This is a genomic window from Pseudoalteromonas sp. J2K-J979 (assembly GCF_058169715.2).
On sequence record NZ_CM200281.1, the window covers coordinates 77,501 to 125,000 of the forward strand.

Annotated in this window: 42 protein-coding genes and 2 rRNA genes (2 of these 44 cut by a window edge); 18 read left to right on the plus strand and 26 right to left on the minus strand. The window is 42.4% G+C overall.

The features are described 5' to 3' along the window. Both AC3KVK_RS00360 and rrf read left to right on the plus strand, forming a co-directional pair. A 23S ribosomal RNA gene (locus AC3KVK_RS00360) occupies positions 1 to 1,217 on the plus strand; it begins 1,667 nt to the left of the window's first position. A 130-nt stretch (positions 1,218 to 1,347) separates the two neighbouring features. Beyond that, positions 1,348 to 1,462 (plus strand): 5S ribosomal RNA (rrf, locus tag AC3KVK_RS00365). Between the two features lie 56 nt (positions 1,463 to 1,518). Here rrf and AC3KVK_RS00370 read toward each other — a convergent pair. Beyond that, entirely contained in the window at positions 1,519 to 2,349 is an 831-nt protein-coding gene (locus tag AC3KVK_RS00370; RefSeq protein ID WP_490313352.1) for a CZB domain-containing protein, read from the minus strand. A gap of 149 nt (positions 2,350 to 2,498) precedes the next feature. Here AC3KVK_RS00370 and AC3KVK_RS00375 point away from each other — a divergent pair, with 149 nt between their 5' ends. After that, the gene (locus tag AC3KVK_RS00375) at positions 2,499 to 3,647 is read left to right on the plus strand and encodes a PA0049 C-terminal domain-containing protein (protein WP_490313351.1); all 1,149 of its coding nucleotides are present in this window, start codon (positions 2,499 to 2,501) and stop codon (positions 3,645 to 3,647) included. Here AC3KVK_RS00375 and AC3KVK_RS00380 read toward each other — a convergent pair. The 10 genes from AC3KVK_RS00380 to lptM all read right to left on the minus strand — a co-directional run bounded on the left by AC3KVK_RS00380 (position 3,644) and on the right by lptM (position 14,730). Beyond that, positions 3,644 to 4,741 carry an ABC transporter substrate-binding protein gene (locus AC3KVK_RS00380; RefSeq protein ID WP_490313350.1) on the minus strand — a complete coding sequence of 366 codons (1,098 nt, stop codon included), beginning with the start codon at positions 4,739 to 4,741 and terminating at the stop codon, positions 3,644 to 3,646. The two genes, AC3KVK_RS00375 and AC3KVK_RS00380, sit on opposite strands and share 4 nt — an antisense overlap. After that, entirely contained in the window at positions 4,704 to 6,809 is a 2,106-nt protein-coding gene (locus tag AC3KVK_RS00385; protein WP_490313349.1) for a tRNA(Met) cytidine acetyltransferase TmcA, read from the minus strand. The genes AC3KVK_RS00380 and AC3KVK_RS00385 overlap by 38 nt, the downstream gene beginning before the upstream one ends. After that, a complete protein-coding gene (uvrD, locus tag AC3KVK_RS00390; protein ID WP_490313348.1) occupies positions 6,810 to 8,975 on the minus strand; it encodes a DNA helicase II in 2,166 nt (721 codons plus the stop codon). Between the two features lie 172 nt (positions 8,976 to 9,147). Next, the gene (locus tag AC3KVK_RS00395) at positions 9,148 to 10,092 is read right to left on the minus strand and encodes a chemotaxis protein CheV (RefSeq protein ID WP_490313347.1); all 945 of its coding nucleotides are present in this window, start codon (positions 10,090 to 10,092) and stop codon (positions 9,148 to 9,150) included. Between the two features lie 92 nt (positions 10,093 to 10,184). Next, on the minus strand, positions 10,185 to 10,889 hold the full coding sequence (locus AC3KVK_RS00400) for an HAD-IA family hydrolase (protein ID WP_490313355.1): 705 nt from the start codon (positions 10,887 to 10,889) through the stop codon (positions 10,185 to 10,187). 24 nt (positions 10,890 to 10,913) lie between these two features. Beyond that, positions 10,914 to 11,834, minus strand: a complete 921-nt coding sequence (gene xerC, locus AC3KVK_RS00405; protein ID WP_490313346.1) for a tyrosine recombinase XerC — start codon at positions 11,832 to 11,834, stop codon at positions 10,914 to 10,916. Further along, on the minus strand, positions 11,831 to 12,442 hold the full coding sequence (locus AC3KVK_RS00410) for a DUF484 family protein (protein WP_490313345.1): 612 nt from the start codon (positions 12,440 to 12,442) through the stop codon (positions 11,831 to 11,833). Before AC3KVK_RS00410 ends, xerC begins: the two co-directional genes overlap by 4 nt. Further along, the gene (gene dapF / locus AC3KVK_RS00415) at positions 12,439 to 13,269 is read right to left on the minus strand and encodes a diaminopimelate epimerase (protein WP_490313344.1); all 831 of its coding nucleotides are present in this window, start codon (positions 13,267 to 13,269) and stop codon (positions 12,439 to 12,441) included. Before dapF ends, AC3KVK_RS00410 begins: the two co-directional genes overlap by 4 nt. A 26-nt stretch (positions 13,270 to 13,295) precedes the next feature. Then, on the minus strand, positions 13,296 to 14,546 hold the full coding sequence (lysA, locus tag AC3KVK_RS00420) for a diaminopimelate decarboxylase (RefSeq protein WP_490313343.1): 1,251 nt from the start codon (positions 14,544 to 14,546) through the stop codon (positions 13,296 to 13,298). Between the two features lies 1 nt (position 14,547). Further along, positions 14,548 to 14,730 carry an LPS translocon maturation chaperone LptM gene (gene lptM / locus AC3KVK_RS00425; RefSeq protein ID WP_490313342.1) on the minus strand — a complete coding sequence of 61 codons (183 nt, stop codon included), beginning with the start codon at positions 14,728 to 14,730 and terminating at the stop codon, positions 14,548 to 14,550. A 141-nt stretch (positions 14,731 to 14,871) separates the two neighbouring features. Between lptM and cyaY the strand changes: the two genes are divergently transcribed. The 8 genes from cyaY to add all read left to right on the plus strand — a co-directional run bounded on the left by cyaY (position 14,872) and on the right by add (position 24,505). Next, on the plus strand, positions 14,872 to 15,192 hold the full coding sequence (cyaY, locus tag AC3KVK_RS00430) for an iron donor protein CyaY (protein WP_490313341.1): 321 nt from the start codon (positions 14,872 to 14,874) through the stop codon (positions 15,190 to 15,192). Continuing rightward, on the plus strand, positions 15,192 to 15,848 hold the full coding sequence (locus AC3KVK_RS00435) for an alpha/beta hydrolase (protein ID WP_490313340.1): 657 nt from the start codon (positions 15,192 to 15,194) through the stop codon (positions 15,846 to 15,848). Before cyaY ends, AC3KVK_RS00435 begins: the two co-directional genes overlap by 1 nt. Positions 15,849 to 15,868: 20 nt before the next feature. Beyond that, entirely contained in the window at positions 15,869 to 16,705 is an 837-nt protein-coding gene (locus AC3KVK_RS00440) for a DUF2914 domain-containing protein (protein ID WP_490313339.1), read from the plus strand. 34 nt (positions 16,706 to 16,739) lie between these two features. Continuing rightward, positions 16,740 to 17,678 carry a hydroxymethylbilane synthase gene (gene hemC, locus AC3KVK_RS00445; protein WP_490313338.1) on the plus strand — a complete coding sequence of 313 codons (939 nt, stop codon included), beginning with the start codon at positions 16,740 to 16,742 and terminating at the stop codon, positions 17,676 to 17,678. Further along, complete coding sequence (locus AC3KVK_RS00450; RefSeq protein ID WP_490313337.1) at positions 17,678 to 19,513, plus strand: uroporphyrinogen-III C-methyltransferase; 1,836 nt, start codon at positions 17,678 to 17,680, stop codon at positions 19,511 to 19,513. Before hemC ends, AC3KVK_RS00450 begins: the two co-directional genes overlap by 1 nt. Continuing rightward, entirely contained in the window at positions 19,510 to 20,631 is a 1,122-nt protein-coding gene (locus AC3KVK_RS00455) for a heme biosynthesis HemY N-terminal domain-containing protein (RefSeq protein ID WP_490313336.1), read from the plus strand. Before AC3KVK_RS00450 ends, AC3KVK_RS00455 begins: the two co-directional genes overlap by 4 nt. A gap of 103 nt (positions 20,632 to 20,734) precedes the next feature. Then, positions 20,735 to 23,425 carry a CHASE domain-containing protein gene (locus tag AC3KVK_RS00460; RefSeq protein ID WP_490313335.1) on the plus strand — a complete coding sequence of 897 codons (2,691 nt, stop codon included), beginning with the start codon at positions 20,735 to 20,737 and terminating at the stop codon, positions 23,423 to 23,425. Positions 23,426 to 23,506: 81 nt separating this feature from the next. After that, entirely contained in the window at positions 23,507 to 24,505 is a 999-nt protein-coding gene (add, locus tag AC3KVK_RS00465; RefSeq protein ID WP_490313334.1) for an adenosine deaminase, read from the plus strand. Positions 24,506 to 24,706: 201 nt separating this feature from the next. Here the strand turns inward: add and AC3KVK_RS00470 are convergent, their stop codons facing one another. From AC3KVK_RS00470 to AC3KVK_RS00495, 6 genes are all read right to left on the minus strand, one after another. Then, entirely contained in the window at positions 24,707 to 25,108 is a 402-nt protein-coding gene (locus tag AC3KVK_RS00470) for a CBS domain-containing protein (RefSeq protein WP_490313354.1), read from the minus strand. Positions 25,109 to 25,302: 194 nt separating this feature from the next. Beyond that, a complete protein-coding gene (locus AC3KVK_RS00475; protein ID WP_490313333.1) occupies positions 25,303 to 26,121 on the minus strand; it encodes an alpha/beta hydrolase in 819 nt (272 codons plus the stop codon). Between the two features lie 104 nt (positions 26,122 to 26,225). Beyond that, the gene (gene fre / locus AC3KVK_RS00480; protein WP_490313332.1) at positions 26,226 to 26,939 is read right to left on the minus strand and encodes an NAD(P)H-flavin reductase; all 714 of its coding nucleotides are present in this window, start codon (positions 26,937 to 26,939) and stop codon (positions 26,226 to 26,228) included. Positions 26,940 to 26,993: 54 nt separating this feature from the next. After that, complete coding sequence (ubiD, locus tag AC3KVK_RS00485) at positions 26,994 to 28,472, minus strand: 4-hydroxy-3-polyprenylbenzoate decarboxylase (RefSeq protein ID WP_490313331.1); 1,479 nt, start codon at positions 28,470 to 28,472, stop codon at positions 26,994 to 26,996. A gap of 170 nt (positions 28,473 to 28,642) precedes the next feature. Continuing rightward, the gene (locus tag AC3KVK_RS00490) at positions 28,643 to 29,995 is read right to left on the minus strand and encodes a sigma-54-dependent transcriptional regulator (protein WP_490313330.1); all 1,353 of its coding nucleotides are present in this window, start codon (positions 29,993 to 29,995) and stop codon (positions 28,643 to 28,645) included. Beyond that, positions 29,985 to 31,430 (minus strand): sensor histidine kinase, encoded by a 1,446-nt coding sequence (locus AC3KVK_RS00495; RefSeq protein ID WP_490313329.1) that lies wholly within the window; start codon positions 31,428 to 31,430, stop codon positions 29,985 to 29,987. The genes AC3KVK_RS00490 and AC3KVK_RS00495 overlap by 11 nt, the downstream gene beginning before the upstream one ends. A gap of 341 nt (positions 31,431 to 31,771) precedes the next feature. Between AC3KVK_RS00495 and AC3KVK_RS00500 the strand changes: the two genes are divergently transcribed. Then, entirely contained in the window at positions 31,772 to 32,356 is a 585-nt protein-coding gene (locus tag AC3KVK_RS00500; RefSeq protein WP_490313328.1) for a hypothetical protein, read from the plus strand. A 46-nt stretch (positions 32,357 to 32,402) separates the two neighbouring features. Here the strand turns inward: AC3KVK_RS00500 and AC3KVK_RS00505 are convergent, their stop codons facing one another. Next, complete coding sequence (locus AC3KVK_RS00505; RefSeq protein ID WP_518526940.1) at positions 32,403 to 33,026, minus strand: DNA-J related domain-containing protein; 624 nt, start codon at positions 33,024 to 33,026, stop codon at positions 32,403 to 32,405. A 75-nt stretch (positions 33,027 to 33,101) separates the two neighbouring features. After that, positions 33,102 to 34,304 carry an S-methyl-5-thioribose kinase gene (gene mtnK / locus AC3KVK_RS00510; RefSeq protein WP_490313327.1) on the minus strand — a complete coding sequence of 401 codons (1,203 nt, stop codon included), beginning with the start codon at positions 34,302 to 34,304 and terminating at the stop codon, positions 33,102 to 33,104. 181 nt (positions 34,305 to 34,485) lie between these two features. Here mtnK and mtnA point away from each other — a divergent pair, with 181 nt between their 5' ends. The 3 genes from mtnA to AC3KVK_RS00525 all read left to right on the plus strand — a co-directional run bounded on the left by mtnA (position 34,486) and on the right by AC3KVK_RS00525 (position 38,742). Beyond that, on the plus strand, positions 34,486 to 35,508 hold the full coding sequence (mtnA, locus tag AC3KVK_RS00515; RefSeq protein ID WP_490313326.1) for an S-methyl-5-thioribose-1-phosphate isomerase: 1,023 nt from the start codon (positions 34,486 to 34,488) through the stop codon (positions 35,506 to 35,508). 141 nt (positions 35,509 to 35,649) lie between these two features. Beyond that, complete coding sequence (locus AC3KVK_RS00520) at positions 35,650 to 38,481, plus strand: tetratricopeptide repeat-containing hybrid sensor histidine kinase/response regulator (RefSeq protein WP_490313325.1); 2,832 nt, start codon at positions 35,650 to 35,652, stop codon at positions 38,479 to 38,481. Positions 38,482 to 38,484: 3 nt separating this feature from the next. Continuing rightward, positions 38,485 to 38,742: a Rho-binding antiterminator gene (locus tag AC3KVK_RS00525; RefSeq protein WP_490313324.1), complete on the plus strand. Its 258-nt coding sequence runs from the start codon at positions 38,485 to 38,487 to the stop codon at positions 38,740 to 38,742. Positions 38,743 to 38,748: 6 nt separating this feature from the next. On the opposite strand, the gene AC3KVK_RS00530 is transcribed toward AC3KVK_RS00525, so the two are convergent. The 4 genes from AC3KVK_RS00530 to AC3KVK_RS00545 are packed head-to-tail and all read right to left on the minus strand — an operon-like array spanning position 38,749 to position 40,953. Beyond that, a complete protein-coding gene (locus AC3KVK_RS00530; RefSeq protein WP_490313323.1) occupies positions 38,749 to 39,105 on the minus strand; it encodes a gamma-glutamylcyclotransferase family protein in 357 nt (118 codons plus the stop codon). Positions 39,106 to 39,116: 11 nt separating this feature from the next. Then, a complete protein-coding gene (locus AC3KVK_RS00535) occupies positions 39,117 to 39,659 on the minus strand; it encodes a 1,2-dihydroxy-3-keto-5-methylthiopentene dioxygenase (RefSeq protein WP_490313322.1) in 543 nt (180 codons plus the stop codon). After that, positions 39,656 to 40,342, minus strand: a complete 687-nt coding sequence (gene mtnC, locus AC3KVK_RS00540) for an acireductone synthase (RefSeq protein WP_490313321.1) — start codon at positions 40,340 to 40,342, stop codon at positions 39,656 to 39,658. Before mtnC ends, AC3KVK_RS00535 begins: the two co-directional genes overlap by 4 nt. Continuing rightward, positions 40,339 to 40,953, minus strand: coding sequence for a methylthioribulose 1-phosphate dehydratase (locus AC3KVK_RS00545; RefSeq protein ID WP_490313320.1), 615 nt, complete (start codon positions 40,951 to 40,953; stop codon positions 40,339 to 40,341). The genes mtnC and AC3KVK_RS00545 overlap by 4 nt, the downstream gene beginning before the upstream one ends. 154 nt (positions 40,954 to 41,107) lie before the next feature. On the opposite strand from AC3KVK_RS00545, the gene AC3KVK_RS00550 reads away from it, so the two are divergent. Next, positions 41,108 to 42,250: a methionine aminotransferase gene (locus AC3KVK_RS00550; RefSeq protein ID WP_490313319.1), complete on the plus strand. Its 1,143-nt coding sequence runs from the start codon at positions 41,108 to 41,110 to the stop codon at positions 42,248 to 42,250. Beyond that, the gene (locus tag AC3KVK_RS00555; RefSeq protein WP_490313318.1) at positions 42,238 to 43,017 is read left to right on the plus strand and encodes an amidohydrolase; all 780 of its coding nucleotides are present in this window, start codon (positions 42,238 to 42,240) and stop codon (positions 43,015 to 43,017) included. The genes AC3KVK_RS00550 and AC3KVK_RS00555 overlap by 13 nt, the downstream gene beginning before the upstream one ends. Before the next feature lie 13 nt (positions 43,018 to 43,030). On the opposite strand, the gene AC3KVK_RS00560 is transcribed toward AC3KVK_RS00555, so the two are convergent. The 3 genes from AC3KVK_RS00560 to trxA all read right to left on the minus strand — a co-directional run bounded on the left by AC3KVK_RS00560 (position 43,031) and on the right by trxA (position 46,158). Next, the gene (locus AC3KVK_RS00560) at positions 43,031 to 44,287 is read right to left on the minus strand and encodes a methyl-accepting chemotaxis protein (protein ID WP_490313317.1); all 1,257 of its coding nucleotides are present in this window, start codon (positions 44,285 to 44,287) and stop codon (positions 43,031 to 43,033) included. A 118-nt stretch (positions 44,288 to 44,405) separates the two neighbouring features. Then, complete coding sequence (rho, locus tag AC3KVK_RS00565; RefSeq protein WP_086746014.1) at positions 44,406 to 45,665, minus strand: transcription termination factor Rho; 1,260 nt, start codon at positions 45,663 to 45,665, stop codon at positions 44,406 to 44,408. Between the two features lie 166 nt (positions 45,666 to 45,831). Further along, complete coding sequence (gene trxA / locus AC3KVK_RS00570; RefSeq protein WP_490313316.1) at positions 45,832 to 46,158, minus strand: thioredoxin TrxA; 327 nt, start codon at positions 46,156 to 46,158, stop codon at positions 45,832 to 45,834. A 91-nt stretch (positions 46,159 to 46,249) separates the two neighbouring features. Here trxA and rhlB point away from each other — a divergent pair, with 91 nt between their 5' ends. Continuing rightward, positions 46,250 to 47,500: the 5' portion of an ATP-dependent RNA helicase RhlB gene (gene rhlB / locus AC3KVK_RS00575; RefSeq protein WP_490313315.1), read on the plus strand. Its footprint extends 15 nt past the window's final position; the window shows 1,251 of its 1,266 coding nt (coding positions 1-1,251); its start codon is at positions 46,250 to 46,252; the stop codon falls past the right edge of the window.

The following is a 47,500-nucleotide window of genomic DNA, read 5'->3' on the forward strand; positions in this document are numbered from 1 at the left end:
CGTAACTTCGGGAGAAGGTACGCTGCTGACGGTGATAGGACTTGCTCCTTAAGCTGTTGGCAGTCACAGTAACCAGGTGGCTGGGACTGTTTATTAAAAACACAGCACTGTGCAAAATCGAAAGATGACGTATACGGTGTGACACCTGCCCGGTGCCGGAAGGTTAATTGATGGGGTTATCTTCGGAGAAGCTCTTGATCGAAGCCCCGGTAAACGGCGGCCGTAACTATAACGGTCCTAAGGTAGCGAAATTCCTTGTCGGGTAAGTTCCGACCTGCACGAATGGTGTAACCATGGCCACGCTGTCTCCACCCGAGACTCAGTGAAATTGAAATCGCAGTGAAGATGCTGTGTACCCGCGGCTAGACGGAAAGACCCCGTGAACCTTTACTACAGCTTGGCACTGAACATTGAACCTACATGTGTAGGATAGGTGGGAGACTTTGAAGCAGCGACGCTAGTTGTTGTGGAGTCGTCCTTGAAATACCACCCTTGTAGTTTTGATGTTCTAACGTAGGCCCCTAATCGGGGTTGCGGACAGTGCCTGGTGGGTAGTTTGACTGGGGCGGTCTCCTCCCAAAGAGTAACGGAGGAGCACGAAGGTTTGCTAAGTACGGTCGGACATCGTACGGTTAGTGTAATGGTAGAAGCAAGCTTAACTGCGAGACGGACAAGTCGAGCAGGTACGAAAGTAGGTCATAGTGATCCGGTGGTTCTGAATGGAAGGGCCATCGCTCAACGGATAAAAGGTACTCCGGGGATAACAGGCTGATACCGCCCAAGAGTTCATATCGACGGCGGTGTTTGGCACCTCGATGTCGGCTCATCACATCCTGGGGCTGAAGTCGGTCCCAAGGGTATGGCTGTTCGCCATTTAAAGTGGTACGCGAGCTGGGTTTAGAACGTCGTGAGACAGTTCGGTCCCTATCTGCCGTGGGCGTTTGAGAATTGAGAGGGGCTGCTCCTAGTACGAGAGGACCGGAGTGGACGAACCGCTGGTGTTCGGGTTGTCATGCCAATGGCACTGCCCGGTAGCTACGTTCGGAATCGATAAGCGCTGAAAGCATCTAAGCGCGAAGCGAGCCTCGAGATGAGTTCTCACTTGGAGTTTAACTCCACTAAAGGGCCGTTGGAGACTACAACGTTGATAGGTAGGATGTGGAAGCGCTGCGAGGCGTTAAGCTAACCTATACTAATTACCCGTGAGGCTTAACCATACAACGCCAAAGTGGTTTGTATGAAGCACTGATGAATAAGCAAGAAGTTAGATAGACTGAAGTAGACAATTTTAAAATCAGCGTTCCGAATTTAGTTTTACGGCGAAAGCGGTAAAACGGCAAAATTTTGCTTGGTGACAATAGCGTTTTGGACCCACCTGATCCCATTCCGAACTCAGTAGTGAAACGAAACAGCGCCGATGGTAGTGTGGGATTACCCATGTGAGAGTAGGACATCGCCAGGCTCCTATTAAGAAAAGCCCGACTCAATGAGTCGGGCTTTTTGCTGTCTATAGTTTAGTTATTCTACTTCAGTTGTTTCTACTTCGGCTTCACAAGGACTAAAAATCGCACTGGAATCAATGATGACACTGTGAGATTTTTCCATTTTAATAAGACCTCGCATCATTTTTCTAGTCTGAGGATCGATATCAAAACCGATACTAGTCAGTTTATCTAGAGGCTTTATATCTGCTTTATCAACACTCACACTATCTTCTACTTTATCAACAAGTAAACCTATGTGAGGGTTTTGACCATCTTTAGTTGTAAAAATAATAATCGGTTTATAATCCAGCATTATCTGTTCACGTGCAGATTCAAATAGCCTCATAAGAAGTGTAAATGTGGTTCTTTTTTCAGTCGCTAAGATTTCTAGTGCCTCATTTTTTTGGCCTTGGCGAACTAAGTTAAGGAGTGTATCTGCTAATGCGTGAATGCGTTTATGGGGCTTGTCGAAACGCTGGAGTATTGATGTTAAATCTTCGTTATCAGTTTTAAAATTATCATACCACCTACCGAATGCGCACTGGTTCGGATCGCGTGCTAAGTTGAATGGTGAGCCTGTTGTAATGCTGTGTTCTAACTCTTTAAACCATTCAATATGATCTTTTTCCCTATTTTGTAGCAAATCTGCAAGGTTTGCATTGGTCACATGGGTTGATTCATTATTGAGGATAAGTCCTAAGTCGAAAATGGGGGTCGGTGATCCCATGTAGTCTTTTACACCTATAAAGCTTTTATTGTTGTTGGGGAGGGATGTTAGATTATTTTCGAATCGTTCAGTTAATAAAATATCAAGGATCTTAAGTGCAATTGTTTTTTGGCCAACCTTGAAGTTTATAAAGTCCATTAGTCCCTCTTTTTTGTTAGCGTTTTATTAATAAAAGCATAGAACATGGATTGAATAATGCTGAATTAATTCTTCTTTTTATCAGGTTTTGTTTTAACCTAAGTTGAAATTGGTTAAGCTGGGAAATATTTAAATTCACTGTTATTGTTATGTTCAAATTACCATTTTTCCTTTCAGCTAGCTTAATCAGCGCAATATCGAATGCGCAGAGTCTTACCATAGAAGAACTTCGTTTAAATGCAGCCTTAAAAGCGTTACCTGCATTGACACAAAAAACAAAACAGGTTGATTCAAAGATTGAAACATTACTTGATAAAAGTAATTTTGCTGCCGTTGTTTATAATGTACGCTCATATGCAGAGCAATTGTGGCAGACAGAAAAGCAAGCTGTACAGCTTGGTTCGCTTGATGATCGAGCATTGTATTGGCAGCGTTTAGCGGGAACTCAAGCTATCAAGAAATATGGCGATTTTTTTTCTGAGTCACAGCGCAGTGTGTTAATTGAAATATTTGAAACAGCCAGTCGCGGACGAACAGAGCTATCGTATTCTAAAGGGGCGACAAAAAAGATTTTATTAACTGGCTTTGACCCATTTTTATTGGATAAGAATATCGCACAGAGTAACCCATCGGGAATAGCGGCATTATTATTAGATGGGCAAGTTATAGAATACAAAGGAATTAGTGCAGAGATTAATACTGTGATGATCCCCGTTCGTTATGAAGATTTTGATCGTGGTGAGATTGAGTCTTTGCTAGCGCCCTTTTATTCAACACAGAGTGTTGATTTGATTGCAACGATTTCAATGGGCCGAGAAAACTTTGATTTAGAGCATTTTCCTGGTAAGCGTCGCAGTGTGACAGCACCCGATAATTTGAATGTTATAACGGGCGCTGATGAATCGAATCCAATTATTCCTTCTCTGGGTGATCTGCCACTGAGTGGCCCTGAATTTGTGAAATACAGCTTGCCGTACAATGCAATGATTAAAGCTACAGGAAAATATAAAGTAATTGATAATCGTGAAGTAGTCATTCAGCAGCAGCCTGAAAATAAAAAATTCTCCCCGCAAAGCTTATCTGAGTTAGACCAAGCTATCGCTGTGAAAGGTGGAGGAGGTGGGTATTTATCAAACGAGATTTCATATCGGAGTATTCGCCTCAAAAACTTATTAGGTTCTGATATTCCAACGGGGCATATTCATACACCACGTATCATAGAATTTAATGAGAAGGAAAACATAGCTGTTACAGCGCAAATTAAAGAGATGCTTCGCTTAACGTTAACTGAAATTTAGCGAGAATAAGACATGTAAACTTGTTTTAAACCTTGTTGAGCATTTTTATTGGAGGTAATTACTAAACCATAAAAGTCGCCAGAGAGGGATGTCAGTTTTTCCATCAAACATGCTTGGGTTAAATGGCGTCCACAACTTGAAGCGGCTTCTATGAATACTTTAGCATTAATGAATCCTTCAAAGCTCACTTGATTAAATTCTGTTAGCCCGTTTTTTTTGGCTAGCTCCCTAAACTCTATGCATATTACTAAATCGCATGTTGATGGGTCAGGCACTACTTCAGAAACAACTATATCGCTCGGGTACTTGATTTGTTTGAATAGCTCTTTGCTAGAAACAAACGACACAGTGGCAAACGTTGGTTTAAATTGATGTTCAAAGCCCAAGTTGATTAGCTCACTGAGAGGTTTGTATGTGCCAACCAGGCTTACAGCTTCAAGATCATGTTGCGCTAAGGTGAGTAATGCTGCTTTGATATCTGAGGTGTTGCGCCTAAATCGGGTGGTGATCACTGGTTTTATTTGGTGTTCTTCTAGAGCTTTATAAAGCGCCTCTTCGAGAGCTAAACCAAACTCATCGGCTTGAATTAATAAGCCAATTTTAGTGTATTTTCGCGAGTTAACTAAGTAGTCTATTTGAGCGAGTGCTTCTTGCTGGTAACTCGCTCTTAAATTATAAATATTCGGGCGAGCTTGTGAACGTAAGAAGCCAGCACCAGTAAAAGGCATTAAATAAGGAACTTGACTGCTAGCTAATAAGGGAAGAATCGCATGTGAGGTTGGCGTTCCGACATAACCAAACAAGGCAAAGATTTCTTTTTTTAGCAATAATGAGCGTGTGTTTTCTACTGTTCTAATGGGTTCATAGCCGTCATCAAGGCTAATTACTTTAATTTCTCGACCAAACACACCACCTTGGCGATTGATTTCATCAAAATACAAATATGAGCCTTGTTTAATATGCTGCCCTAATTGCTTTGACGGACCTGATAAGGCATTAGACATACCTAAAGTGATCGAGTTGTGAGTGATACCAAACTCAGCCGCATATACAGGGCTAAGTAGGAATATGATTGTGATGAAACAGCGTATCAAATTGAGCCTCGACTAATGAAAACCACTCGTTTATCGCTTCTTTTATATTAAGCTGTAATGATTTTTTACCATTGATATTTAACTCTAAAGCGATAGTGTGTAATGCTTTCTTTTGTAATATTAGCTTAATTAGTATTGCTTGCGAGTTTTCAGAGCATTCATTGAGTAAATGATGAGTGTGCCAGAGTAAACGCCAACAACTTGCGAAACAATCAGCAAATAGTAGTGGTCCGTTTAAATATCGCTGTACAATAAGCGCATCCTCAACCTGTGCGAGGTCATACTTTGTATGAGTAAGTATTTGCAGCACTAATCGGGGGTCGATCTCGTGTAAGTGATGCATTAAGTTTAATGGTAAATCGCGATTAAACTGAATATTTTGTTGATTCAACAATGCATTGCTCTGTGAGAGGGTTTTGGCCATTAAGCATGCATGCTCTCCACTTATATGATCTTTACTAAAACCAATTTTGCATAAATTATAGCCTTGGCTTTGCCAAAAGTTAACTAAGTCGGCATGTCCGCCAAAGCTTGCACCTATCAGGCTGATTTTTTTTGCTAGCGAATCCTCAATGAACGAGAGCAGCTTGCGACCTATCTGTTGGCGTTGTAGCTGAGGTTGCACAGCAATACGAACAACTCGTGCCATGGGGTGCTGTAAATCACGGCTATCACCAGTCAATTGCGCAAGAGTCTGTGCCATCAAATGCCCTTTTGGTCTACGCGCGCCTTTGATAATTTGTTGGCTTAATGTATCACTCAGCAGGCCTTCTTGTTGTACTAAGGCGGTGGCTAACACTTGGTGATGAAGTGTTGCGATAAATATCTTAAGTCCTGATGCATCAAGTAAATGGCGCAAGTCATTGGCTGTCGTTTGGTAATGAGCCATGACGAGTAAAGCAAAAACTTGCTTGAGCAGGGCTTCATCTTGACTCAATTGTTTTTGGGAGACTAATGAAAACTGAGGCGTACCATTTACTTGAACCTCGGAAGGTTCAGCATTGAGGCATAACAACTGATTGATGTGTTGTTCAAGTGGATCTTGAGTAGCAAACCGAATGGGCTGGCTGAATGAGATAAAATGAGCCGCTGGAAAGTGTTGTGTTAAGTAGGGGCAAAAACGAAGCGTGAATCCTCGCCCTGATCCTTCATAACCATGTTCTGTGGTGGCAAAAATAACTCGATTAAATGTATGCAGTACTTTGATTAAAAAAGGCACAGGTAAAGACGCTGCTTCATCTATGAGTAAAATATCAATCTGGTTGTGATGTTCAAATAATTGATCTGGCGGAATAAATTGCAATGTCCTGGCAGAGGGAAGATCTTGCTTATCAAGAGATGACAATTGCTGTTTATAAAACTTAAATGTTGTTTCCACCGCGCGTTTCTGGGCGGCGCAAATGATAACGCGTTTCCCCTTACTTGTTAACGTAGCTGCGGTGATCCCCAAAGCCGCAGATTTCCCCCGGCCGCGATCGGCTCTTAATAATACCGGGCGATTGGCACGACCTAGGGCATATTTTTGTAGCGTGTATAGTGCTGATTGTTGTTCGCTAAGCGGATCTTCATCGGGGTGGGGAGAAATAGAAGGAATTCGCAGACCATTATACTGATCGTAAAACATGCACTGACAGCTGTTTAGTCGTTGGCTTAACCGAGTGTTAAAGTTGCTATTTGTATTAGTCTGTTCAGCAGATTGATATGAATAAAAATGTGGGTCGATAAAGGTCTTTAATTCAGCGTTGCGCGGAAGCAAAAGTATCAATAACCCACCCGCAGTGACAGTCCCTGATACAGCGGCGAGTAAATTTGGTTTCAGACCAGAAAAGCCATCGTAAATAACATGCTGATGCTCTTGTCCAAGCAATTGATGGGTATGCTCGGGCCAAATCGACTGCTGTAACAACGCATTATTACTCAGAACTAGCGGGAGACTTAAATAATCTTCACAAAACTGGAGAGCATGTTGGTAAACCCAATCTTGCTCACCTGTGATGACTAATAGTTGTCGATGGCGGTTATTCGCCAGCTGCGATAAGTAGTCTTTGATCTGAATACTAAGCGGCATTTACAAACTCTGCAGCCTAGCGTAAGCAGTGACCAGCCATTTAGTACCGACATCATCAAAGGCAACCTGAATGCGTGATTGCGCACCTGTACCTTCATAATTGAGGACAGTTCCTTCACCAAACTTAGTATGAAGCACACGCTGGCCTAAATTAAAGCCTGTATCTTCAAAAGCGGCATGACTCATGGCCGAACTAAAGCGATTGCTCGCTTGCGGGCGTGTTACTTGAGTTTTAATGCGGATTTCTTCAATGCACTGTTCTGGTATTTCGCGTAAAAAGCGTGATGGACTATGGTATTTCTCTTGGCCGTAGAGTCGTCGTGTTTCAGCATGGCTAATGTAGAGTTTTTCCATGGCCCGCGTCATGCCAACATAGCAAAGCCGGCGCTCTTCTTCGAGGCGACCCGATTCTTCGTTACTTTGTTGTGATGGGAACATTCCTTCTTCTACGCCAGCCATAAATACTAATGGAAATTCAAGTCCTTTGGCGGAGTGGAGCGTCATCATTTGCACGGCATCTTCGTGCTCTTCAGCTTGGCCCTCTCCCGATTCTAAGGCGGTATAAGATAAAAACCCTGTCAGAGGCGAGGCGAATTCTTCTTCGGCGGGGAGTTCAAATTGACCGCAAGCATTGATTAATTCTTCTAAGTTTTCAATCCGAGCGCGACCTTTTTCGCCTTTTTCGGCTTGATACATGGCCATTAAGCCTGAGGTATGAATGGTGTATTTCGCTTGTTCTTCAAGATTGAGTTCTTGAATGTTTTCTTCTATTTGCTCGATTAAATTAACAAAGGCAGTAATCGCCGATGCTGCACGGCCAGTTAAGTGTTTTTGCTCTATCAGGGTTTTCGCAGCGTACCACAGGGGGAGTGATTCATTACGTGCGCAGTCGCGAACTAAGCTTAGTGTACGATCACCAATACCTCGGGTTGGGGTGTTGATAATACGCTCAAAAGCAGCATCGTCTTGGCGATTTCCAATTAAGCGCAAGTAAGACAATGCATCTTTGATTTCTTGACGTTCGAAGAAGCGCATGCCGCCATAAATTCGATATTTTAAGCCTTCTTGTAATAAAGCCTCTTCTAAAATTCGAGATTGCGCATTATTACGATATAAAATGGCGCTGTCTTGTAAAGCATTGCCCGCATTGAGCCAAGAGCGGATCTTGCCGACAATAAAGCGCGCTTCATCTAACTCATTGTAAGCAGCATAAATAGAAATTGGCTCGCCTTCATTGCCATCCGTCCATAAGCTTTTGCCCATTCGTTCAGAGTTATTGGCGATAAGTGCATTGGCAGCTTTCAGTATGGTACTGGTTGAGCGGTAGTTCTGTTCAAGGCGAATCGTTTGCGCATTAAAGTCGCTTAAAAAGCGACGAATGTTCTCAATTTTTGCGCCGCGCCAACCGTAAATAGATTGATCGTCATCACCGACTATCATGACATTGCCACCTTGGCCTGCGAGCAGTTTCAGCCAAGCATATTGAATGGTGTTGGTATCTTGGAATTCGTCAACCAGCATATGCGGAAAGCGCTGTTGGTAGTGACGTAGTAACGTCGGTTGGGTGTTCAGTAGTTCGTAACAGCGTAATAATATTTCAGCAAAATCGACTAAACCTGCGCGGTCACACGCATCTTGATAAGCGGTATAAATATTTAAAAACATCTGCTCATTCATATCATACGCTTTGATATCTTTGGGGCGTAATCCTTCGTCTTTTTTTGCACTGATATACCAAGAAACTTGCTTGGGTGGCCATTTTTTATCGTCTATATTCATTGCTTTAAGTAAGCGCTTGATCATGCGTTGTTGATCATCAGAATCGAGAATTTGAAAGGCCTCTGGTAAGTTGGCTTCACGGTGATGCGCACGCAAAATACGATGTGACAAGCCATGAAAAGTGCCAATCCACATCCCGCCAGCAGAAGTGCTGATGGTCTCTTCGACGCGCGAGCGCATTTCTTTCGCTGCTTTATTGGTAAATGTGACGGCAAAGATGCTGTAGGGTGACGCATGTTCAACTTGCATCAACCAAGCGATACGATGGACGAGTACTCGGGTTTTGCCAGAGCCCGCACCTGCGAGAACCAGCATGTTTTGTAATGGCGCAGCAACAGCATCGCGCTGTTTATCATTTAAGCCATCGAGTAATTCAGAAACGTCCATCAGTATACCTTTTTCAATTCTTGTGTTGGCAGTATAACAGGAGTTTTTAATGGGCTAAATAAAATACTGTTTTTATGAACAGTTGTGTGAGGGAGGAGCAAAAAAGATTACCAGTGAAAGCCCTAATGAGCGAAGAAGTCCTGACAAGGTATCACTTAAGGAATGTCATTGATTACTCATTTAAAGTTTGTTTTAAGCGATTTTGAACGGTTTCAACTAGCCTATCGGGCTGAAATTTAGATAAAAAGGCATTACACCCCACTTTTTCGACCATGGCTTCGTTAAAACTGCCACTCAGAGAGGTATTGAGCACAACAAATAGATTTTTTAGTTTAGGGTGATTGCGGATTTCAAAAGTTAGGCGATAACCATCCATAACAGGCATCTCTGCATCCGTGATTACCATTAAAAACTCTTTCTCAACGTCTATGCCTTCATCAGCCCACGATTTCAACAAATCAAAAGCTTCTTGACCATTTTGAGTGGGGATAATTTCAATCCCTAATTGGGAGAGTGTGTCTTTGACTTGGCGTCTGGCTGTTGGAGAGTCGTCAGCGTGTAATACCTTTCGGCCCGCAAATTTATCAACAATATCGGGATCTAAGATCCCTTCAGAAATTTCGACTGTGTATTCGACTATTTCCGCTAACACTTTTTCTACATCGATAATAGAGACTAATTCTTGAGTACCGTTTCGCTCTAATTTGGTGAGGGCGGTTAGATAATGATTTTTACCGATACTGGATGGCGGCGGCATAATGTTTGACCAAGTCATATTAACAATTTGGTCGACTTTACCGACTAAAAACCCTTGCACGGTTCGGTTATATTCAGTGATGACTAAATTGCAGTCGTCGCCATGTTCAATCGGTGGCAGGTTTATCGCCTGGCGTAAATCAATCACTGGAATTGATTCATTACGAATATTCGCAACTCCAGAGATTTTAGGGTGAGCATTCGGCAACACGCTGAGTTTTGGTAATTTAACGACTTCTTTTACTTTAAATACGTTTAAAGCAAATAGGTTGCGACCATGGAGGTGAAACAGGAGCAACTCAAGACGGTTTTCACCGACTAGCTGGGTACGTTGATTAACGGAATCGAGAACACCTGCCATGTTATACCACACTACATAAAGTCATTATTCCTATAGTTTAATACGATTTACACATAAACCTAATTTATTCCCATAATTTTTGTTGTGCACGTTTAAACAATCATCTCTAAAGCTAAGACATCTGTAATTGAAATATGGGCTAGCCCTTTGTACTGGTATTGGATTGCTTGGTTATCTAACCAGACAGACATACAGCCCGCATTATTTGCACCTTGTACATCGGTATCAAGGCTATCACCGACATGTAAAATACTGTTTAGTGGTACGTTAAAATGCTGGGCAGCTTGCTGAAATAAATCAGAGGCGGGTTTCGCTTTACCATCGCGACCGGCCATTAAGACTAAATCAAATATCCCCTTTAGGTTAAAAAGCTCAACATCAACATTACCATTCGTGATGGCAATTACTTTATAGTGTTTTTTTAGTCGGGTGAGCAAAGATAACACGGTTTCATCGACGACAATTTGACTACGCGCATTGGCAAATGCTTGGTAGGCTTGTGTTGCGTGATGCTCTGTGTCTTGAAATGTGTATCCTATTTTTTGCAAAGCAAACCTAAGGGTTTGTTGGCGCCATGAGGTCACATTATCCACAATATCTGGTTGATGTTCAGCAACGATATCGCGGCATTTCGCCCAAAAATTTGCTGGTTGCTGTTGCCATAATGTCAATTCATTAAGGTAATCGAGCTGCGCTTGGACGGCGGCTTTGATTATTGGGTGATTGTTATAAAGGGTATCGTCTAAATCAAAGCTGATTACTTTAACTGGGTTAATTTTCTTATAAATTTGCACAATACATAACCTTATATGAAAGCTAGATTAAGAACGATTTTTTTTAGCTCGAGGGTGGGTATTGTCGTACACCTTGGCTAAATGTTGAAAATCTAAATGGGTATAGACTTGGGTCGCTGAGAGGCTACTGTGCCCGAGTAACTCTTGCACTGCACGCAAATCGCCACTTGATTCTAACATGTGGGATGCAAATGAGTGGCGCAATTTATGTGGGTGAATACGACTGCTGATCCCTTGATTCGCACCCCACTGATTCATTCTAGTGCGAACTTGGCGTGTAGAAATGCGTAACTTCTTTTTACTTAAGAACAGAGCTTGCTCATCGGGCATCGCAAATTCCCCACGACATTGTAGCCATTGCTGCAAGGCCTCGATAGCTTGACGACCTATCGGTAAAATGCGTTCTTTATTACCTTTACCTAAAACACGGATTTCAGCAAGAGCTAAGTCTACATCCTGTAAGTTTGCGTTCACCAACTCGCTAACTCGCAATCCTGAAGAGTACATTAATTCCATCATTGCTTTGTCACGAAAGCCTAAGCTATCTTCTGGAGTCATTTCGAGGAGTTGATGCATTTGATCCACATCGAGATTTTTAGGAAGCGGGCGTTGAAATTTTGGGCCTCGAATCCCCTGAGCTGGATTGACTAGCTCAGTTTTTTTGATTTGCAGATATTTGTAAAAACTGCGAACACATGAGAGTTTTAAGTTAATCGTGCGAGCGTTTAAATTGCGGGCTTTTAAACTCATGCTATAGGCTCTGAGTTGTTCTGGTTGGACGGTGAGCCAGTTATCGGCCTTATCTTGTAAGAAGCATCCGATTTCTTGAAGTTGTAAGCGATATTGTAACAGCGTATGTTTGGAGTAATTTTTCTCATATTTGAGGTATTGAATAAATACCTCAATGCCATTGAGCCAACTTGCCTTTAGTCTTTGCGGTTCACTCATACGAAGTCAGCGAGTTTAGTGTGTAGTGCTTTGACAAACTCATTAATAAAGAAGCTATCTTGTGACGGTTCGAAGTGGATCGGATCATTACTCGCAAACGCTAGGACAGCCAAAGGCGTTTGAGTATCGCCAATCAAATAAAGTGCGACAGACTGGCATTCTTGATCAAATAATAATGCTTGTTCTTGTTGGTTAATACGGCCTAAATAGCAAGGAGATGAACTTAAGCGGTGAGTGACAATACTGGCTAAATCATCATGGTATTGCAGCAATTTGCATTCGCAAATATCAAGGTTCGCACTGATGAGGGCGACTAAATTATTGGCTAAGTCAGCAAAGTTATCATGCATCATTAAATGGCGATGACACGAACTAAACACCTGATAAATTTGCTCACTGCGACGAGCATGCAAAGTAAGTGTATCGAGCTGCAATTGTTGCTGTTGTAGTTGTTCTTTTAGACGTTTGTGTTGATGCCCTTGTAACGATATAGAGCCCGTTTCACTGTGGTATATATTAAGCGTATCGAGTAGTTGCGGGTGCTCTACTAGAAAATCAGGGTGTGAAACTAAATAATCGGACACCTCTTTTGCGGTTAAATGGCTCATAATGCGATTTGTCCATCAAATACATGCTCTGCAGGTCCGGTCATACGCACGCTATGCCCTTCTCCTTGCCAGCGCACTTGTAACGTGCCACCAGGCAGGTCAACACGCACATGGGCGGCGAGTTTTTTTTGTAAAATACCAATCACCACAGCTGCGCACGCACCCGTGCCACAAGCAAGAGTTTCGCCTGCACCGCGCTCCCACACTCGCAATTTGATATGTTCAGGTGAGATCACTTGCATAAAACCAATATTGGCTTTTTGTGTAAAGCGTTCATGATTTTCTAGGGCTGGGCCTAAAGTTTCAACTGGCGCTGTGTCAATATCATCGACCAGTAGCACGCAATGTGGGTTGCCCATCGAGACTGCTCCACAAAACACAGTATGGTCACCTGCACGGAAAATATACGTGGTTTCACGTTTTGTTGCTTTAAATGGAATCTCGCTAGGTTCAAACTTAGGGTGACCCATATTGACACTGACTAAGCCATCTTTTTCAATATGCAGGGTAATATTTCCAGACTTAGTCGAAACCGTCACCTTATGCCGATTGGTTAAGCCTTTCATCCGCACAAAGCGAGCAAAACAGCGGGCACCGTTACCACATTGCTCAACTTCATTGCCATCGGCGTTGAATATCCGATAGTGGAAATCTAAATCTGGATCATAAGGAGCTTCGACCATTAACAATTGGTCAAAACCAATGCCAAAGTGTCGATTGGCTAATTTAATGATTTGATCGCGCGAAATAAACACATTTTGGGTGACATTATCAATCACCATAAAATCGTTGCCGAGTCCGTGCATTTTTGAAAAGTGAACTAACATAAAAGCCTTTTATTATCACACACCAGCTAAGCAGGTAGCGTGTTTTCTCCTTGGTATAAATCTGCAATGGTTTCACGCTTTCTGATCACATGAACGGTTTCACCGTCGACCATAATTTCTGCCACACGAGGGCGAGAGTTATAATTAGAACTCATGGTAAATCCGTAGGCTCCAGCACTTCTCACTGCTAAAAGATCCCCTTGAGCTAAACATAAAGCACGATCTTTACCTAAAAAATCACCCGTTTCGCAAACAGGACCGACGATATCGTATTGGTGAGTCTCGCCATCACGAGGAGTGATAGGGATAATGTTTTGCCAGGCCTGATAAAGCGATGGGCGCAGTAAATCATTCATGCCCGCATCAACGATGGCAAAATGTTTACCTTGGTTTTGCTTTAAATACTCGACTTGAGTGACTAAAATGCCCGCATTCGCTGCAATGGCGCGACCAGGCTCGAATATCAGTTCAAGATCAGGGAAGTTCGACAGGCGCTCGGTTAATTGGTTCACATAGGTGCTTGGGTGAGGAGGCTCTTCAGCTAAATAAGCGACTCCTAAGCCTCCGCCAACATCTAAGTGTTTGAGGGTGATCCCCTGGTTTGCTAGTTGTGTAACGATGGCCAGTACTTTGTCTAAAGCCGCTAAAAAAGGCTCAACTTCAGTTAATTGCGAGCCAATATGAAAATCAATTCCTTGAATATCAATACCGGGTAATTGTGCCGCATGTTGGTAAACCTCCAGTGCGCGACTGATGGCAATGCCAAATTTATTTTCTTTAAGCCCAGTCGAGATGTAGGGATGGGTTTTTGCATCGATATCTGGGTTTACCCGAATTGAAATAGGCGCTATTTTGCCTTCTTGACTGGCAACGTGAGAAATACGCTCTAGTTCAGCTTCTGATTCAACATTAAAACATTTAATTCCTAAAGAAAGGGCATAACTAATTTCGGTTGCTGTTTTAGCGACACCAGAAAAAACCACTTTACGAGTATCGCCACCTGCAGCAACAACCCGCGCAAGTTCACCTTGAGACACAATATCAAAGCCTGAACCTAAACGTGCCAATACATTCAGCACGGCTAAGTTAGAGTTTGCTTTGACCGCATAACAAACTAAATGCTGGTGGTTGGCTGCTGCGTCGGTGAACGCTTTATAATGACGCTCAAGAGTGGCGCGAGAATAGACATAACACGGAGTACCAAATTGCTGAGCAATCTCATTAACACTTACGGATTCCGTAAAGAGCGTATTTTCTCGGTAATTAAAATAATCCATGTTACTTTTCCTTTGTTAGCGTATCTGTCGCAGCAGCTTCATTAGTCGGCGCAGGCTTCTCTTGCTTGTGCACATTAATAGGTTGCTCATCAGGTAAATAAAGGGGGCCACTTTGGCCACAAGCCAAAATAACCATCGATAAGCTTAAAATAGTACAGACACGAACCAATTTTTTCTGTTGCATAGTGTTTCTTTAGATAAAAGTATTTACTGACGAGTTACGCTCTTTATAATCGCAGAGTAACAGAAATCAGATAAAAAGCAGCCAGTCGACTAATTTTATTTTATCGATTTTAGTCGCATTATTTCAGAATAAGGAAAAGCCATGACTGATCATGAGTACCACGAGTTGGTTGATGCCGTAATGTTGACCCTTGAAGAGCAAATAGAAGAATGTGAAGTCGATTTAGATTATGAATCTGCTGCTGGGATTTTAGAGATTATTTTCCCTAATCAAACAAAAATTATTTTGAATAAACAAACGCCATTGCATCAAATTTGGGTAGCGACAAAGTTTAATGGTCACCACTTTGAGTTGCGTGATGGGGTATGGATTGATAACCGATCAGGTTCTGAATTTTGGCAATTTATGTCTGAAGCAACTTCTCGTCAAGCTGACGCAAAAATTGAATGGGTGGCAAACTAATGGCGTTAGAAGCAGTTGTTTGTCAGCCCGTTGCCACACATAGTGCAACCGTAATTTGGCTTCATGGCTTAGGAGATTCAGGAGAGGGTTTTGCGCCTATCGTACCAGAATTGAAACTACCCAATGAACTAGGGGTTAAATTTATTTTTCCACATGCACCGATTCAAGCTGTCACAATAAATGGTGGCATGAAAATGCGCTCATGGTATGACATCGTTTCATTTGATCTAGATAAAAGAGCCGATGAGCAAGGTGTGAGAGAATCGGCAGCTAAAGTTGAGCAACTGATAGAACAAGAGCTGGCATCTGGTATTGCAGCTGATAAAATTATTTTGGCCGGCTTTTCGCAGGGTGGCGTGATAGCGCTACATTTAGCGCCGCGTTTTCACCAAGCATTAGGCGGAATTATGGCGCTATCTACCTATATGTGTGCACCATCAAAATTTGCCAATGAAGCCGTACACACAGACCTAAATGTCTTAATGGTGCATGGCAGTTTAGATGAAGTGGTGCCGATGGAAGCAGGAAAACAAGCGTTTGATGTGTTATGCAGTAATGGGCTTAACGCTAAATGGCATGATTACCCGATGGCGCATCAGGTGTGCGGTGAAGAAATCGCCTTGATCCGCCAATGGCTAATTGAGCGGCTTAATTAATTCGCTAACAGGAGTACCCAATGGGACAAAAAATTGTTGTCACTGCAAATGTAAAAGCTCATAGCGCTGATTCTAAAAAACTGACTCCAGTTAAAGTGAGTTATCAGTGGCATTGGCGACGTATTATTTTGGCCGGTGGTGTACTGATCATACTGTCCTTTGCAGCAATTGAGGGGGCTTTCTCTGTGGTGAATGCGAATGAAACGTATGAAATCGCACCTTCGATTTCCCTTGATACTTCAGTTACTGAAGAAACACTTGTGCAGGAGCTGACGCCCGCTGTTGACCATGCCGCAGCTCTGAACATAGTGGAACATGAAGGAATCGCAGATCAAAGCATTGAGGTATTGGAGTCGCCAACAGAGCAAACACAAATTGTTGAGCAAGTTGCTGAACCGAGCGGTGCAATCATTGAAGTATCTCCTGAAAAGGAAGCGCTTCAAGGACAAGATCATATCCCTCAATTAATGGTCGCTGAGTTAAGCCCTGTTTCACGCGGAGTGTATATTGATACCAGTGTGGTGAGCCGCGCGGTGTTGACGCGGTCCGTTCAGGAACGAGAGCCCATCGATGTATTACCGAGTGAGGTTTATACTGATGAGTTTGAAGAAAAGCTGTATTTCTTTACTGAATTGAATAACTTTACACCCCAGCAAGTGACGCATGTTTGGCAATATGATGGCAAAACAATGGCCGAGATCCCCCTCGATATCAGCTCAAATCATTTTCGAACTTTTTCATCGAAAAATATCATGAATACACTCACGGGTGATTGGACCGTGCAATTGCGTGATAGCGAACAAAAAGTCTTGGCTGAAAAGTCATTTCGAATTATTAATAAACAACGAAATTTATAAATATTTATAAAATACAACACGTAAAAGGTAGCCCATGACATCTTCAAGCCAAATTCTTCGTATCGCGACACGTAAAAGCGCACTGGCATTATGGCAAGCGGAGTTTGTAAAAGCACAGCTTGAAATTCATCACCCAGGTATTGAAGTTGAACTGGTACCTATGTCGACACAAGGTGACAAAATTCTCGATACACCCCTGGCAAAAATTGGTGGTAAGGGCTTGTTTGTTAAAGAATTAGAGCAGGCAATGCTTGAGGGGCGTGCTGATATCGCGGTCCATTCAATGAAAGATGTCCCTGTTGAGTTTCCTGATGGATTAGAATTACACACTATTTGTGAGCGTGAAGATCCACGTGATGCATTTGTATCAAACAAATTTAACTCAATTGATGCCTTACCTCAGGGAGCGATTGTTGGTACATCTAGTTTACGTCGCCAATGTCAAATTCGAGCGCTGCGCCCGGACTTAGATATTCGTGACTTACGCGGCAATGTTAATACGCGCTTAGCAAAGCTGGATGAAGGTCAATACGATGCGATTATTTTAGCGGCTGCAGGGTTGATTCGCCTCGAAATGCCAGAGCGAATTGCCAGCTTTATTTCGCCTGAGCAATCCTTGCCAGCTAATGGTCAGGGGGCTGTCGGGATTGAGTGCCGCAGTGATGATCATGCCACTAAGGCTTTACTTGTTGCACTTGAGCATCACGAAACACGTATTCGAGTACTCGCAGAGCGTGCAATGAATCGACGCCTTGAAGGCGGTTGCCAAGTTCCAATTGGGGCATTTGCAGAAGTATCAGGCTCACAACTTACGCTTCGAGGTTTGGTTGGAGCCGTCGACGGCACTGAGATTTTACGTGACCAAGTAAGCGGCGCCTGTGATGATGCAGAACAATTAGGCATTGAATTGGCTGAGAAATTACTTAGTCAAGGTGCTGATACCATTTTACAAGCCGTTTATAAGGATGCTTAATGGCGGTTATTTTAGTCACCCGACCAGATACTAAGGGTGAACAGCTCGTGGCTCAATTAACGCAGTTGGGCCACCAAACATTATCTTTTCCTCTTTTAACACTTGAGACGATAGCCGTTTCAAGTGTTGAACTCAGCCCATTGGCAGAAGCTGATAAACTTATTTTTATCTCACAAGATGCGGTTAAAGCGCTGTATGCACTTAAGCCAAATTTAAAACACCAGCCTGAGTTTTATGCTGTAGGCGATAAAACCGCTGACGTGATTTTTGATTTGTTTCAAGTCAAAGCACGAACACCTAAGCAGCATGACTCTGAAGGGTTGTTGGCGCTACATGGCCTACAAAATGTCGAACAGAAAAACATTGTATTGATCAAAGGGCAAGATGGCCGGCCGCTTATCGCGCAAACACTCAAGTCGCGCGGTGCATTTGTCCATAGCCTAGCCTTGTATCGACGAAAGCCGGTGACAGGGAATATCAGCGAGAAAATAAAGCAATGGCAACAACAAAAAATAGACAGTATAGTATTAACCAGTAATGCTGCAGTTGACGCGATATTCAATGAACTTGCAGCGAATGAACTAGAATGGCTGAAAACATGTCGGTTTTATGTGGCAAGTAGTCGCATTGCGGATTACTTAGCATCACAGGCCATTTCACCTACTAAAATTCAGATATGTGCCGGAGCCTCTGATGAGGCTATAGTGGCAGGTATTACATCGCAGGAAAGCCTTATGTCGGACGAAAAGATCATCAATCCAGATGCCGCAGTGAATACACAGGACAAGGAGCCAAAGGCGCAAACTCAGCCCCACCCCACAGAACCAAAAACAAAAAATACGACGCATAGCAGTGGTGGAAAGTGGATAGCCGCGCTGGCTATTTTGATATCGTTAGGCGCATGCGGCGGAGTTGGCTACAGCTTTGTAAAACAGCAGCAGTATAGTAATCAGCTGTTTAGCCAGTTGAATAATGACAACCAAGCATTGGCTGATAAACTGCAAGCACTGCAAAGTATTGCGGACCAGCAAGCGGCTCAATTAAACGCACAATTGCGCAACAGCGAAGCCAATATTCAGCAAGCGCTTAAAACAAGTGAACAGCAAGTAGCGGCGCAGCTGAGTCAAACGCTCGAGCAGAAAAATAATCAGCAAGTTGAACTCAATCCCTTCGAAGTGAAAAGCCTTCATCGGATGGCGATTTTTAAAGTACAGAGTGAGCAAAATTATACGGCAGCCATCGCCATCCTTCAGCAGCTTGATCAGCTCTTAGCTGAACACGCTGGGCAAACAGCTTTAAGAGAAGCAATTCATCAAGATATCCAAACTCTTGCTGCGGTCAAGAGTGTTCCGGTTGAGCAATTGTATTTAAACTTATATGGCATCACACAACAATTGCCTAAGTTGCCTCTAAACATGGTGGAGCTCCCTGACCCCTTAGAAACTCAGCAGGCGACCGCATTGAGTGAGGATATTACGGACTGGCAAACAAACTTAAAGCGCTCATGGCGTTTATTGGTGGATGATTTTATTAAAGTGCGCGAACGCTCTGCGCCAATTGAGCCTCTTTTATCACCACAAGAGCAAACCTTAGTGCGTCAACGTTTGGCTTTTTATGTGACCCAAAGTCAAAGTGCATTATTGAATCAGCAAGTTGATATTTTTTATGCCTCGATAAAACAAGCTCAGCAAGTGATCGATCATTTTTATGATTTGCAAGCCAGTAGTGTCATTAATATTAATCAGCAGCTAGCAACATTATTACAACAAGATCTGCAGTTTAATCCACCTGTTGAATTGGTCAGTGCTGCTGCATTGCAGGAGTGGGCGCAATGATTAAGCCTATTCTTGCGTTTCTGCTTGCGGCATTCGTACTTGGCCTTGCGCCTTGGGTGATTGGCGAAAAGGGGTATATTTTAATCGCGCTAGATAACTGGACCATAGAAGGCACGATTGTAAGTTTTGCGATTATGTTATTGCTAGCCGCATCGGCTGTCTTTATTACCTATAAATTAGTGCGCTATTTGCTTTCAATTTATGGCTCAACTCGTTTTCGTTTTACTGAACGAAGCCAAAAAAAGCAATTGGCGAATTTGCAGCAGGGATTATGGTCAACATTAAATAATGATCATGAGTTTGTATTGAAAAAGCTCGATAGCACGGCGATTCCGCAACAGTGGCAAGGAATTAGTTATGCCTTTGCAGCAGATGCAGCACTTAAGTCTAATCAAAGCGCTAAAGCTTTGAGTCTGTTAGCCAAAGTGCCTGATGAACAGCAAAATTACGTTGCTCATTTGTATGCCCAATCGGGTGAAGAGCAAATGGCGGCAGATCTTTTGTCGATTGCGGCTGAACAAAAAAAACCTGACGCACTGCAGTTGCGTTTATATAGTCAATTGCTGGTGGCACAAAAAGACAGTGAAAGTCTGGTTAAGATTTTGCCTAAATTAGCCAAGTTTGCTGAATTGACTGATCAGCAATGGCAGGTTATTTGGGAAGTCATTTTTGCACACGGTCATGGCCAAGTGATACAGCAACGTTTCGAGCAATTGCCTCGGAGTTTAAAACCGTTAGCCGAAGTGCAGTATTGCCAAGCGATACTCAATAATGGCGAGGTTACAACTGGCGAGAAAATATTACTTAAACTGCTTAAAAAAGGCCATTTCTCGGCAATTTGTCAGGTTTTATCAACAAGCCAGCAATTGAATCTGCTAGGTTTACAAAAAGCGATTCAAGAGCAACTCAAAAAACAACCCGAATCAACTCAGTTATTATTGTGTTTGGCCTATACTGCCAAAGCACAAAATGATACAGAGTTGGCCTGTAAAGTTTTTAAGACCGTATTGAATGACGAAAACAATAAAGCGCATTGGCGAGCCGCTGCAGAATGTTACGCCGCCCAAGGTCTGACCGAACAAGCATTAGTGCTTTATCAACGCTTTACGCCAGTTTAAATACTGGCGTTTTTGTTTTGTAATTAACCCAATGATCGTGATTAAGCTAGACTGAGTATAAGTTTGTATGGATGCTCCATAATAATCTTGTGAGGAACAGAGTGTGCACAATCAGAAAGCGTGGGGAGCGGCTCTATTTATCGCTTACATTGCGATGGGGGTGCTATCAAATACGTTATTAACTGCAGGAACATATGCCGCAGCCATTTGGCCATCAGCTGGTATCGCATTGGCGGGTTTTTTTCTGTTGCAGTATCGAGCAATTCCTTATGTTTTTTTAGCTTCTCTGTGTATTAACTCTTTTCATTTTGGCTCCCTCAGTTGGTCTATTAGTTTGATTGATGTGAGCAAGTCTTTCATTATTTCGATTGGGACTGTCTCGCAAGCTGCGGTGGCCTATTGGCTGATCCGTCGAGTCAATCAGCAAGCTGAGCAATTAATAGAGCTTAAAGCGACGTTACAATTAATGTTGATAGGTGGCCCGCTGAGTTGTTTAATTGCAGCTACAGTGGGCTCTTTGACGTTATTTGGGTTTGGAATTTTGCCTATAGAAACACTTCCCCGAACATTTTTTACCTGGTGGAGTGGCGATACACTCGGAGTGCTGATTTTTACCCCGCTGATTTTAATTATTTTTAATCAGCAACAAAAATTGCGTCGTGTTCAAGTGGCGGTGCCCGCATTAGTTGTGTATTTGTCTCTCAATCTACTTTTTTACTTTTCTTATCGCGCTGAGCAGCAATCGATACAACAAGAGGTGCAGGTAAAATCAAATATGCTCAAATTTAGCTTTGATAAACAATTACAAAAAATCAAAGCGAATATTGGTTTACTCAAGGCCTATTATGAGAGTAGCCAAGAAGTGAGTTACCTTGAGTTCATGAGTTTTACAGATCAACAGCTCTTGTTTAGTTCAGAAATCAGTGCCATTGAATGGCTGCCAAAAGTATCACACCAAGAACGTGGCAGCTATGAACAGCGTTTACGCGATATTGGCTTTAACAATTTCGAGTTTAAAGAAAAAAATAGTCAAGATAAGTTGGTCACGGCCTTACCTCGACCTTGGTATTTCCCCGTCTATTATGTTAACCCGATACAAGGAAATGAAGCTGCGTTAGGGTTTGATTTATTATCGCACCCTGTGCGAGCTAAGGCGTTAAATCAAGCGGCGCGATCGCGCAAACCTGTCGTGTCAGAGGTGATTGCATTGGTGCAAAAACAAACAGAATCAGCTGGAGTGTTATATCTCGTTCCAGTGATAGCAGCACAACCTCGTCCTCATGTAAAAGGGTATGTGGTGGCTGTTATTCACCTGCCAAAAATAATCGCAGCGACTTTAGCACCATTAGAATTTTCTGGTTACAAAGTGAAATTGGAAGACATCACTGAACATTCCCAAATCAGTATGCTTTATGAAACAGGCAGCTATTTGGATGCATTGCGGGTCTTTCAGGAGAACGTTAGCTTTGGGCAACGGGTTTGGCAGCTTAGTTTGTATAAAGAGCTAGGAGTAGGGCAGCGAAAATTTTGGGTTCAGCATTGGCGCGCACAGCTGTTTGGCATGTTGTTTGTTTGGTTACTGATTACTTTTTTATTGATGTTAACTGGTACGAATATTCGTGTTTCTCAACAAGTGGAGTCACAAACTCGTAAGTTATTAGATCAAAAAGAAAAAGCAGATAAGGCTAATAATATTAAAAGTGAATTTTTAGCTAATATGAGTCATGAAATCCGCACCCCGATAAATGGGATAAAAGGGCTGCATTATTTAGCGCTGCAGCAAAGTAACTTTGATCAAACCCGCAGCTATATTGAGCAAGCCGACAGTGCGGTTAATGTGCTTCAGCGAGTGCTTAATGATGTACTCGATTTCTCAAAAATTGAAGCTGGTAAACTGGTGTTAGAGAAAAACCTTATTTCTTATCAACAAATTTTTACTCAGCTTAACATGATGGTCAAACATGATATTGAACAAAAGGGGATTAATTTTAGTATCGACTACGAACCCTTTACTCATGAGTGCATCTTTACTGATGAAGTGCGCTTAAATCAGGTCTTGTTAAACTTGGTTAGTAACGCGATTAAGTTTACCGAGCCTAAGGGGTCGATTCATGTCAAGCTGGTTGCGTTTAATTCAGATCAGGTGATGTTTGTAGTGTCTGATACGGGGATAGGTATCGATCCTGCATTACAAAACAAGTTGTTTAAACCTTTTTCACAAGCTGATAGTTCGACCTCTCGTAAGTTTGGCGGTACTGGGTTAGGGCTGAGTATTTGCCAAAAACTTGTGGTGTTGATGGGGGGAGAAATTGGCCTCAAGAGTGAAGCAGGACGAGGGAGTGAATTTTATTTCACCTTACCCATTGGGAAAGATGAATTTGCCGCGAAAGATAAACAAAGTAGTGAATTTGATTCCAGTATTGTTTCATTAGCACAATATAAGATTTTAGTTGTCGAAGATAACCCGCTTAATCAGCAAGTTATTCGAGCTATTTTGGCTGGTAAGGGCTGTCATCCTGATATTGCAGAAAACGGCTTAATTGCCATCGAAATGCTGCAAGCAACGAACTATGATTTAATTTTAATGGACATTCAAATGCCTGAATTAGATGGTTTGTCTGCGACGAAAAAGATTCGTCATGAATTAGGGTATAAAAATTTACCAATTATTGGCTTGTCGGCTAATGCCATGGAAGAGGATATCGACAAAGCTATGGCGGTAGGAATGAATGACTATGTCGTCAAGCCAATTGAGCCAGATGCACTATTTAAATCGATTTTAAGTGTAGTTTAATTGCCCATTGCGGCTATATGTCCTTGAATAAATGCATCACCTGCGTATCATGCGGCAACTTTAATAAAACCGAGCTCAATTATGATAAATAACAACTTACCATTACTTGATATTCACCGTCACCTCGATGGCAATGTGCGACCACAAACCATTTTAGAGCTTGGTCAACAGTTTAATATTACCTTGCCCGGTCATGATCTCGATTCACTCCGTCCACACGTTCAAGTACTTAAAAATGAGCCTGATTTACTGGGGTTTTTAAGTAAACTTGATTGGGGAGTGGCCGTGCTTGGTGATTACGATGCCTGTCGTCGAATTGCGTTTGAAAATATCGAAGATGCGGTAAATCAAGGGTTAGATTATGTCGAGCTTCGCTTTAGTCCTTATTACATGGCTAAAACACAAGGCTTAAACCCAACAGCTGTAGTCGAAGCTGTAATTGATGGCGTTCATGCTGGTTTAAAGCAATTTCCACAAATCAAAGCAAACTTAATTGGTATTTTGTCGCGCACGTTTGGTCAAGCGGCGTGTCAGCAAGAGTTAGATGCCATTTTGGCTCATAAACAACATATTGTCGCCCTCGATTTAGCCGGTGATGAATTGGGTTTCCCTAGTGAGTTATTTACGAGTCATTTCAAACAAGCTCGCGATTCGGGTTTGAATATTACTGTCCATGCTGGTGAAGCCGCGGGGCCTGAAAGTATGTGGCATGCGATTAATGAGTTGGGTGCAGTCCGCATAGGTCACGGGGTGAAAGCCATTGAAGATCCTAAACTGATGGATTATTTGGCGGCGCATGACATAGGAATTGAATCGTGTTTAACGAGTAACCTACAAACAAGCACGGTCGCCGATATAAGCCAGCATCCGCTCAAGCGTTTCTTAGATCACGGTATTTTAGCTTGTATTAACACAGATGATCCTGCGGTGAGTAATATCGAAATCCGTCACGAATTTGAAGTGGCTGCCCCACAAGCTGGTTTAAGTTCAGCCGATATTACCAAAGCACAAAATAATGCACTGAAAATCGCTTTTTTAAGTGATGCAGAAAAACAGGTGTTGCGTAGTTTAAAAGCTTAAATTTACTGAATGACGCGATGCGTTTTAGATGCGCATCGTGTCAATTGTCTCGACTCTAGCAAATAAAGGCGCCTTTGCTTAAATATGAGCGAACAAGGCCTTTATATTTAGTTTAAAACATTGACCAAGTTCTTACCGATAACTGAGGTTATTTGGCAAAAATATGAGAAACCTTGCTCATTGGTAAGCCCGAGCACTCAATTATTTACACCGTAAGTAACTGGTTGCCAGCGCACTTAATACTTGGCTGCGATTAATAAGCCCAATCACTTTTTTTCCTTCAACCACCGGGTAGTTTTTCGGTTGAGTTTGCAACATGCGCTCGGCTAAATCGGCAATACTCGTCTGCGCATCAATGGCGACAACATCTGTGCGCATTAAGTCTTTCACGGTGATCACCCCATCACAAAAATAGCTGTTGCTCAGCATGGGTTTTAATAATTCATGCTCAGAAATAAACCCCACCAGTTCTCTTTGCTCATTTAAGACGGGTGCGCCCAATAAATGGTGTTTTTTTAGTTCACTGATTGCTTGGGTGATTTCTGTGTTAGGGGTAATAGCAGGTAGTTGTTTAATCGTATGTTGAATGACTGTATCCATGATGTTCTCCAGCTCGGTCTATTTGATGAGTTAAGTATGCATGGGGACTTTACATTTTAAAAATTGATTAAATATATCGTAATGTTCAATTTTTTAGATGGTATGTGGGCGCGCTGAATTTCACAATCAAACAGGTGTAGTGAAATTCAGTGTGGCTATTCAAGTCGTTGAAGTGAATAGTAGATGTGGCCGAATGATTATTCGGCTGGCGAATGTAGTTGAGAACGTGTTTTAAGAGTTTGGCATGAATTGCCTTGAATAAAGTCTGTGGTTAATGCACTCATGGCTTGGGTAAGCCACGTAGGGCCATGATCGGCCATATCATTATGGCGTGCATTATCAATCGTGACAACACAGGTGTTGAATTGCTGTTGCTCGGCATCTGTGGGGAGCACGTTTTTATCTGCTGGGTAATCCGATGCTCTGACTGATAATATTTTGATGTCTTGAGTGCGAGGTAAAGGCACACGACGATGGTCGTAAGTGATCACCGCATCGATAAATGAGTGTTTTTGACTCGCCAGTAATGCCGAAATATCGCCGCCATTAGAATGCCCCATCAGCGTTACCGCATCGAAGTTATATTCAGAGTATTGCGCTTGGAGTTGCTTGCGTACGAAAAGAGTGGTGTCTGCTCCACGTTGCCAGTTTTCCATGCGAGTTGATAAAAACGGCTGTTCACGCGAAAGTGGGGGATCAGTGGGGAGCTCATGAGTGATTGCCACCATTAACATATTATGGCTGTTCATTGTCTGTGCTAAAAAAGTGTAATGGGTACTGTTGATCCCATAGCCAGCGCCAAAGATGGCAACTTTACAGGGAGAGGTGGCTAAGCATGGCTTTTTACTTGGAAAATATAAAGTCACGGGGATATCCCGCTGACGCACATCATCATGGATTATCTGGCTGAGTGCTTGGCTAGATTGATGAGGTGGTGGAGTGATTTCAGAGGTTGCAAAAATCGGCGTCGATGACAGCGTCAGCGATAGGTAACCGAGTAAAATTGATGGGTTCATTTATTTGTTTTTTATAAATTAAATAAAGATATTATCTAGCTTAGCGCCCAAAAGCAAAAAGCTGGCCTGAGCCAGCTTTTTTATTGTTTGAGCACTAAACCAATTTATTTGATAAACGCAAAAGCATCAGCAAACATATGTTCGCGGATCGCACCTTGTTTAATAAAGTCATCACGAACAATGCCAATCATGTCGAAGCGACCCGCCATATAAATATCGTATTCGGTTAAAGAATCAAAATCACTTAAAACGGCTAAGTGAACATAACCACGATGACCTTGCCAATCAGCCGCAGGGTGCTCAATAACCGGAATGTAGTTAAACAGTGGATTGCTTGCTGCCCACGCTTTCATTTCTTCATCGGCGTAAAGCGCACTTGGGTCTTTAACACCCCAGTAAAAAAAGACAGGGCGGTCACACCCAACTTCTTGCAGGTGGTCGGCCATTGATTTGACATACGAAAAACCGGTTCCGCCAGCTAATAAAATAAGCGGGCGAGTGCTGTGTTCGCGTAGCTCTGAAACACCTAAACCAACCTCGATATTTGCGGGTGTGCCAGCTGCATGGTGCTCGCGTAAATGATCCAAAGCTTGGCGTGCATAGCTATCGGCTTCACCAGCACCGATATGAAGCTCAAGTAACTCAGTTTGACTCGGCTTGCTGGCGATAGAAAAAGCGCGTTTATCCTTTTCGCCCAACACCACTTGTAGGTACTGACCAGCTTTAAATTGTGCAGCTTGTGCAGGTTTGAGTTCGACCTTGAAAATGAACTCGGTCAGTGGACTGATGCTGATCACATCAGCGAGTAATTGTTGCATTTTAATACCTTTTCACGACGCGTTTATTTATTTTAACTGTTTTTTGCTCAGCAATTAAGCTTTGTTTTTGATGATGCCGAGCGAATCCCAGATATCATCGACTTTTTCTTTCACTTTTGGATCCATCACTATGGGTTCACCCCACTCGCGGGTGGTTTCCCCTGGCCATTTATTAGTGGCATCCATCCCCATTTTTGAGCCTAAACCTGATACCGGCGAGGCAAAGTCGAGGTAATCAATCGGGGTGTTTTCAATTAACGTGGTATCGCGCGCTGGATCCATCCGTGTAGTAATGGCCCAAATTACGTCATTCCAATCTCGGGCATTCACGTCATCATCACAGACAATCACAAATTTAGTGTACATAAATTGACGTAAAAACGACCACACCCCCATCATCACGCGCTTGGCGTGACCGGGATATTGTTTTTTCATAGTTACCACAGCCATACGGTATGAACACCCTTCAGGCGGTAAATAAAAATCAACAATCTCAGGGAACTGCTTTTGCAAAATAGGCACAAACACTTCATTGAGTGCAACCCCTAAAATCGCGGGTTCATCTGGTGGGCGGCCGGTATAGGTGCTGTGGTATATCGGATCTTGGCGATGCGTGATGTGCGTCACTGTCATTACCGGGAATTCGTCTACTTCGTTATAGTAACCGGTATGGTCGCCATACGGGCCTTCTGGCGCGGTTTCACCTGGTGTTAAATAACCTTCGAGTACGAACTCGGCACTGGCAGGCACTTGTAAATCATTCGAAATCGATTTAACGACTTCGGTTTTACTGCCGCGCAATAAACCGGCGAACGCGTATTCACTTAAGGTATCGGGAACTGGCGTCACCGCACCTAAAATTGTTGCCGGATCAGCCCCTAGTGCGACTGACACCGGGTAATTTTCCCCAGGATTTTCTTTACAGAATTCTTGGTAATCTAGTGCGCCACCACGATGGGACAGCCAGCGCATAATGATTTTGTTTTTCCCGAGCAATTGCTGACGATAAATACCGAGGTTCTGACGTTTTTTATATGGCCCTTTCGTGACCGTTAAACCCCAAGTGATCAGGGGGGCTGCATCGCCCGGCCAACAATGCTGAATCGGTAGCTTCGTTAAGTCGACGTCATCACCACTTAAAACCACTTGCTGGCACGGCGCTTTTTTTACTTCTTTGGCCGGCATATTCAGCACTTGTTTATAAGCAGGAATTTGACTCCACGCTTCTTTAAGCCCTGCAGGTGGCTCAGGCTCTTTTAAAAACGCCAATAATTTACCGACTTCACGCAGTGCCGTGACATCTTCTTGGCCCATGCCTAGCGCTACACGCTCAGGCGTGCCAAATAAGTTGGCTAATACAGGAGTATCAAACCCTTTTGGGTTTTCAAATAACAGGGCGGGGCCTTTGGCACGTAATGTACGGTCGGCAATTTCGGTCATTTCTAGGTATGTATCAATTTCTTGTTTGATACGCACGAGCTCACCACGTTTTTCGAGTAACGCAATAAAGTCGCGAAGATCTTTATATTTCATTGCAGCTCAGTCAGTCACCAATAAAAGTTGACGCATTATAACGAGATGCGTGCTTGGTGACCAATAATACCCGTTAAGTGTCAAGAGCGATCAATCTTTTTATAGTAATTAACATTGCACGCTCAAGTTGGAGGTATGTCAAACAGAAAGGGCAGTTAGCCCTTTTTGTATCACAGCTGGTGTTTTTCTAAGCGGTATAAAAATTGTTTGTAACTTAGGCCAAGCAGTTTAGCTGCTTGGGTTTTATTGCCGGCTTCGCGATTGAGGGCTTGTTGCAGTAAGTTTTTTTCAAAACTATCCCACTCAATACCGGCACTGGGTAAGGTGAATAAGTGGCAGTGAGTTGGTGAAGCATCGGTTTGCATTAATGTATGTAAAAGTTCGTCTTCATTTTGCAGCAGCACAAATTGTTCTAAGGTATTGGCAAGTTGGCGAACGTTGCCCGGCCAGTTAAATTGCATTAAGTGTTTCAGTAAGTCATTACTGAGTTGCAAGTCGTTTATTTGATAACGTTGACTAAATAGTGTCAAAAAATGCTGAATTAAGCGCGGAATATCTTCGCTGCGCTCGCGTAGCGGTGGCATGTGAATTGGCACGACATTGAGGCGATAGAATAAATCTTCACGAAACTCGCCTTCTTGCACCATTTGGTGCAGGTTTTTATGACTGGCGGCAATGACCCGGACATCAATTTTTTGCTCGTGATTGGCGCCAATTGGCGTGACCACCCCTTCTTGTAACAAGCGCAGGAGTTTGGTTTGTAAGCTCAGGCTTAATTCGGCAATTTCATCGAGAAAAATAGTACCGTGATCGGCTGCGGCGAATTTACCAACTTTGTCTTGTGTTGAGCCGGTAAACGCGCCTTTTACTGAACCAAATAATTCAGCTTCAGCGAGATTTTCAGGGATGGCACCACAATTGATAGCAATGAAAGCGCGGTTACTACGTTGTGAGAGTTGATGTAATGCCCGTGCTGCCAGTTCTTTCCCTGTACCGCTTTCACCGCTGATTAATACGGTTGCGCTGGTGGCACTGACACGTTCAATGCGCTGAAAGACTTTTTGCATACAGGGCGCATGGCCAATGATATCAACTAAGCTGCTTTGTTCGGTCAGTTGCTTTGATAGCTGTTGATTCGTTAAACGTAGCTGATTAGCTTTATTGGCTTTGGCCAGTGCGAGTAAGAGCTCTTGACGTTGAAACGGCTTGCTGAGGTAATCATCGGCTCCTTGCTCAATCGCTTGTACGGCATGTTCAATCGAGCCATAAGCAGTCGCGACGACGATACCGTGTTCGAGCTTGTTGCCTCGCAGATAATTGATAAGATCGAGCCCGCTGAGCTGGCCTAATTTCCAATCTGTAAAGACCAGCTGAATATGCGGATGCTGCTTTAATAATACGATGGCATCTTCAACACTAAAGGCGCTAAATACTTGATAATTGGCTGCGCTTAACATAGCACTGATGAGTTCATTTTGTGCGTGATCGTCTTCAACCAATAAGATGGGGGTGTTAGTGCTCATGGTGAGTCCCTGTGTTGAGTGTAATAGTCACGCAGGCGCCAGTAGATTGATTGCTGACAGAAATTGCGCCGCGATAATATAAGTGTGCAATACGATTGGCTAAATATAATCCCATGCCCGCGCCATCAGCTTTACTGCTGATATGGGGCTCGAATAAATGCGGCAAAATTGTCTCGCTAAAACCTGGACCGCTATCTTGCACAGTTATAATGAGCTGCTTGTCAGGCTGGCGGCTGCTGATTTTTATTGGGTTGATGGCCTTATTTTTGAGCTGATTTGCTTCGACTGCATTGACGATAACAGTGTGCAGTATGGTGCGGATTTCGGACTCGAGTCCACAAACGGTTAATGCGTGATCGAGTGCGAGTTCAAAATGGGCTTGCTCGCTGCCAAGCTCCAGTAAAATATCGTGGATCACTGCGGAAATAGGTACCGGTTGGTCGCGCCGGACATCATTATTGCTTAAGGTGAGCAAAGCGGTAATGTTTTTGTTGAGGTGGGCAATTTTATTGTGCGCAATATCTTGCAGATGCTGCTGTTGTTGGGGGGAGTCACTTTGCCAATATTGCTCTAGCGTAAGCCCTAAGGTATGAATCGGGTTACGTAAGGAGTGCGCTACCGCACGGCTTAGCTCGCCAAGCTCAACAAGTTGGCGTTGCTGTTCGAGTTGTTTTTCACTGTCACTGAGCTGTGCTAGGCGCAGACTCGTATGGTTAAACTGGGTGATACAGGAGGCAATTTCAGCTACTCCTTGTGGGGTTACTTGGCTACCAAGTTGACCATTACGGAGCGCTAAAAACCCGGCATTTAACGCTGTAATAGGACGGGTTAGGGCGTGGGTGAAATACGCCATTAAAATCAGTGCGACTAAGCTTGAAATAATAATACTCCACAAAATCAATTGTGCGAATTGGTCAAAGCTATTGCTGGAGGTAAAGCTGCGAAATTCGCCATTGATCACATGCTTAATTGACTCATCATTTTCAAATTTAATAAAGATAGTGTTGAGTTCATTACTGAGCGTTTGCTGATGAATTTCAAAAAGTTGCTGTTGTTTTTGTGGACTGGAATCAGCACTTTGCTCAGTGTTAATGTTCAGTTCAAACTGTTTTATTTGATGCGGCTTGGCCTGAGGGGCGCTGGGGGTTGTGACATCTTCAGGCTTTGGCGGCGGCGGTGGTGGCGTGAGTGTATTAGAGAGCGTCACGCCATCGGCCAGCATAATCACTTTAGACGGTGTGTCTTTGAGCTCGATAATTCGTTCGTTGAGATCGTCCCGAGCTTTACTGATGAGCTTTTTGGTGATGGTTTGGGATTGTTGCGTAATGTCTTGGCGCACTTGCTCTTTAAAGTACAGCACCAACAATGCCTGACAGCTTGCTAGCACTAAAAAAATCAGACCAATCCCTAAAATAAAATATCGTCGAATACTCACTGAAGCTCCTTATTGCTCTTTTGGCCTTGGGTAACATAAATGTCTAAAGCGTATCTATCAAGAAAAATTCCACTAATAGATGGAAATATGCATTTTTAACATCTTGTTATTTAAAGAAATTTAAACCTAATTATTGAACGATAGCACGCGAGTAAAAAGTGAGCTCCTGATATCAGCAAAGGTATCTCCTGATATCAGGAAGTTGCGTAAGGCTGAGTTGACCGATTAAAACTTAAGCTTATAAAAATATTACAGTTTTTTATTTGGCATGTATTTTTCATTAGTGAGGGGGAGTTATTCATTTTACTAATAATTAGCGATGATATCGCAAGGAGAAAAATATGTTGATTACAACCCAACTAAATAAATTCAGCCAATTGTTACTGGCATCTGGTTTGATGTTGGTATCAGGACTCGTGGCGGCGCAAAATACGCAAACAACCATGATTAAGCTTGAACAAAATTTGTCGGATCTGAAAGTGATGGTGAATGAAGGCGAAGGCAATCATGTCATTCACTTTGATAAATCGGAGTTAGGCAGTGCGCATTTAGAAGAACAAATCAGTCAATTACCGGCTGAATCTCAACAGAAGGTGCGTAAATTGCTTACGCAAATAGAGTCTGGAGAAGGTAAAAATACTTTTGTTTTAAAAGATAAAGTGATTGAAGCTTACACTGATGGTGACGATATCACTCACAAGATGGTGATAATCAGTCAAGGCGATGAACTTAATATGGATATCCCACCTCCACCGGCAGCACCAAACGCACCCAAACACCCTGAGCATGTCAAAGTGATGAAATTTGCCTTGGACATCGAAGGTGAAGGTGGCCACGAATTTGCTTTGATTAAATCGTTGTTGCAAAACGCGACATTAACGCCTGAGCAAATTGACGAAATTCAAACCTTATTGAATAGCAAATAGTCGCTCAACGAGTTGATAAAAAGCCACGGTATGTGGCTTTTTACGTTTATGGGGTTGCAAGCGATTTAAAATGACGTTTCAGCAGTTGCCAATCATTTTGTAATTGTTGGAATTTTTCCGTGTTGCCCCCTGCTTTGTCAGGGTGATATTTTAAGGCTAATTGTCGCCAGCGTTGGCTAACTGATTCGAATGAGCTCGTTGCACTGAGGCCAAATCGTGCCAATGCATGCGCTATTTGGGTTTGACTGATTGGCTGCAAGGAAGGTTGTTGGCCAAATTGTTGCCAAAAATCCGTTAATAACAGCTCAATTTCTGCAGCACTGGTATCGTAATTTTGCCAATTGAAGTAGTAATCGGCTAACCCGTTTGAAGTCGTTTGGCGTGGATGCTGCGAAATATCAACCAGGGTCACGTTGAAGCTATCGATTTCGACACTGAGCTGCTGGTTTTGTAGCTCTAATTGCAAACTAAACAGTGCATTCATGACGAGAAAATTACGTTTAAACAGGTCTTTATTCGGATCGGTGTCTAAGGTTGTTAATATTCCTTCGCGGCCGAGCGTGCTGGTGAGTTCGTGAACCTTCCACTGTGAATGCTGCAACAATGCAGCTAAAACGTCATCTAGGATTGGGTTATTGATAAGAGGGCAGCCATCTAAAAATAAGAATATTTAAACGGTAGCAGGGAAAGCTGAAAATAAAAAGCCTTGCTTAACAAGGCTCTTATTTACTCTAGTTTAGTGGTGTTAACTCAGTAACGACGTCAAAGTGGTTTTAAGTGATTGAGGATCTCGAATTTTCGCTGCAGATATAATTAACTGGCGTCCTAAGTTGAGAGTTTGTTGCTGGACTAAAAGGCGTAGGCTTTCGTCATCAATGGTCTCTATGTCGGCAACGTGGGCGAGGCCAATTGTTCGGCGAATAAGCTCTGTGCCGCAGTAACCCACAGCATCCTGTATTACACCTTGTATAAATTCGTTGATATAAGTTGGCTCTTGGAAATTCACATCTTTGGTGTGCTTTTTGGCAAGTTGCGAAAACAGGCGAACAAACTCACTGACTGTGGTATGAAGCGTGGAGAGTAGATGGGTTTGCATATTGTTTCGCTGATGTTCATCACGGATACGGCCATTTTGCGCGCAATAATTGAGTAACAAGTTGCCAATAAACGAGCCTAAATCGAAGCCAATAGGGCCAAAAAAAGCAAATTCGGGATCGATCACTTTTGTGTGTTTGCTATCGACGAAGAGACTGCCACTGTGCATATCGCCGTGTAACAGCGTTTGTGGGCAAGATAAAAATTTCGCTTTTAACTGGGCGACTGCTGTCTTTAATTGCCTGTCTTGCCACAGCTCAGACACCAGTGGCTGGAGTGGCTTCGGATAATTGTTACGCTCGTGTTTGTGATAAGGGTCACTGAAAAATAAATCTTCCGTAATTTGGCATAGTTCAGGATTGATAAATTGTGCGACGAGGGCTTTTTTTTCCTGCGCATCTAAATAAAAGTCAGAGTAGTAAAAAGCAGTCTTCGCAAGGTATTCTGCAACGTGTTCACCCATGTAATCAAATTGCTGTGCTTGATTTTGCGCGCCGCGTAAAATCTGCATGTCGCCTAGATCTTCTAATAAAATGAGCGCTAAATCAGGATTGTAGTCGAGCACTTTGACTGTGTGTTCAGGGCAGACTTTACTGTGGGCAATGAGTGCTTGCGCTTCGATTCGTGCGCGATCGAGCGTCAAGGGCCAGGACTCACCAACACAGCGAGCATAAGGCAGGGCTTGTTTTAAAATAACACTGGTCCCTGAGCAGTTACTGATCCTAAATACCATATTCAAGTTACCGTCACCAAACTCACGGCAGTTTAATGGTTCATCAGCACTAAATAATCCTGACTTTTCTTGAACATAGGCAAGCGCATCTTGCTCTGTGAAGGCGATATATTGGCTCATTTGCACACCTTTATCAAAATTTAGACTTTCGGCATTCTATATCTTTAAGTGTTTAGATGTCTATACTTCTGTTGTTGCTGGTGAGTTCTTGCTAGGGTAAAATAGTTCCTTTGCCAGACTCAGTTTTGCGTAATAGATTGAGTTTTATGCTCTTAACTTACGATTTAAATCGGATATCACGATGAAAAATTTACAAGCCGCTAGCCTCAAGTATCAAGACAATCAATTATGGGTGCTCGATCAATATTTATTACCGCATCAAGAAGTATGGCTGCCTTGTGATTCTGTTGCTGATATGGAAGGTTTAATTAAAGCACTTAAAATCCGTGGTGCTCCGTTAATTGGTATTGGTGCGAGTTTATTAGTGGGTCATTTGGCGGCTCTGCAAGTTTCTAAACAAGATTTAATAGCAGCAATTGCCCAGCTGCGCCAAGCGCGACCAACAGCGGTCAATTTAATGCATTGTATGGATAAGATGAGTGCTGCTGTTGCTAAGGATGATTATGTCAGTGCGCTGCAGTCCTGTGCAGAAGCTATTTTTGAACAAGACATTGCGCTTTGTAACTCGATGGCCAATTTTGGCAATGAACTCGTGCAAGATGGCGATCAAATCTTAACACACTGTAACACTGGATCACTTGCAACAGCAGGAGTAGGGACGGCTTTAGGGGTTATTTATAAGGCGCATCAAGCCAACAAAAAAATCCATGTGTGGGTAGATGAAACTCGCCCTTTATTACAAGGGGGGCGACTGACTGCGTATGAACTCGATCGTTGGCAAGTTCCTTACACGCTTATTTGCGATAACATGGCTGCAAGCTTAATGGCAGCTGGCAAAGTCGACAAAATTTTTGTTGGTGCTGATCGCATTGCCGCCAATGGTGACTTTGCGAATAAAGTGGGGACTTATAATTTAGCGGTGCTCGCCAAGCATCATAATATTGATTTTTATGTGGTCGCGCCAAAGACGACTTTAGATATTGAATGTGAAAACGGTGACGCCATCCCAATAGAGCAGCGCGAACCAACCGAAGTGACCGGCGTCAGTGGTAGTTTTGGTCAATGTCAGTGGGCACCAAAGAGTGCTCACGTGTTTAACCCTGCATTTGATGTCACCCCCGCAGAACTCGTGACGGGTTGGGTGCTCGACACCGGAATTTATTCTCCGTTGGATGTCCACAGTGGTGTATTACGCATGCTCTAAATAATCTTTAGTGCATTTAGATTGCCCCTTTGCACCGGGTTAATCTGAATGCAGTTTTTTTAATAAATATAAAATGGTATAAAGAGGTTAAAAGCCAATAATAATTTTTTAGGAACGTCAAATGGCGTCGCAGGCAATTTGATGATTAAAAGCATACGGGATGTGTTGATAGTTGCAGTGATCTGCTGCGGTATAACAAAGATTTATGCGCAAAGTTCGTCGCCATTTGCAGCTAAAATATCAGAAATTAGCGCCCTGCCTGATGATAAAGCCCAAATTAAAGCCCTCGATCTTTTCTTAGCGAGTTCTGAGCTTTCAGCACTTGAAAAAATTACTGTGTATTTTGAAATCAGTAATATTTACTACCAAAACGCTCAATACCAACAAACGATCACCCAATTAGCTAATGCACTTGATGTGGCCAAGGCCCATGATCTTAAGTTAGAGCAAGCAACAGCTTATAACCGCTTAGGTGTCATCCATTATTTAATGGGCAACAACCCAAATGCATTGTTAGCGTATCAGCATGCAGAGCAACTGTTTGACGAGATGGATGAACCCATTATGCGAGCCAAAACCTATAATAACTTGGGTTTGGTAAATGCGGCGATGGGTAGCGTCGAGCAAGCATTAAAATATTACCAATTAGCGCAACCTATTTATAATGAATTGGGTACAGAAAAAGACAAAGTTGATATCTTATTCAATATTGCGGGCTTGCATTTACGTTTAAAGCAAAATGACTATGCGATTAAAATGTTGGAGCAAGTAATAACACGCCGCCAAGCGCTTAATGATTTAGATGGCTTGGCGTTAAGTTATGGTGATCTTGGGGCAGCCTATAAAAATGATGGACAATACCAGTTAAGTGAACAGTACTTACAAAAATCACTACAATATTATCTAGATACAGATAACTATTATAATAGCGCCTCGCAATATCATAATTTGGCTGAGCTCTATAGCTTGACGGGTGAGATTGTAAAAGCCAATGAATATGCAACGTTAGCAGCGCTTGTTGCAGAACAATCGAGTAATAAAGCCGCTTATGCAGGAAGCTTATACACCCAAGCTAAATTAGCATTTATCGCGAAAGACGCTGAGACAGCGCTTGATTATTTACATCAATCGAGTGAGGTGTCACATGACATGATGTATCGCTACCAACTAAAAGAAAACCTCACTTTGCATGCTTTGATATCTGCATCTCAACAGCAACCTGTTAACGCTTTGAAAGCGTTACAAAGTTATAAAGACCAAGTGAAAGATGAGTCAGATAAGCAATTACAGGACAAGTTGACGCAATACCAAGCGTTACTTGATTCTGAGCAGCTCAACCAACAAGTCAAGCAATTGAAACAAACTAATCACATTGACGCCTTGAGCTTAGCGCAAACGCGTACAGAGCGAAATTTTACGATAGTGGTAGCTGTTTTATTATTAGTTTCGACCTTTTTATTATTCCGTCGTGCTATTTCGGAAAATGCTAAGTTGCAACTGAGTGAAAAAGTAAAACAACGGAGCGAAGAGTTAGAAGAATTAAGTAAAAAGCTGCAACGCGCCAGCGAAGTAAAGAGCCAGTTTTTAGCTAATATGAGCCATGAAATTCGTACTCCCTTGACTGCAGTAATGGGGCAAGCAGAGTTAATCATCAATGGTGATGTCTCCGCAGAGAAAGTGCGTCAAGAAGTGCAGGTAATTTATAACAATAGTTTACATTTACTTGAATTAATTAACGATATTCTTGATTTAACCCGTATAGAAGCCAACAAACTGACACTCGAGAAAATGCCCCACGATGTGGTGACTTTAGTCAATGACGTGATGCAAATGTTTGAAGAGCCCGCACGTAGTAAAGGATTAAAGCTCCAACTAAACCATCATTTAGCATCACCTTTTTATATTGAAATGGATAAATTTCGACTCAAACAAATTTTGATCAATTTGTGCTCTAATGCAGTGAAATTTACAGACAAAGGCTCTGTGAATCTTACTATTACAGCCACTAAGTTTGGCTTGAAGTTTTGTATTGTCGATACAGGTATCGGTATGACGCAAGAGCAACTAGGAAACATTTTCAATAGCTTTACCCAAGGAGATAACACAATTAGCCGCCGATTTGGTGGTTCAGGATTAGGCTTGTGCTTATCAGAGCAACTCGCAAATTTAATGAATAGTAGTATCAGTGTCGATAGTGAACTTGGGCGAGGTAGTCAATTTACATTGCATTTAACGTGTGAACAGTTACTGAATTTCCAAGCTACAGAACCGAGTGCAGTGCCTCTCGTAACAGCGCATCAGACATTGTTTGAGGGGGTGGTATTAGTTGCAGAAGATCATGAAGACAATCGTCGTTTAATAAGTTTGATGTTAGAAAAACTTGGTTTTACCGTTATGTGCGCAGAAAATGGTAAAGAAGCGGTAGAAATAGCCCTTAAAACAGATCTTGATATTATTTTGTTGGATATCCAAATGCCTGAAATGGATGGGATTGCGGCGTTTAAATTGCTGAAAGAGTGTGGGTGTAACACGCCAATTATTGCACTGACGGCCAATGCTATGGCTCATGAAGTGAAGCAATATTACGAATTAGGTTTTGATGATCACTTGAAAAAACCGATCGAGCGGGCACAATTTATTGAAACTTTAGCTAAGCACTTGGCACAAAAAGATCTCATTGAGCAGGCTCCTGAATTGCTTGCTCAAATTGATATGTCAGATTTAATCGAGCGTTTCCAAAATAGTTTTGCGCAGGAATACTCAAATTTGCAGCGTGCATTTTCGCAAGATGACTACAGCCAATTAGGACAGCAAGCACACAAATTAGCGGGGGCCGCAGCGATGTTCCAATTTGAACAGTTAGCGAGTGCTGCACGCTACCTCGAGCAAGTAATTAAATACGAAGACTTTGACGAGGTTCCAGAAGCTGTTGAAAGTGTGAAACAGTTTTTAACAAAGACGGTTCAGGGGTAAGTGATGCAGTGTGCCGATCATGACTATATCGAAGTTGCATGTCTGTATGGTTATCATATTAAGTTAGAGCTTAGTGATTGCCAAACTGTGATGGGTCGAGCTCTAACTACAACCTATCAACTTGCAAGTGATGATTCAGCAAGTAAGGTAGAAGTAATAAAAATCCAAACGGAGGAACAGGTTTTAGCTATTGCACTTAGTGAAATTAAAGTTCTTACAGCCATCACAAAAAATCGCTATTTTGCAGTGATCCACTTTTAAATTGGTTTAAGCCAGTGTTGCTTGAGCGTCAATGTAACACCAGGCTTGTTTACCAGAAACAAATGTTAATAACGTCCGCTTATAATCATCGACCTCGTAGTCATCAGCTTGCTTGAGCTCGTCGTGAGTGATTAAAAAAATAGTGCCTGAAACACGATCGTTTAGGTTGCCTGAATAACGTAAGATAGGATGAAAGCGCTTCCCGCTGCTTTTTAACACAGCGGCATGGGTGATTTCAATTTCTCCAATGGTAAAACCAGCAAGCGTATCGGGTTCACCAATCAGCTCTCTACCAAACGTATCTATCTGGACTGTTTTTTGTTGCAAGGTGCCATAAGAAAATAATGCTTCCATCGTCGTCATTGCCAGCTCATTTAATCAAGTTGTGGGAATTGTGAAGCTATCTCGGAATGTGTTGCTTGCGCGACCCAACCGGCTTCATTATTAAATAGGCGAATGGCTGTAAATTCAGGATCAGACCCCATATCAAACCAGTGGGGAGTATTGGCTGGTACTGAAATTAAATCGCCGCGTTGACATAAAACTTGGTACACCTTGTTATTTATGTGTAAGCAAAAAAGTCCTTGGCCAGCGACAAAAAAACGGACTTCATCTTCGTTATGGGTATGCTCGAATAGGAATTTCTCTCTTAATTGTGCAGCATTTGGGTTGCCCTTCGCTAATGAGATGACATCGACTGTGCAATAACCGCCTTCGCTTTTTAATCGGTCAATATCGTGCTGATAGGCACTTAAAATCATGTCGTTTGATGTGTCATTTGAAATGGTGGTGGCTGCATGCCAACGTTCAAAACGGACTGAGACACGTTTTAATAACTCAGCTATCTCTTGGTGATCGTGCGTATGTAATATGGGTGTGTGTGTTTCAGTTTCAGTATAAATGCTTAATTGGCTCATCGGTATTGCTCCAAAGTGAATGCGGTGAAATCGCCAATATAAAAATGCTCAGGCGAAGTTTCTTGCCCATCACGGACTAAATGACAAGTGTGTAAACCCGCGGCTTTTGCGGCGTCGAGTTCGTCGATTACATCAGATAAAAACACAACTTCATGGGCTTCAAATGGGAGCTGTTCGATAATCTTTTCATAAGAGCCTTGTTCTTTTTTGCCCCCGACTAAGGTATCAAAATAGTCATTAAACAAAGAGCGGATATCGCCATAGTCAGAAAATTCAAACAGTAAGTGCTGTGCTTTGACTGAACCCGATGAGTACACATAGAGTGCAATGCCTTGATCATGCTGCTGTTGTAAAAATTGATAAGCGTCAGGATAAATATGACCCGTAAAGTCACGGTTTTGATAACCATGTTGCCAAATCATCCCTTGAAGTTGCTTAAGAGGTGTGATTTTTTGGTCGGTCGAAATCCAATGTTGGAGTGTTGAAATGACATCATTCAAAGTGGCATTAGGTTGGTTAATTTCTAACTTAACCGCGTCTATTTGTGCGCCCACCTCAGTGCGTTGGTGATTGTTTTGCACAAATTGCGCAATATGTTTAGCTGCATAAGGAAACAAGATTTCTTTCACAAACGAAATTCGCGTAATGGTGCCTTCAATGTCCGTTAAAAATGCTTTTATCATGATGATGCCTCTAATTTTATACGCTCTAATTCACATGCAAACAAAAACTCGAGCCCTTCTAAATGGCGGCGAGTCTCGGCGGGAGAACGCCCCCATGCATACAAGCCATGGCCACGGATGAGGATGCCATGATACAGCGGCGAATGTTGATAGCGAGTGGTTACTTTTTCAGCTAGACGTTCAATGTCTTGGTCATTGTCAAAAATCGCAATTTGCAAGGTTTCTTCATGGCTGCCTACACCTGTTAGGGATTTTTGCATTTCGTAACCAGTAATTATGAGTGTGTCTGTTTTGATAAAACGCGAAAGCACTGTTGCGGCAACTGAGTGAGTGTGAAGAACGCACGTTGCTTGGTCGTCTAATTGATAAAGACTCAGGTGGAGATCGGTTTCAGCTGAGGGCTTACCGGCTCCTGATTCGATTTGTCCATGGACATCAAATTGTAAAAAGTGTTCAGCCGTTAATTGGCCTTTATCGTGACCACTGGCCGTGACAATAAATCCACTGTCTGTTTTTGCTGAAAAATTACCACCGGTTGCTGGAACCCAGCCCTTTTGACTGATCCATGCTCCTGCGTCGATGAGTTGTTCAATAGCGTATCGGTTTTGCATTCTGACCCTTAAAAACGTTTAGATGGCTATACATCTATTTTGTGCAATAATACCATCGCTTTAAACTGAAAACTATATACTGTTTTTGTTGTTTTGTTTGTTTTCATGGTAAAACAAACAAGTGGTATTCTGAATTAAATATGAAGGTGTTAGGGTGTTTCAAAGTAAGCTACCAATGCTCGGTACGAGTATTTTCACACAAATGTCAGCCTTGGCAAATCAGCATCAAGCGATTAATTTATCGCAGGGCTTTCCTGAATTTGATACTCCAGAGTTTTTAAAGAATCAAGTGGCAGACTCTATTGGGCGTGGTTTAAATCAATATTCACCCTCTGCAGGAATTGCTCCCTTGCAGCAACAAATTGCGTCGCTCATTGCTCGTAAATACCAGATACAACTCAATGCAGAACAAACGATTACGGTTACTTCTGGTGCCACGGAGGCCTTATTTGTCGCCATTCAAACACTGGTTAGAGCGGGTGATGAAGTAATTATTTTTGATCCTGCCTATGATTCGTACCAACCAGCGATAGAGCTCGCAGGAGGGGTATGTAAGCACCTCCATTTAACCGCTCCTGATTATACAATTGATTGGCAGATCGTTGAGGCCGCTGTCAGTGATAAAACTCGGGCGATTATCGTTAACACCCCACATAACCCAACAGGCAAGGTCTTAAAAAGCCATGATATTACAGCATTAACTGCTTTACTTGAAAAACATGATTTATATCTGATTAGCGATGAAGTATACGAACATATTACTTTTGATGGGTTTGAGCATTTAAGTGCGCTTGCAACCCCGGCGTTATTCGAGCGTGCATTTGTAGTTTCAAGTTTTGGGAAAACATTTCATTGTACTGGCTGGAAAATGGGGTATTGCGTAGCCCCTGCACAGCTCTCTGCAGAGTTTAGAAAAATTCATCAGTATGTGACATTTTCAAGTTTTACGCCTGCGCAATATGGCTTAGCGGCGATGTTGGCACAGCAGCCGGAACATGTTGAACAATTGTCGAGCTTCTATCAGCATAAACGGGATTTACTGGTCGCCGCTTTAGCGAGTAGTCGATTTAAATTACTTCCGAGTGAAGGGACTTATTTTTTATTGCTCGATTATAGTGAAATATCAGAGCTGGATGATGTCGCGTTTTGTCATTGGTTAGTAACAGACATTGGTGTTGCTGCGATTCCGTTGAGTGTCTTTTATAAAAAGACATCGACAGATAAAGTGATCCGATTATGCTTTGCAAAAAATGATGACACATTAATCGCAGCCGCGGAGAAATTATGTCAACTTTAAATGTTGCTCTGGTACAAACGGATATTCAATGGGCTGATCGTAGTGCTAACCTGAAGCAATTGTCTATGCAATTGGCTGAATGTACAGGGGTTGACCTGGTTGTGTTGCCCGAGACGTTTTCAACCGGGTTTGCTATTTCAGATCGAAGCATTCGGGTGAATGAATGTGGTGAGGACGTGCTTGCTTGGATGAAAAAGACCGCGACAACGCTGAATGCGGTGATTGCTGGCTCAGTACTTGTTCATCAAGGCAATAAAGCGGCGAATCGCTTTTTTTGGGTTTGGCCCAATGGTGAAGTGAAGTTTTATGACAAGCGCCATTTGTTTCGTCTCGGTAATGAAGGTGACTTTGTTGTTGCAGGCTCGAATCGCACTCTCTTGACAGTCAAAGGTGTGCGTATTTTGCCGCTTGTTTGTTATGACTTACGTTTTCCAGTGTGGTCGCGCAATTGTAATGATTATGATGTGATCGTTAATGTGGCGAATTGGCCGGCAGCCCGGCGCCATATTTGGGATACATTACTCAAAGCGCGTGCGATGGAAAATCAAGCTTTTGTACTGGGGGTAAACCGTATCGGCGAAGATGGTAATGGTGTCGCACATAATGGTGGTACGGCCGGATATGACTTTATTGGTGAGCCTTTGGTCGTTGCTCCAGATAACCAAAATGCGATTTGTAACGTTACCCTTGATTTGCAGGCACTCGCACAATTCAAAGCTTCATTTCCTGCTTTTCTTGATGCTGATGCCTTTACAATAGAGTTATAACGCGATGATCGCGCTAGAATAGTTCGACTTCTCCGAGTTTTAAATTAGATTCCTTATCGGTACGCAACTCTATTTTTTGTTGTTTTGCTGGGCGCTGTTTTGTGTCCCAGTTCATATCGGAGAAATCGAACATTTCGAGTTTTTCTTTCAGGCTTTGTGCGAGTTTTTGTAAGTCATCACTGGAAATGACCTGAATCTTCGTACTCGATAAAGCATCACTATTGAGTTCCATCATGGCGTCTACGGACATTTGGGCTTCGTCAGACACTGCTTTTTGCTGTTTTACTTGCTGGTGGATTTGCTCTGATAACGAATGAATGTCGAGCATGGATGCTTCGATATGATCAACCTCGTTTGTTGCCTCTTTTGATAAAGCCACCGTTTGCTCTGTTTCTTCTTGCCCCTTGAGCATCAATTGATGCACGGTATCGGTCCCTTTTTGGATTTTAGCAATCATTGTGCTGACTTCTTGAGTTGATTTACTAGTACGCGCCGCCAAGTTTCGAACCTCATCAGCGACAACTGCAAACCCTCGCCCTTGCTCGCCCGCACGTGCCGCTTCAATTGCAGCATTGAGCGCTAAGAGGTTTGTTTGCTCTGCAATTGCGTTAATTACCTCAATAATTGAGCTAATTTGGTCACTGTCGTGTTTTAGTTCATCAATTTGTTTGCTTGTTTGTTCAATCTGTTCAGCTAAATTAAGGAGGCTCGTTTGGCTTTTATTGGCATCTTGTCGTGTTTGTTTCACTGATTTAGTCGCAGATCCGACTGCTTGATAAATTCTTTCAAGGTTTTCATCGAGACTGCGAGATACTTCGAGCATGGCATTCATTGATTCTCCGAGCACTTCGCCATGGTTATGCTGCATGGTGGCTTTTTGACTCATAGAGGTGTAAGTATCACGTAGCTCGTTGGCCATGGGAGAAAGCCTTGCAGATGAGGAGTAAATTTCGTTCAGTAAATGATCCATTAATTCGAGCCAGTTATTGATATCGATGCACTCTTTGGGAGGCAATTGGCCGTGATCATGGTAACGAAACTTAAGATTAATTTTTTCAGGGTTTTTGACCGCATTGGCAAAGTTAAATAAATACTGTTCTTTAAAAGAAGGGTGTGTTTTGAGGTAAAAATACAAGATGCCAGCAATGAGAATATCTGAGCTTAAAATTAATGCGATTTCTAAAGGGCCTGCATCTAAAAGGTATAAGCAAATAAAGTGGATGATGGTTAGTATCGACAGAGGAATTAAGGTGATTTTAGATGCCTGCATAGTGCTATTATTGATTGATTTAACAGTACACTAGGTATAGCTCAGAATTTATAAAATCACGAATCAAAAAAAACGCCTGACAAGGTCAGACGTTTTAAACATCAATGAATCAATGTAATTATTTACGTTTCATTGAATCAAAAAATTCGTCGTTGGTTTTACTCATCGATAATTTATCGATTAAGAATTCCATTGCATCAATTTCTGTCATTTCGTGAACAATTTTACGCAGAATCCACATTTTTTGTAATTCATCTGCTTTAGTCAGTAACTCTTCACGACGTGTACCTGAACGATTAAAATCAATCGCAGGGAAAACGCGTTTTTCAGCAATTTTGCGATTTAAGTGTAGCTCCATGTTACCGGTACCTTTGAACTCTTCATAGATAACTTCATCCATTTTAGAGCCGGTATCGATTAGGGCGGTGGCGATAATTGTTAAGCTACCACCTTCTTCTACGTTACGTGCAGCACCAAAGAAACGCTTTGGCTTGTGCAGTGCATTGGCATCAACACCACCAGTCAGAACTTTGCCTGACGAAGGAATGACAGTGTTGTAGGCACGTGCTAAACGAGTGATCGAATCTAAAAGAATGATGACGTCTTTTTTATGCTCGACTAAACGCTTTGCTTTTTCAATGACCATTTCAGCAACCTGAACATGACGACTTGCAGGCTCATCAAACGTTGAAGCAACAACTTCACCTTTGACAAGACGTTGCATTTCGGTTACTTCTTCAGGGCGTTCATCAATTAGAAGTACCATGAGTTCACACTCAGGGTAGTTATGAGTAATTGATTGTGCGATGTTTTGTAATAACATCGTTTTACCGGCTTTTGGCGGTGCAACTAATAAGCCACGTTGTCCGCGTCCGATTGGGGAAGCTAAGTCTAATACCCGTGCCGTGATGTCTTCAGTACTGCCATTACCACGCTCCATGCGTAAACGTTCATTGGCATGAAGAGGGGTTAAGTTTTCGAAAAGGATTTTAGTTCGAGAGCTTTCAGGGCGGTCAAAGTTGACTTCATTAACTTTTAATAGAGCAAAATAACGCTCACCTTCTTTCGGTGGGCGAATCAAACCAGAAATCGAGTCACCGGTGCGTAAACTAAAGCGTCGAATTTGGCTTGGTGAGACATAAATGTCATCAGGACCAGCTAGGTAAGAGGCTTCAGATGATCTTAAAAAGCCAAAACCATCTTGAAGGATTTCAAGTACGCCGCCGCCAAAAATGTTCTCACCGCTTTTTGCGTGAGATTTTAAAATGGCAAAAATAATATCTTGTTTTCTTAAGCGGGCTACGTTTTCAAGTCCCATGGACTCGGCTAGCTTTACAAGCTCATTAATAGGCTTGTCTTTTAATTCGCGTAAATGCATATTGGTGGGTTCTTTACTGTTTAAAATGCTCAAACTAAATTTGAGTTGCGGTGTTTTGAAATTAACTAAGGAATATATCTTTGGCTTTATAAGCTAGCAGCTATTTTTTTGTGCGTCCAGCTCTTATAAAAATAAAATAAAAAAAAGGGCTGAGCCCTTTTCTTATTTAGATGTTATTTTCTAAAAATTCAACAAGTTGAGTTTTAGATAGCGCACCTACTTTTGTCGCAGCTACTTGACCATCTTTGAAAAGTAACAAAGTTGGAATACCGCGAATACCAAATTTAGGCGGAGTGCCTGCATTTTGGTCGATGTTTAATTTGCCAATAACTACACGATCAGCAAATTCACCTGCTACATCATCTAAGATAGGGGCGATCATTTTACAAGGACCACACCACTCAGCCCAGAAATCAACAAGAACTGGCTTTTCAGCTTTTAGTACGTCAGCTTCGAAACTATCATCAGTTAATTGGATTATTTTGTCGCTCATTGAGCTCTCCATCATATATTAGCAATTTATTTAATGTGTATTTAAACACTCTTGTTTCTTATTGCAAGCTTAAGCGTTATGCTTTATCGCTATGAATAATACACATCTATCAGAAAAAAAGTTTGCGGACTTTGATCTTGCACCAGAAGTTGTTTCTGGTCTGACTAAAAATGGCTTTGAATTTTGTACGCCAATTCAAGCCCAGTGCTTGCCTTTTGCTATCGAAAAACGCGATATCGCAGGTCAAGCTCAGACTGGAACAGGTAAAACACTCGCGTTTTTAACCGCGACATGTCATCACCTTTTGCAAAACAAAAAAGCCCAAAGCAAACACCCAAGAGCCCTGATCATGGCTCCCACAAGGGAGTTAGCTGTTCAGATCCACAAAGATGCTAAAATTTTAGCGCCGCACTGTAATCTTAACTTAGGTTTAGTATATGGTGGCGAGGAATATGAAAAACAACTAGCACAGCTCGAAAAAGGTGTAGATATTTTAATTGGCACCACGGGTCGTCTGATCGATTTATACAAACAGGGCGCTTATAGCCTGAATGAAATCGAAGTTGTGGTCTTAGATGAAGCCGATCGAATGTTTGATTTGGGTTTTATTAAAGATATTCGTTATTTATTTAGACGTATGCCCGATGCATCACAAAGGTTAAATTTACTATTTTCGGCAACGTTATCTTATCGCGTTCAAGAATTGGCATTCGAGCACATGACAAACCCTATTCATGTGCAAGTAGAGCCGAGCCAAAAAACCGGTAAACGTATTGTGGAAGAGTTATTCCACACAGCTCAAACGGATAAAATTCCGTTGTTGCTTACGTTAATAGAAGAAGAGTGGCCAGATAAAGCGATTGTTTTTTCTAATACAAAGCATATGTGTGAAACTGTGTATGCGTGGTTAAAGGCGGCTGATCACCGTGTTGGTTTACTGACAGGTGATGTTAATCAGAAAAAACGTATTTCAATTTTAGAGCAATTTACGGCAGGTCATTTGGACTTTTTGGTGGCCACAGATGTCGCTGCGCGAGGTCTTCATATTCCAGCTGTGAGCCATGTTTTTAACTTTGACTTACCTGATGACTGCGAAGATTACGTTCATCGAATTGGCCGTACAGGGCGTGCAGGCGCATCAGGCAAAGCAATTAGCTTTGCGTGTGAGCAGTATGCATATAATCTTGACCCTATTGAGGAATATGTGGAGCATGCAATTCCATTGTCACATTATGACAAAACAGCCTTAATAGATGATATACCAGCACCAAGGATCCAGCGAAAGCGAGCACCCCAATCGCAAAACTCTCGCTCAGGTGCAAATAGACCCCATAACGCTCGA

What these genes read in the sequence shown, in the direction of transcription:
- AC3KVK_RS00450 (WP_490313337.1), top strand. Translation starts at nt 17,678, where the DNA reads ATGGCGGTTATTTTAGTCACCCGACCAGATACTAAGGGTGAACAGCTC.
- AC3KVK_RS00525 (WP_490313324.1), top strand. Translation starts at nt 38,485, where the DNA reads ATGCAGTGTGCCGATCATGACTATATCGAAGTTGCATGTCTGTATGGT.
- mtnA (WP_490313326.1), top strand. Translation starts at nt 34,486, where the DNA reads ATGAAAAATTTACAAGCCGCTAGCCTCAAGTATCAAGACAATCAATTA.
- uvrD (WP_490313348.1), bottom strand. Translation starts at nt 8,975, where the DNA reads ATGGACGTTTCTGAATTACTCGATGGCTTAAATGATAAACAGCGCGAT.
- AC3KVK_RS00435 (WP_490313340.1), top strand. Translation starts at nt 15,192, where the DNA reads ATGGCGTTAGAAGCAGTTGTTTGTCAGCCCGTTGCCACACATAGTGCA.
- AC3KVK_RS00375 (WP_490313351.1), top strand. Translation starts at nt 2,499, where the DNA reads ATGTTCAAATTACCATTTTTCCTTTCAGCTAGCTTAATCAGCGCAATA.
- fre (WP_490313332.1), bottom strand. Translation starts at nt 26,939, where the DNA reads ATGCAACAATTACTCGCTGATGTGATCAGCATCAGTCCACTGACCGAG.
- AC3KVK_RS00410 (WP_490313345.1), bottom strand. Translation starts at nt 12,442, where the DNA reads ATGAGCCATTTAACCGCAAAAGAGGTGTCCGATTATTTAGTTTCACAC.
- AC3KVK_RS00500 (WP_490313328.1), top strand. Translation starts at nt 31,772, where the DNA reads ATGTTGATTACAACCCAACTAAATAAATTCAGCCAATTGTTACTGGCA.
- dapF (WP_490313344.1), bottom strand. Translation starts at nt 13,269, where the DNA reads ATGTTAGTTCACTTTTCAAAAATGCACGGACTCGGCAACGATTTTATG.
- AC3KVK_RS00370 (WP_490313352.1), bottom strand. Translation starts at nt 2,349, where the DNA reads ATGGACTTTATAAACTTCAAGGTTGGCCAAAAAACAATTGCACTTAAG.
- AC3KVK_RS00475 (WP_490313333.1), bottom strand. Translation starts at nt 26,121, where the DNA reads ATGAACCCATCAATTTTACTCGGTTACCTATCGCTGACGCTGTCATCG.
- AC3KVK_RS00440 (WP_490313339.1), top strand. Translation starts at nt 15,869, where the DNA reads ATGGGACAAAAAATTGTTGTCACTGCAAATGTAAAAGCTCATAGCGCT.
- xerC (WP_490313346.1), bottom strand. Translation starts at nt 11,834, where the DNA reads ATGAGTGAACCGCAAAGACTAAAGGCAAGTTGGCTCAATGGCATTGAG.
- AC3KVK_RS00520 (WP_490313325.1), top strand. Translation starts at nt 35,650, where the DNA reads ATGATTAAAAGCATACGGGATGTGTTGATAGTTGCAGTGATCTGCTGC.
- AC3KVK_RS00455 (WP_490313336.1), top strand. Translation starts at nt 19,510, where the DNA reads ATGATTAAGCCTATTCTTGCGTTTCTGCTTGCGGCATTCGTACTTGGC.
- hemC (WP_490313338.1), top strand. Translation starts at nt 16,740, where the DNA reads ATGACATCTTCAAGCCAAATTCTTCGTATCGCGACACGTAAAAGCGCA.
- AC3KVK_RS00555 (WP_490313318.1), top strand. Translation starts at nt 42,238, where the DNA reads ATGTCAACTTTAAATGTTGCTCTGGTACAAACGGATATTCAATGGGCT.
- AC3KVK_RS00490 (WP_490313330.1), bottom strand. Translation starts at nt 29,995, where the DNA reads ATGAGCACTAACACCCCCATCTTATTGGTTGAAGACGATCACGCACAA.
- lptM (WP_490313342.1), bottom strand. Translation starts at nt 14,730, where the DNA reads ATGCAACAGAAAAAATTGGTTCGTGTCTGTACTATTTTAAGCTTATCG.
- lysA (WP_490313343.1), bottom strand. Translation starts at nt 14,546, where the DNA reads ATGGATTATTTTAATTACCGAGAAAATACGCTCTTTACGGAATCCGTA.
- mtnC (WP_490313321.1), bottom strand. Translation starts at nt 40,342, where the DNA reads ATGATAAAAGCATTTTTAACGGACATTGAAGGCACCATTACGCGAATT.
- ubiD (WP_490313331.1), bottom strand. Translation starts at nt 28,472, where the DNA reads ATGAAATATAAAGATCTTCGCGACTTTATTGCGTTACTCGAAAAACGT.
- mtnK (WP_490313327.1), bottom strand. Translation starts at nt 34,304, where the DNA reads ATGAGCCAATATATCGCCTTCACAGAGCAAGATGCGCTTGCCTATGTT.
- AC3KVK_RS00385 (WP_490313349.1), bottom strand. Translation starts at nt 6,809, where the DNA reads ATGCCGCTTAGTATTCAGATCAAAGACTACTTATCGCAGCTGGCGAAT.
- cyaY (WP_490313341.1), top strand. Translation starts at nt 14,872, where the DNA reads ATGACTGATCATGAGTACCACGAGTTGGTTGATGCCGTAATGTTGACC.
- add (WP_490313334.1), top strand. Translation starts at nt 23,507, where the DNA reads ATGATAAATAACAACTTACCATTACTTGATATTCACCGTCACCTCGAT.
- AC3KVK_RS00545 (WP_490313320.1), bottom strand. Translation starts at nt 40,953, where the DNA reads ATGCAAAACCGATACGCTATTGAACAACTCATCGACGCAGGAGCATGG.
- trxA (WP_490313316.1), bottom strand. Translation starts at nt 46,158, where the DNA reads ATGAGCGACAAAATAATCCAATTAACTGATGATAGTTTCGAAGCTGAC.
- AC3KVK_RS00535 (WP_490313322.1), bottom strand. Translation starts at nt 39,659, where the DNA reads ATGAGCCAATTAAGCATTTATACTGAAACTGAAACACACACACCCATA.
- rho (WP_086746014.1), bottom strand. Translation starts at nt 45,665, where the DNA reads ATGCATTTACGCGAATTAAAAGACAAGCCTATTAATGAGCTTGTAAAG.
- AC3KVK_RS00530 (WP_490313323.1), bottom strand. Translation starts at nt 39,105, where the DNA reads ATGACGACGATGGAAGCATTATTTTCTTATGGCACCTTGCAACAAAAA.
- AC3KVK_RS00395 (WP_490313347.1), bottom strand. Translation starts at nt 10,092, where the DNA reads ATGGCAGGTGTTCTCGATTCCGTTAATCAACGTACCCAGCTAGTCGGT.
- AC3KVK_RS00560 (WP_490313317.1), bottom strand. Translation starts at nt 44,287, where the DNA reads ATGCAGGCATCTAAAATCACCTTAATTCCTCTGTCGATACTAACCATC.